The following is a 57671-nucleotide window of genomic DNA, read 5'->3' on the forward strand; positions in this document are numbered from 1 at the left end:
CCGCGCTCCACTGGCTGGCCGTGGCCTTCGTGTCGTCGAAGGTGTCGGCCTGGACCTTGTACCGGGCGGCCAGGTCGACGCTCACGCCGATGACGGTCAAGAAGACGAGCGACAGGGCGGTGGCCACCAGCGTGTAGCGGACGCGGATCGAGCGCGGGGGCCACACAAATCTCACCAGCCGCCCACGGAACGCCCAGGGTTTGGACATCTGCCCGGAGATCGTCGCAAAAGATATGGTCTGTCCACTTAGTCACGATATGGCAGCTTTGGACAAATATGGTGGCAGTGATACACCCAGGCTGAACGCACCCTGGCAGGTCAGACCACATGTAGCGAGTATTGGGTCATGGCTCCAGCGGCAAGATTCGACAACGTCGACCCCACTTCAGGGGCGAGCAGTCACCATCTGCTGGTGTCGTCGGCGGAAGGCGTGGCCCCAAGCACAGCCCTCTCACCACTGCCCTCCGCTGCCATTGCTACTCGCTCCGATGCTCGGGGGCATCGGGCCGGGAAGGGAGAACTGCAGGCCGATGTTTCTGTACGGCATTGCGATCAGCGAGCAGGAAGCGTTGTTCCTCATCATCAGCGTCGCCTTCTGGATCGCGCTCATCGGTGGCGTGGGAGCCGTTTCCCGCACCAAGGTCTCCGGCTTCAGCCGCGACGTGAACAATCCAGAAGAGGATCTGCTCTTCAAGAGCTTCGTAGACGGCGAGATCGACGACGACGAGTACCGCTTCCGCAGGGAAGCGCTCCGCCGGGTACCGCATCCCTGCACCCATGATGGTGCGTGATCCGGCCGATCCCCATCACACTCTTAGCCTGAGCAAGATCGTGAGGAGGTGTGCCGGCACCCGTGCCTCCGTCAGCGCCCGAATGGCTGCACCCCCGGTCGATCCGCGGCCGGGTGACCGCCCTGATCACATTCTTCGCGGTGCTGCTCCTCGTGCCCGCAGGACTGGCCGCGGCGGCAGTGGCCAGGCAGAGGCTGACGGACATGGAATGGGACCACGCACACCAACAGGCGGTCATCACCGCCGCGGACATCCGGGCCGGGCGGCTGCGGAACCCCATCACTCCCCAGGTCACGGGAGCCGACCTCATCCAGGTCGTGGCCTCTGACCACCGCCTCGTGGCATCCTCGGCAGCCGCCAAGAACCTTCCACCTATGACGTCGGCCTGGCCGACCAGGCAAGAACCCCAGCTGGACGTGCAGACCTGCGGAATCCCGCGGGTCGGATGCGTCCGGCTGGAGGCCGTTCTGGCGGCCTCGAAGACGGCGAATGACGGCACCTACGTCGTCTACGTGGGCGAACGGGTGTCGAGCCCGATGTCCACGGGGCTCTTCGACACCTTGTTCGCCGTCCAGATCGGCGGCCTGATCTTTCTCACCGCCTGGGCCACCTGGAAGGTCACCGGCCGGACGCTGCGCCCGGTGGGGGCCATCCGGGCCGAGCTCGCCGCAATCAACGTCAACGACCTCAGCAGCAGGGTCCCCGAACCGCCCGGACAGGACGAGATCGCACGGCTGGCCCGCACGATCAACAACACCCTCAGCCGGCTCGACCACGCACAGCGCGGCCTGGAACGCATGCTCGGCCAGCAGCGGCAGTTCGCCTCCGACGCGTCACACGAACTGCGCACCCCCATCGCCGGGCTGCGAACCCAGATCGAGGACGCCCTGCTGCATTTCGACCAGACCGACCTGCGCGCCGTGCTCGGGCACGCCCTGGGAGACGTCAACCGGCTGGAGGCGATCGCGTCCGACCTGCTACTCCTCGCCCGGCTGGGGACCGACGGGCCCGGCACCCGGGTCACCCTGGACCTGGCCGACCTGATCAGGAGCGAAGTCTCCACCCACCCGGGCAAGCGCCCCGTCAACCTCAGCCTGGAGCCGGGGACCGTCGTCGGCGTGGTGCCCGATCAGCTGCGCCGCGCCTTCTCCAACCTGCTCGACAACGCTCAGCGTCATGCCAGGGAGGCGGTCATAGTCGACGTGCGCCGGGCCGGGGAAGACGCGGAGGTCGTCGTCACCGACGACGGCGACGGGATCCCCGAAGCCGACAGGGAGCGCATCTTCCTGCGCTTCACCCGGCTCGACACCGCCCGCAGCCGGGCACACGGCGGCACCGGCCTCGGCCTGGCCATCGCGCACGAGATCGCCCGCGCCCACGACGGCTCGTTGTCCATCGAGGACGCGCCGGGCGGAGGCGCGCGTTTCGTCATGCGCGTTCCGCTGGTGGGCCGGCCGAGTGCAGAGCGCGCCGAGCCGGTGTGATCTCAGGCGGCCGCGGCGTTGACGTCGCGGCTGTACAAAATTTTGGCGTCGGTTCCCCGCCGGGCCAGGGCGAGCATGGCCTTGCCCACGTTCTCCGTGGTCGTCACGTGGCGGGGCAGGAGCCGGCGCAGCAGCGGGTAGGCGGGGGCGACGACCGCGTACATCCCCCGGTACCACCGCGTCTTCGACGCCACCCCGTACAGGGGCTGCACATAGCCGAGGCGGATGACGTAGGCGTGGAACGGCAGGCGCAGCAACGCGTTCTCGGTGCGGCCCCGCACGCGGGCCCACATGACCCGGCCCCTCTCTGAGCTGTCGCTGCCCTCTCCCGAGACGTAGACGAAGGTCATGGCGGGATTGCGTTCGGCCATGACGGTCGCCGCCGCGAGCGTGATGTCGTAGGTGACGCGGCGGTATGCGTCCTCGCTCATGCCGACGGAGGAGACTCCGAGGCAGAAGAAGCACGCGTCATAGCGGGAGAACTCCTCCGCCAGCGCGGAGAAATCCGAAAAATCTGGATAAATCACCTCGCGGAGTTTCGCGTGCCGCTGCCCGGCCGACCTGCGCCCGACGACGAGCACCTCCTCCACCGCCGGGTCGACCAGGCACTCCCGCAACACGCCCTGCCCGATCATGCCGGTCGCGCCGAAGACGATGACCTTCACCCTGCCGGCTCTCCTTCCGTCGTCTGGGCCCCGATCACATCAGGGCGTCGAGAGTGATGGGCAGGTCGCGCACCCGCCTGCCGGTCGCGTGATGGACGGCGTTGGCGATCGCGGCGGCCGCCCCGGTGATGCTCACCTCGCCCACGCCGATCAGCCCGAGGGGCATGGTCGGGTCGGGCTCGTTCAGCCAGGAGACGTCGATCGGCGGGATGTCGGCGTGCACCGGCACGTGATATTCCGCGAGGCTCGGGTTCATGATGCGTCCGTGCCTCGGATCCACGAGCGTCGCCTCCGACAGGGCCATCCCGATGCCCATCACGATGCCGCCGCGCAGCTGACTCGCTGCCGTCTTGGCGTTGATCACGGTGCCGACGTCGAACACCCCGACCCAGCGCGACACCCGCACCTCGCCGGTGTCGGGATCGACGCGCACCTCGCAGAACTGGGCGCCGCAGGCCGCCTTCACCCACCGGCGCCTGTCGAGCATCAGCTTCGACATGAACCTGACCTGGCCGGCCAGCGCGCCCATCCGCGTCTCCGAACCGACCTGCGCCTCCACCGAGGTACGGCCGGCCCTGGCCAGGATCGCCGCGTAGGCTTCCCCCCGCCCGGCCGCACCTGCCTGGTAGAGGCCGCCGTCGCGGGCCTCGACGCCGGATGGCCGCACGCCGCGCAGCGGCGACCCGCTCGACCGCCTGGCCAGCGCCAGCACCGAGCGCTTCAGCTTGTCGCACGCGGTGAGCAGGCTCGCGGCCACGCTGGCGGTCTGCCCCGACCCGCCGGCCCCGGGGCCGGTCGGCAGGTCCGAGTCGCCGTATTCGACCCGCACCGCCTCGAACGGCACGCCGAGCGCGTCGGCGGTGATCTGCGCGTGCGCGGTCGCCCCGCCCATGCCCATCTCATGGAAGCCGCAGCGCACCACGACCGTCCCGTCGGCCGACAGCCGCACCGTCACGTTGGCGGCGAACTGCCACGACGGGTGGTAGGCCGACGCCACGCCCATGCCGATCAGCCACCGTCCGTCGCGCATCGAGCCCGGCTCCGGCGTCCTGTCGGCCCAGCCGAACCGCTCGGCGCCGCGAGCGTAGGCCTCACGCAACATGCGGTGGGCGAAACGTTTGCCGTCGAGCGGATTCCTCTCCGGCTCGTTGCGCATGCGCAGCTCGATCGGGTCCATGCCCAGCTTGGACGCCAGCTCGTCGACCGCCGTCTCCAGCGCGTACGTGCCGATGGACTCGCCGGGTGCGCGCATCACCGTGTTGGACAGCAGGTCGAGCTTGACCAGGTTCTGCTGCACGAAGATGTTCTCGGCGTCGTAGAGGTGCCTCGACTGGGAGGTCACCTGCTCGGGGCCGCCGCCGACCGCGCCGACCCGCGTGATGCTCGTGTGGATCAGCGAGGTGAGCCTGCCGTCCTCGTTCGCGCCGAGGGCGACCCGCTGGATCGAGGGCGTGCGCCCGCCGACCGTGCGGTAGACCCCTTCCCTCGTGAGCGCCAGCCGTACGGGCCTGCCGGTCACCCGGGCGGCGAGCACCGCGAGGATCGTGCCGGGCCAGATCATGGTCTTGCCGCCGAAGGCGCCGCCGACGTACGGAGAGATCACGCGCACGTTCTGCGCGGGAACGCCGAACTTGTGGGCGAGGTGACCGCGCACCCAGGCGATGTTCTGCGCCCCCTCGTGCACGGTCAGCCGGTCGCCGTCCCATGCCGCCGTCGTCGCGTGCGGCTCCAGCGCGTTGTGGTTGTGCGGAGGCGTGGTGTAGCGCAGGTCCACCGACACGGGCGCCGCCGCGAGGGCGGCCTCCGCGTCCCCCTTCCTGGACTCGCCCGGCTGCAGCGCGTTGCCCTTCTGCGGCTTGGCCCGGCCTTCGGCCGCGGCGAAGTCGACCCTGGCGGGAAGTTCCTCGTAGGAGACCCTGACCAGCGCGGCGGCCTCCACGGCGGCGTCCAGTGTGGCCGCGACCACCACGCCGACCGGCTGGCCGTGCCAGTGCACCTCGTCGGTGTTGAGGTAGTTGACCGTGGTCGCGGAGGCGAGCGATTCGAGGTTCAGCAGGCTCACCGGGGGCGGCGGCTTCATCGGCGGCGCGTTCAGGTGCGTGATCACGGTGAGCACCCCGGGGACGGCCGCGGCGGCCGTGACGTCGATGCCGGCGATCCGCCCCCGGCCGACCGTCGCGTGGACCAGCGCGGCGTGCGCGAGGCCGGGGTAGGGGTATTCGGCCGAGAAGCGAGCCGCCCCCGTGGTCTTGGCCTTGCCGTCGACCCGGTCGATCGGCTTGCCGACGTTGCGGCCCGCCCTCGGAAGAGCCGGGCTCTCCTGCGTCTGCGTCTGCGTCATGCCGCGCTTCCTTCCGCGAGCAACTGGGCGAGCGTCGCCACGATCACCCGCTGGGCCAACTCGATCTTGAAGGCGTTCCCCGGCTGGGCGACCGCGGGGGCGAGCTCGGTCGCCGCGGCGCGCCGGAAGGACTCCACGTCGGCGGGGCCGCCGAGCAGGAGCCGCTCCGCCTCGCGTGCCCTCCAGGGCTTGGCGGCGACGCCGCCCATCGCCAGCCGTACGGCGGAGACCGTCCCGCCGGTGACCTCCAGGGCGGCGGCCACGGAGACCAGCGCGAAGGCGTAGGACGCGCGGTCGCGCACCTTGCGGTAGCGCGAGGTGGCGGCGACGGGCACATCGGGCAGTTCCACCGCGGTGATCAGCTCGTCGGCGGTCAGCGTGGTCTCGATGTCCGGACGTTCGCCGGGCAGGAGATGGAACTCAGAGATCGGGATGCGGCGCTCGCCCCGCACGCTCTCGGCCACGACGGTGGCGTCGAGCGCGGCAAGGGCGACGCACATGTCCGACGGGTGCGTCGCGATGCAGGCCGCGCTCGTGCCCAGCACGGCGTGGCTTCGGGTGAACCCGCCCACGGCCTCGCAGCCGCTCCCGGGCTCGCGCTTGTTGCAGGCGGCCGCGTCGTCGTAGAAGTACAGGCAGCGGGTGCGCTGCAGCAGGTTGCCGCCGACCGTCGCCATGTTGCGCAGCTGACCCGAGGCGCCCGACAGGAGCGCCTGGGAGAGCATCGGATAACGCGTCCTGATCAGCCGGTTCGCGGCCAGGTGGCTGTTGCGCACCAGCGCGCCGATGCGGACGCCTCCGCCGGGCAGTTCCTCGACTTCGGTCAGGGGAAGGCGGGTGATGTCGATGACGGTGTCGGGCCGCTCGATCTCCTCGCGCATGAGATCGACGAGGTTGGTGCCGCCGCCGATGAACTTCGCGTTGGGCCGGTCGGCGATCGCGCGCACCGCCGTCGCGACGTCGGGGGCGCTGAGGTAGGAGAACGCCTTCACCGTGCGCCCTCCTTGATGGCCTCGACGATGCCGTTGTAGGCGCCGCAGCGGCACAGGTTGCCGCTCATCCGCTCCCTGATCTCGGCGTCGGACAGCTCGATCGAGGTCGCCGCCAGGTGTTCGGTCACCGCGCTCGGGGCTCCCGCGTCGTGCTCCGCCAGCATGCCGAGGGCCGAGCAGATCTGCCCTGAGGTGCAATAACCGCACTGGAAGCCGTCGTTGCGCACGAACGCCGCCTGCAGCGGATGCATGCGGTCGGCGTCGCCCACTCCCTCGATGGTGGTGATCTCGCGGTCGGCGTACTGCACGGCCAGGGCGAGGCAGGAGTTGATCCGCTCCCCGTCGGCGAGCACCGTGTGCAGGCGCCGCACGCGCCCTGGTTGCAGCCCTTTTTCGTGCCGGTCAGCCCCAAATGCTCGCGGAGCGCGTCGAGCAGGCTGACCCGCGGCTCCAGATCGAGCGTCTCGACCGTTCCGTTCACCTTCATACGCACCTCGACCACGGATACCCTCCCTGCGTCCGGTCGACAGGGGACCGACGCTAACAGAACGGCGTAACGTTAACAAGAGGACGCTGTTCTTTTAACGCGGCGTATGCTTGCGTTCGAAATGACAGAGCCGGGATTCGTCCGAGCCAGGCGGCCGGAGCACAAGCAGCAGCGGCGCGAGGCCATCCTCGCCGCCGCACGCGACCTCGCCGAGCGTGTCGGCGTCCGCGACGTGAGTCTCGGCAACGTCGCGGACGCCGTGGGCCTGGCGAAGTCGAACGTGGTGCGTTATTTCGGCACCCGCGAGGAGATCTACCTCGAACTCGCGGCCGAGGCGTGGCAGGAGTGGGGGGCGGCGGTCACCGAACGCCTGCGCGCACGGGAAGCGGCCGACGAGGTCACCGACGTGCTGGCGGACACGCTGGCCGACCGGCCGCTGTTCTGCGATCTGCTCGCGCACATGTCGACCAACCTCGAGCACAACGTGTCGGTGCCGGCCGCCCGGGTGTTCAAGCGAGCGGTGCTGCGCGTGATCGCCGACCTCGGGGCCGAAATCGCTCAGGCGCGCCCGGATCTGAGCGCGGACGAGGGAGCGGAGCTGGTCGGGGTGGCCACAGGGATGGCCGGCACGCTGTACCCGGTCGCGAACCCGCCGGCCGCGGTCGCCGAGCTGTATGCGAGCGACCCCGACATCGCGGCGACCTGCCCGCCCTTCCTGCCCACGTTGCGGCGGTTCCTGGCCGTGTTCACGGCGGGGGTGACGACGCTGCGCGGCACGCCCGTCATCAGGACAGCAGGACGAGGACGAGACTGATCGCCGCGGGGACGGCCTGCACGAACAGGATCCTGCGGCTGGAGGTGGCGGCGCCGTAGAGCCCGGCGACCAGGATGCAGGCGAGGAAGAAGACCTTGGCCTGGAAGCCCACCGGGTCGGCGGCCACCAGTCCCCAGATCAGTCCGGCGGCGAGGAAGCCGTTGTAGAGCCCCTGGTTGGCGGCGAGCACGCGGGTCTTGGCCGCGAGGTCCGGGTCGGTGCCGAACGCCTTCATGCCCCGCGGCGTCGTCCACAGGAACATCTCCAGCACGAGGATGTAGATGTGGATCAGCGCCATCACGGCCACCGCCACGTCAGCCAACACCGTCATGCGGCCGCTCCTCGCTGGAGATGCAGAATCCTGGTACGGCGGGTGCCGCACCAGGATTCTGGATGGTCACGGGCGACTTGTACAAATCACCCCTGGTTGGTTAGAAGCCGGCGGTGATGCGGGTGAAGTCCCAGTTGCTCCCGCCGAGGCCGCTGCAGGTCTCCTGGAGTCCTCCGCCCGCGCAGGGGCGGTCCCGGTTGACCGACCAGAAGGCCAGGCGGACGAGACCCTTGGAGTTCGCGTAGTCCCGGATCTGGGTCCAGGTCGCCTGCGTGGTCGTCTCCTGCTGGTCGGACAGGCCGTTCATGCCGGAGATGCCCATGTGCCCGTACGCCTGGGCGTCGGACCAGCCGAAGGTGCTCTTGAGCTGGTTCTTCAGGCCCTCGGCCGCGTTGACCGTGCTCTGGTACATGTTCGCGCCGCCGCCGAAGTCGAACGGCATGATCGTGTAGGCGTCGACCGGCACGCCGAGCGCCTTCGACTGGTTGATCAGGCGGATGCCGTCACCGGTCGGGCCGGTTGTGCTCGTGCCGAAGGTCAGCGCGATCTTGACGTTGGGGTTGTTCTGCTTGACGATCTTCAGGCCGTTGAGGATGCGGTCCTGCACGGTGTAGTTGGAGAACTCGTCGGTGTTCTCGATGTCGAAGTCGACCACGGCCGGGCCGACGGCGTTGATGACCTGCTGCACCGCGTTGGCATACGCCGACGGGGAGGAGCAGTTCGGGCCGAGCTTGTTGCCGGACCAGCCGCCGAAGGAGACCTGGACGCTGCCGCCCGCCGCCTTGATGGAGGAGATCGTCTGTGCGTCGACGCCGCCGGTCAGCGGCCGGGAGCCGTCCCACATCGGGTTGCAGCCGCCGCCCGAGAGGATGAAGGCCATGGTGAAGGACTTGACGCCGGTGGCGCTCATGACCGAGGTGGCGCTGGGCGGGTTGCCCCAGCCCATGTAGAGGTAGGGCGCGCCCGCCATCTTGCCGCCGGTGGGCGGGGGAGGCGTGGTGCCGCCGCCGCTCGGCAGCGTCCACCGCTGGTTCGAGCCGGCGAAGCAGTCCCAGATCTGGAGCGGGGTGCCGTCGGCCGAGCTGGGGCCGGTGGCGTCGAGGCACTTGCCGAGGGCGCGCAGGGTCCCGTCGGAGTTCGCCGTCCACCGCTGGGCGGCGGAGCCGTTGCAGTCGTAGATCTGCACCTTCGTGCCGTTGGCGCTGCTGGCCGCGGCGACGTCGAGGCACTTGCCGAGGGCGCGGATCGTGCCGTCCGTGCCGACGTTCCACGACTGGGCCGCGGTGCCGTTGCAGGTGTAGAGCTGCACCTGCGTGCCGTTGGCGCTGTTGGCGCCCGCCACGTCGACACACTTGCCGCCGATGCCGGTGATCTGACCGGTCGCGGCCATGGCGGGGGTCAGGCCGGTCGCGACGAGGGGGAGGGACGCCACGAGGGCGCCGAGGAGGAGCCGGAGACGGATCCGGCCCGAGCGTTCAGCGTTCATGGGGGGTGTCTCTTTCTGGGGGTTCCGAGAGAGGTAAACGCTTCGGTTCGGGGGTGGTGCAGGGGTCGAGGACCTTCTGAGCAGGGGCGAGTGGGCAGCCTCGTTACTGTTAAGAAGGTTTCTTTATAATTACAGTCCCGAATTTAACTCCGGTCGACCGCTCTTAGTCAAGAGTCAGGTCTGGATGACCCACTTCTGGTTGGGCCCGGCGAAGCAGTCCCAGATCTGGAGCGGGGTGCCGTCGGCCGAACTGGGGCCGGTGGCGTCGAGGCATTTGCCGAGGGCACGCAGGGTGCCGTCTGAGCCGGCGGTCCACTGCTGGGCGGTGGTGCCGTTGCAGTCGTAGATCTGCACCTTGGCGCCGTTGGCATTGCTGCCCGCGGCGACGTCGAGGCACTTGCCGAGCGCCCGGATCGTGCCGTCCGACCCCACGGTCCACTGCTGCGCCGCCGACCCGTTGCAGGTGTAGAGCTGCACCTGCGTGCCGTTGGCGCTGTTGGCCCCCGCCACGTCGGCGCACTTGCCGCCGTAGCCGGTGATGGCCTTGCCACCGGCGCCGCCGCCCGACTGCGTGCCCGCCCATGTGAAGGTGGCCGAGGTCTTCGTCGGAAGGCTGTAGGTGAACGACTGGCCGCCCCAGTTGACCTTCACCGTCTGGGTGCTCCCGGTCGTGTTGTAGGCGATGAGCGCCTTCGACCCGTCGGGGTTCTTCCAGGCCACGTTCTTCACGGCGGAGTTGGCGGTCGAGTCGATCCGGTAGGCGCTTGGCCGTACGAACTTGGTGAGGTGGCCCATCGTGTAGTACTCGATCGTGTAGTCCACCTGGCCGCCGCGGCTGCCGCCGTTCTGCACGGTGATCAGGCCGGTGCAGGAGTCGCAACCCCCGTTGTGCGGGCCGTTGAACTGGTCGACGGCGAGGCTCCACTTGACCCAGCTGCGGTCCCAGTTGCGGGTGTAGTCGATCAGGTTGTTCATGTCCTCGGTCTGCTGGTTCCCGATCCAGCCGCCGCCCGAGTGCTCGGTCATGTACGCGTTGACCTGCGGATACTGGTTGTGCACCGTGGTCTGGGTGGCGACGTCGCCGCCGTACCCGTGCCAGGCGACGCCGCCGAAGAGCGGGTCGTTGCGGATGGCGGGATCGGCGAGCAGCGGGGCGGCCCAGGTGTTGTAGGCGTCCCAGTTCCAGTCGTTGACCAGCGTCTTCGTGGTGATGCCCGCGCTGCGGAAGGCGGGCCACAGCGCGTTCTTGATGAAGTACTGGATGCCTGAGGTGTTCCACTGCATCGAGGGATATCCAGCACAGCAGGTCGGCTCGTTCTGCACCGACACGTAGTCGATGGGCACACCCTGGGCCTGGTAGGCCTGGATGTACTTGGCGAAGTACTGGCCGTACAGGCCGTAGTACTGCGACTCCAGCCAGCCCTGGCTCCAGGCGTCGTTGTCCTTCATCCAGGACGGCGCGCTCCAGGGCGACGCCATGACCTTGAGCGCGGGGTTGAGCGCCTTGGCCTGCTTGGTCAGCGGCAGTACGTCGGCGAGGTCGTGGTTGATCGAGAACCCGTTCAGGTCGCAGCAGGTGTCGTCGTAGGAGTAGCTGAAGCGGGCGAGGTCGGACGAGCCCATCGGGTTGCGGACGAAGCTCAGGCCGATGCCGTTGACGGGGTCGAACAGCTTCTGCATGACCGAGGTGCGGGTGGCGGCGCTGAGTGCGCCGCTGCTGTTCAGCAGCCAGGCGGCGGTGTCGGTGAACGACGCGCCGCCGCCTTCGAACTGCTGGTACGTCGTGTTCTCGTTGACGGTGATCGTCTGGGCGGCCGTGGGGCTGGTGGCGGCGAAGGACACGGGCGCCTGCTGCTGGAGCCCTCTGGTGACGGTACGGCCGCCGGCGTCGGAGGTCGTGGTGAGCCAGATGTCGACGCGTTCGCCGGCTGCCTGCGCGGCCGGGGCGCCGACGACGGTCAGCGCCGAGGCGGCGAGAAGGAGCGCAGGCAGCGCACGACGGAATCTGCGGAAGGGCATAAGCGGGTCTCCCTCTGGGGGGTGGAGTGAAGACCGCCCGTACGGCCCTGCCCGGCAGCGCACTTGGCGTGACGTAAGTGATAACACGGCCGACACCGTGATGCAACGGGTCGGCAACGGATCGGTTACGCGCGGGTCAGGGGGCTTCGATGCCCCCGTCGGGCCGCCGCACCCGGGTCGACCAGCGTTCGTGCAGGTGGGTGACCGGAGGGTGCTCGGCGGCGAGCTTCTCGTCCAGGTCGATGCCCCAGCCGGGAGCCTGGTTCGGATACAGGTACCCGTTGACCGCGCTCAGCGTGCCCGGGAACACCTCGTGTACGACGTCGGGGTAGACGTGGCCCTCCTGGATCTGGAAGGCGGAGGTCGTCACGTCCAGCGCCACGTTGGCCGCCGCGCCCACGGGGGAGACGTCGGCGGGCGCGTGCCAGGCCGTGCCGACCCCGGTCAGCTCGCACAGCGCGACCAGCTTGCGCGTGGGCGTGGCACCGCCCACCGCCGACACGTGCAGCCGCAGCAGGTCGACACCGCCGTCCCTGATCACCCGTGCCGCGTCAGTGACCGAGCTGATCTGCTCGCCTGCCGCGATCGGCATCGGCGCCGCCGCGCGCACCTCGGGCAGCCGGTCGTAGAACTCGGGCGCGATCGGGTCCTCCAGGAAGAACAGCCGGTACGGCTCCAGCGACCTGGCCAGGGCGACGGCCTGCTTGGGCGTGAGGCGGGAATGCACGTCGTGCATCAGCCCGGGCTCCTCGCCGAGCACCTCGCGGGCGCGCGCGAACAGCTTCGGGGTGTCGCGCAGGTAGCGCTGCACGTCCCAGCCGTCCGGGTACGGCGTGCCGGGGTAGCCGCCGGGTGTGCCGGGCGCCCCGTAGTTGCCGACGCCGGGCGCGCCCACCTGGAGCCGCACATTGCGGTAGCCGGCGGCGAGGATGCGCGCGGCCTCCTCGAGCGTGTCCTCGATCGTCGCCCCGCCGGCGTGGAGGTAGGTGTCGGCGGCGGCGCGCACCCGGCCGCCCCACAGCTCGTGGACGGGCATGCCCGCCCTCTTGCCCGCGATGTCCCACAGCGCCTGGTCGATCCCGGAGAGCGCGCTGTTCAGCACCGGGCCGCCCCGCCAGTAGGACGACAGGTGGACCGTACGGGTGATGTCCTCGATGTCGGCGGGGTGCCGCCCGATCAGCAGCGGGCCGACGTGCAGGTCCACGGCCGCCGCCACCGCGTGGAAACGCTGGGTGAAGGTGGCGCAGCCCAGGCCGTACAGGCCGGGGTCGTTGGTGTCGACGCGCACGACGACCAGGGGAGGGCCCTCGGGGGCCGTCACGATCGCCCGGACCCCAATGATGCGCAGCCCGTCCCGGTCCGGCCAGGGAGCGGGAAACGCGGCTTCGACGTGCTCGGTCATGGCGACTCCACAGATGGCTCATCGGAATACACGTGCTCATCGGAATACACGTGCTCGGCGGTGAAGCCGAGCATTCGCTCGGCCGCAGCCAGATCGATCGGTACGGCCCGGCCGGGCAGAGGCGAGCGCCGTTCGACGCCCGGGTGGAAACGGTCGAGCAGGTCTTCGGTGGGGTGGGCGGACAGCGTCGTCGGGGCGGCCACGAAGACCGCGTGGTAGCCGGTGATCGGCGCCGTCAGGGCCGCCCAGTTGGCCCGGGCCGCGTCGCGGGTGTCCAGATAACTCCACAGCTCGGCGGCCCCCGAGCCCGGGTCGTCCGCATATCGGGCGGCGACCTTGGGTAGTCGGTCGTCCGGCCTGCCGAGCAGCGGGAAGCGGATGGCCACGATCGTCATTGCGTGCCTGCGCGCCATCGCGGCGGCCGTCGCCTCGTCGACCTGCTTGGACAGTCCGTACGGATCCTCCACCTGGAGGGGAAGCGCCTCGTCGACGGGCAGGTAGGCGGGGTGCAGGCGGCGGGACGCCCAGGGCAGACCGAGCACGGAATAGCTGCTGGCGACGGCGGCCCTGCGCACGCCCGCCTGACCGGCCTCCTCCAGGACGACGAAGGTCGCGCGGGTGTTGCCGGAGAAGACCTCGTCCGGCGTGCCCAGGCTCGGCGCGGGGATGGCGGCGAGATGGACGACGGCGTCCACGGCGTCGAGCGCCTCCCGCACGGCGGCCTGGTCGTCGGCACGCCCGGTCACCACCCGGTCGGCGGGCAGGTCTCCGGGGTCGTGCAGGTCGAGTGCCGTGGCGGGCACGCCCCGGCCGGCAAGGAGTTCGAGCGTCGCGCGTCCGAGCCTGCCCGCCGCACCTGTCACCAGCACCCGCCGGACGACGCCGGTCATGCAGCCCACCACCACTTGTTGGAACGCGAACGTTGTGCCCGGTGCGCACGCTTCCACGACACCAATCGTCTGGCAAGTCGGCTCCCGGCCCCGGGGTCAGTCCTCGGCGCCGGTGATCCTTTCGGGCAGGCCGAAGTAGGCGAACACGTCCTGGTCCTGGAAGACGGTGTTGCGGCTGATGCCCGAATCCGTGACGGTGAAGACCTGGAGGGTGTGCAGGGCATACCCGCCGTCCGCGGCACGCGTGTAGGCGGCCAACGCGGGTTGTCCGTTCGCGTGCGCCGGCACCATACGCCAGTTCGTGCCCCGAAGCGTGAAGGCGCGTGCGATGAAGCGGATGTACGCCTCGCGGCCGACATACCAGTTGAGGAACGGTGGCATCTCCAGCAAGGCGTCATCGGTCAGCAGCTTCTCCAGAGCCGCCAGGTCGGCGTTCTCGAACGCGACGACATAGCGTTCGATCTGGGCGCGGTGGCCGGGATCGGCGGGCTCGTCGATCTGGTCCTCGCCCAACCCGGACTCGCCGAGCCGCGTCCTGGCCCGTTGCAGGGCACTGTTCACCGCGGCCGTCGTCATGTTCAGCGCCGCGGCCACGTCTGCTGCGGGCCAGTCCAGCACCTCGCGCAGGATGAGCACGGCCCGCTGACGGGGCGGCAGGAACTGCATCGCGGCGACGAAGGCCAGCCGCAACGAACCCCGCGAGAGCAGGATGCCCGCCGGGTCACCGAGCATCGCGTCGGGGATCGGCTGGAGCCACGGCACCTCCTCGCCACGGATCAGGGGGGCCTCGGGATCGTCGTAGGGCGGCGCGCCGAGCCCGGAGGGCAGCGGGCGGCGGCTGCGCTGCTCAAGCGCGGTCAGGCAGGCGTTGGTGGCGATCCGGTAGAGCCAGGTGCGCAGCGCCGCGCGGCTCGGGTCGTATTGGTCATACGCCCGCCAGGCACGCAGCAAGGTCTCCTGCAGCAGATCCTCGGCGTCGTGCACCGAGCCGAGCATCTGATAACAGTGCGCCAGCAACTCCCGCCGGAACGGATCGGTCTGGACGGTGAAGTCCTCGCTGGTCGATGTCGCCACCCTGTCCTCCATCACGCGCGTACGCCCCGGCGCCCATACATACCGGCAGGCGTTCCGAAAGTCATCGCCGCGCGAACGATGAGTCGTGGTGCGCCGCCAGGTAAGTACCGGCGAAGGCAGCACACCGACGGAAGGAACGACCATGACCGACACCAAGGACCGCGAGGTCCTCGCCGTGCTCGACGGCGTCTACAAGGCCTGGGCGGACAACGATGCCGACGCCTTGGTGGCCTCCTACACCGAGGACGCGACCTCGATCCTGCCCGGCTCCTACAGCGCCGGCCGCGCCGCGACCCGCGACCGCATGGCGGCGGCCTTCGCCGGCCCGCTCAAGGGCAGCCAGGTCCGGGACGAGGTGCAGAGCGTCCGCCGTCTCGGCGCCGACGCGGCCATCGTCGTCACCAGGAGCGTCGTCGTGATGGCCGGCGAGACCGAGGCCCCCGACGACCGCTGGGTGGTCGCAACCTGGACCCTCACCCGCCAGAACGGCAGGTGGCTCCTGGCCGCCTACCACAACTGCCCCGCCTGACCCCGGGCGCCGTCGCCGCCCACACGGATGGCGGCGACGGCCGTTGTGGCGGCCGTATGGGCTGCCCAGCCGATGAGCCAGGGGGCCGGGTCGGGCAGCGCGTGGTGCGGGCTGAGAGCAGCACAGGATCACGCGGTAGCGGAACCGGAATGATAGGCGCAGCCATCATAGTTGCGCCTATCAAAACCTCCCCGACGTCGGCGATGGCTATGCCGCCTATCGCGGTCTGCGCCAGCGCATGGGGTGAGCACGTGTCGCCGCCCACCGTCGAGACGTCGTGGGCGGATCTGCCGGAGGATGGTCTCGTCGGTGATCTTGCTGTCTCCGGCGAGGAGGAACGCCTTGCTGAGGATGAGGGACATCCGGCCGTCCTCCTCGAACGGAAGGAACACCTTGCCGCCCCGATTGGAGGCGGTGACGATGCACAGATACACGTCGCCGGGGTCCATGAGGATGTTGGCACTGCCTAAGTGGATCTTGTACGTGCGCAGGTCGCCGCGCACCACCAGGTAGCGCTCGGTGAGCGTGCACCGGTCGGCTATGGCCGTTCGGGGGAGGATCCGGGCCAGGGCGTCGCGGCGCACCTCGGCGGACGGCGGAAGCTCGCCGAACGTCACCTCGCGCCAGTAGTCCACGTAACGGTCCTCGCCCCGGTCCACCCAGGCCGTGTCGGCGGCGATCGAGGTGACCGCGATGAACAGGTCGACGTCGCGCATCGCCTCGCTGAACACCAGCGGCGGCACGCCGGCCAGATCACGCGCCTGCCACCCGCGGCCCTCGCGCCGTTCGAACCTGACCTGGTCGGTGGCGGCCAGCTCCACCTCGTATCCGCCGTCCTGCATACCGGCCGCCTCGTAGTGGAACGTGACGCGCCAGCCGCCCTCCGCCAGCTCCTTCCTGGCCTCCGCGTCGTATCCGCCGTCGAAGGTGCCCAGCCAGTTCGTCTGCCAGCCGCGCTCCTTGACGATCGCGTACAGCCGCGAGTGGCCGACGATGTGGGCCGCGAACCGGTTGGAGTAGACGCGGGTCTCCCGCTCGGCCGGGGTGAGCAAGTAGACCTCGCGGAACGCCTGCTTGAACGGCTGACGCAGACGCCGCTCGGTCACCGTCTCCCGTAAGGCCATGACCTCGTCCAGGGACGCCCCGGCCGGATGCCAAAGCCGGACCGGTCCGGCCGTCACCTCGTCGGCGAACCGCGCGTCGCCCTCCGCCGTCCAGATCAGCCCGCGTGCGATGACACCGGTGACCGGATGGTCCCGGTAGTGACGGACCCACTCCTCGTACGGCCAGGCCCGGTCCTCGGCGAACAGCCCTTCGACCCGGGCGCGCTCGGCCGCAAGCGTCTGCCGGATCTCCTTCCGCAACGTCTTGACCGCCGCGAGCTCGGGAGACTCCTTGAGCGCGGCCGGGATCGAGCGCACGACCTTCCCCTCCGGAGACCGGAAGCTGAGCCGCACGGTCGTCGCGTCCTCGATCGCGAGCGTGGCGGTCCACTCGCCGATCGTGCGCGTGAGCGTTCCGTCCGGGCCGAGCCCATGAGAAGGGATGCTGCGTTCGAGCAGTTGGCCCGGCGTGATGCCCTGACGGCCCGCCGCGGTGATGAGCGCGGTGTCGATCTGCTTCCTCAGCGCCCGGTGCCGGATCGCCTGCTGGAGTTGCGCCAAAGCCGGGACTGCCGAGGGATCGTCGCAGTCGCCGAGCGCGTTGATCGCGGCTCCGGACAACCTGAGCTCCTCGCGGTCGCCGCGGCGGGCACCGGAGGTGCGCAGCGCGAGATCGGCCAGCGACGGCACGAGGCCGTAGGCTCGCGCGAGCGTGGCCGCCCAGATGAAACCGCGGGCCACGTCGACGTTCTCGTCCGACACGATCAGGCGAGGCGTCACCCGGCCGAATGCGTCCAGCGCCACCTGCGCGAGCTCACGGGCGCCGGCTTCCTGGAGCAGTTCCAGGCACCGCGTCCGCCACGTCTTCGTGGGCCTCGGGGCGGACAGCTCGCCGGCGTGCTCGACGAGCCTGACCAGGTGAACGGGCGGAGTGCGACCGAGATGACGGCGCACGGCGACGGCCCACTCGTCCGACGGGACCAGCGCCGACACGGGCAGCGCGTCCGGATCGGTCTGGAGCGCCTGTGCGATCCGGCGCACCAGCCTGCGGCGCATCGCGGCCTCGATGGAGCTTTCGGCGACGGCCTTCATGATCGAGGTGAGTGGTTCTCGCACCATCGCCCGCTCCTCGGCGTCGAATTCCGCGGCGAGCTCCACCACGCGGGACAACCATCCTTCGTCCAGCCAGTGGAAGCTCCGCCCCTGCAGCGCGGTGAGAAGCGCGGCCACCTCGGGGAAGGTCCACTCCTCGGTGCCGGACAGCGCCAGCGCGAACTCCTTCTCGTAGCCCGACCATCTCGAGGCGAGGCAGATCGTGGCGGCCCGCCGCTCCGCGCCGCGTGTCCGGGCCAGCCGGTGAGCCATGTCCCGGCGGGCCGCCACAGTTCGCTTTCCCGCCCCCGCCCCCCGCGTGCCGGAAGTCTCGAGCCACTGCCGCCGCTCCGCCTCCAGCGCATCGATCTGCTTGAGCGCTTCCGACAACCAGCTCGCAGACGATTCGGCGGACGCGAGGGTCTCGTCAACCATGGGTTCCCGCATGGACGGGATGGTGACATCGGCCACCGACAGAACCGCGCTGCCCCGGGAATGTCGCAGACGGCTGGTAGATCTGGGCGCACCCTCCACCTTGGAGGCGCCGGCTCAGGCTACCTTGGAGACGCCGATGGCTCAGGTCACCTTCCGCGATGAGACGGCCACCGGGCGGACGCTGGAGGAGTTCACGCTGCCCGGCCTGCCCGAGCGGGTCTCCGCCCGCGAGCTCGTACGGCTCCGCGTGCGCGAGGTCGCCCGGCACAACGCGGCGCCTTCGACGAGGTTCAGCGGGCTGGTCACGCCCGACGACGCCGAGGCCGAGCTGAACGGCTACGGCCTGCGAACGCCGCGCCGCATCGACTGGGAACGCCAGGCCGGCATCGCGGAGAAGGCCTTCCGGCGCAACGGCTTCATCCTGCTGGTGGGCGACCGGCAGATCGACGACCTCGACGAGCAGATCGACCTGGCCGGCGATCCGGTGGTCTCCTTCATCAAGCTGGTCCCGCTGGTCGGCGGCTGACCCGGTGGGAAGGGTCAGCCGGCGAACAGCAGCAGCAGACCGGCGACCGTGTAGAGCACCATCAGCACCAGCAGGGGCACCTGCCCGACGACGGCGGTGCGCCGGGGGAACAACGCCAGCGCCCGATCGTGGGCCAGCACGGTGCCGAGCACGTGGCCGATGATGATGACCGTCACCTGGAGCATGGCGATCCCGGCCGGGGTGTTGCCGAGGCCGCCGACCGTCCAGCCGGATGTGCCCAGCCAGTCGCTCCCGTTGACCAGGGGATCGGAGAGCAGGGCGATCGTGCGCTGCCCTTCGAGCAGGAAGAGCGTGTAGTAGTGCGCGATCAAGTAGCCCACGGCGATCGGCACGACCGAGTGGGCCAGCTCGCCCGCCGTCGTGCCGCGTTCGGCCCCGCCCCACCGTCCGGCCAGGCCGGTCGCCCCCAGGAAGGCCGCCAGCACCAGGCCGATGACGCCGAGCAGGCCTGCCGTACCCATGAGGGGCCCGGGCAGCGGGCTCTCCTGGACGAAACGCACCCAGACGGGGGCGTTGGACAGGCTGTCGTACATCGTGGACCCGAGCAGCACCACGACCAGCACGGTCAGCCCGGGGGCCGGTCGCAGCCCTGCCATGCCGTCGAGCGAATTACGCCAGGTGAGCACGCCGTCGTCGCGTCGCGTCACGGGGGCGAGCCTGCCGATGAGGGAGCCGTACGCCTCGAACGCGTCTCCCTTGTCGAACCACCGGGCGCCGAAGACGACCGCTCCCGCGAGCATGAGGACCGCGTAGGCCGCCAGCCACGTCCCGATGACGGGAAGGGTGGCCCTTTCCGGGGCGACGAGCTCCAGCCAGACGAACGCGAACAGCCCGGCGGCGGCGGGCCAGTAGCCGAGCCCGGGGGGCAGCGGGCGGAGCCCCCGTTCGGGGTCGCGCCGCAGCGCCAGGCACGCCAGCAGGTGCAGCGTTCGCAACGGGTTGAGGGCACGCCAGACCGGCCCGAGCAGCAGCGACAGCGGGATCAGCCCGACCCAGAACAGGACGTAGAACGCCCCCGCCGTGGGGTTGTCCACGTCGTCGGGGCCGAAGATCAGCCCGACGCAGAAGTACGCCGCGACGACGAGCCCGGCCACCCGCCACACCCACGCCCACGCGGGGGCCGCGACGACCCGCTGGGCCACGCCGGCCAGGGGCCGGGTGCGCGCGAGCACGCCGCCCAGCCGCGGCTCGGTCCACAACGCGCCGAGGGCCGCGAACGACACCAGCAGCGCGAGGATCGCGCCGGTCAGCGCGGCCGAGAACGGGATCGGCAGGTCCTGGCGCCCGCCGACGCCGTGCGCCAGCAACATCACGCGTCCTTAACGGACCGCGAGCTGCAGCAGCTGGAGGCCCGACTCGTGCGTCTCGACCTCGAACAGGCCGTCCTGGTCGGCGACGAACTCGATCGTCGCGGGGGTGCCGGGCTGCAGGCTCGCCTCCTTGTCGTAGCCGTGCACGTGCGCCTCGTCGGCCACGTCGCTCGTCACGATGATCCGTACGGTCTGGCCTTTGGCCACGTCGATCCGCCCCGGCGGCGGCGTCACGGTCTTGCCGGCGATGGTCACGTTGATCTCCTTCACCGACGCCGCGGACGCGGCCGGCGCTGCCGGGGCGGCGGACGCGTCACTCGTGCCGCCGCACGCCGACGTGCCCGCCAGCAGGGCGGAAGCGAGCACGAGACCGGTCAGCGAGGAGAGGCGGCGGGCAGGGGAGGGCGTCATGGTGACTCTCTTCCTTTGGTGCGGGGGATGGATCAACGTCGCTTGCCGCTCTTGCGCGAAGGCCGGTGTGGATCGTCGCGCCGCTGCGCCAGCGGCGATTTGCCGGGCGGCACGGGAGCTCGTCTGGGCTCGCGCCTCGGGCCGTCTGCGGCGGGCCGTCGTGCGGCCCTGAGCACCATGAAACCCGCGCCCGCGACGAGCACGGCGGGCACCAGCCAGACCAGCACGCCGGTGCCCGACTCCGATCCCGACTCCGATTCCGATGCCGCCGGCGCGGTCAGTGCGGAGCCGTCGGCGGTCTGCTGGGAGGGGCCCGTGTCGCAGCCCGTTTCGGGCATGGTCCCGGGGGTGCACGGGGCCGCGGAAGCCGGGGCCGCGGTGGTCACGGTCTGCGGTCCGGCGGTCGAACGCCCGCCCTCGTGCCCTGCCTCGGCGACCGACGCGGCCGGCTGATTGGTCGGAGTCTGCCACCCCGCAGGTGCCTTCGTCATCGGCCCCTTGTAGGTGAAGCGCAGCTCGCCGCGCACCGGCTCGCCGTCCGAGGCGACCGTCATGTAGCGCGCGGTGTAGACGCCCTGCTCCGGCCAGTACCCGACGGGGATCTTGGCGGGATAGCCCATGTAGAACAGCTGGGGCTGCCAGACGCCGTCGATCAGATGATCCTCGCGGACCGGCTCGTCGAGGCGTTTGGGCTCCGCGGTCGTCCACGGGCGGTCGATCCGTACGCCGCTGGGCGTGAAGACCGTGAAGTAGGAGTCCGGCTTGGGCGGCTCAGTGAAATACAGGAACACCGCCTCGATCGGCGTCCTCACCGTGCTGTCCTTGGCCGGGGTCGTCATGCCGAGCTGGCCGTGCGCCGAGGCGGGCGACGACATGACGGTCACGGCGAGACCGCCGACGACGGTCACCACGAGCAGACGGGAGATCAGCCGCACCACGGCGGAGACGGAACGCATGCGTAGGGGCGAGCGCAGAGCCGATCCTTTCCGGTACCGAACACGTGCGCCGACCACGTCTTGTTGCCATGAGCCCTCTCATGCGCCACGGGGGTGCCGACCCGAGTCACACGAGAGATCGTGCGCCACATTCTGTTCATGACGGAGATCGCACGTCAACCCTCCGCGAAGGCCCGCGTACCAGTGCTTTTCGACCCTGCAGCCGGTTCCGCCCCTGCGCGTATGGCACGACCTGCCCTCGTGGAAGTGCTGCCTCCGCCGACAGGCTCGGGTTACTGTCGAGTCATGGTCTTCCCCATGCCGAGCCGGCACGAGCCGTCGGACGACGGAGAGCCCGGTTCGACGCCGCGAACCTCTTTGTGGCTTGCCCCATCGGGCGGGCAGGCCGAAAACGCCGACAAACAGTTCTCGGTGACCGTGCACTTCGACCGGAAAGACCTCGAAGCGCTTTCCGAGCGGGCTCGTGCGGACGGTGTCATGATCTCCGACGTGATACGCGCGGCCGTGCGTCGTGAGGTCGGCAACAAGGCGCACGTCGTCAGGCTGGTCCAGCGGTGGAATCTGCACCGTGAGGACATGGACGAGGCCGCCGACGCGCTCGGGGTGACCCGGATGTCCGATGACGAGTGGCACGGGATGGCGGACGGCAAGGGCCCGGGGGTCTGAACATGATGCCCGGCAGGGTCCTCGACGTCGCCGCGCTGGTCGACATCGCGGTGGCCAAGACCAACTACTCGCGCAGCATCGTCACGACCTGCCTGCTCGCCGGCGGGCGGATCTGCATTCCCGCGACCGTGTATTCCACCGTCGTCTCCATCGTGCCCCTGCGCACGAAACTCGACCTGTTCGAGCTCGTCACCACCCCGGGGGTCGAGATCGACGACCTGACCGCCGGCAAGGCCATGGACATCGCCGAGATCCTCGACGGCTCGCGTGACGTCACTGCGGGCCACGTCGTCTGGTGCTCGCTGAAGACCCGCTGGCCGATCCTGACCGACCGCGGAGACGAGCTCAGGAACTACGACCCACAGATCGAGATCGACCCCGTCCCGTGATCCACAGCACGCCGCCTCCTACGGCCATCGCCAAACAGACTGAAGGATCAATTTGGGCGGTGTGAACTTTCCCTGATCTCCGACATGGGCATGAATGCGGCACTGGCGATCGCAGAGAAGGGCGCTCACGTGCCGATCCGAGCAGTGCCCGACGGCATGAGATCCGCCGCGTGGATCGCCGGTGAACTGGCGCTGACGGCCGCCGCCGTGCTCGTCCTGTTCTGTGCATATTTGCTGTGGGGTACCGGCGCTTATACGGAGGAGCGTCAGCGGGAGTTGCAGCACAGCCTGGTCGGCGACCACGTGCTCAAAAGCCGGGAGACGATCCGTCTGGGCGCTGCTCTGGCTTTGATCCGGATTCCCCGGTTCGGGGAGCGTTATCACTACGCGATCGTGGAGGGTGTCGACACCGAGGACCTCCGTAAAGGTCCCGGGCATTATCCGGGGACGGCCATGCCCGGCGAGCCAGGAAATTTCGTCATATCAGGGCATCGAACGACCTATGGGGCGCCATTCAATCGCCTCGCCGAGCTCCGCGAGGGCGACGACATCCTGATCGACACACGCGGCTTCCGTTACACCTACCGGGTGACGTCGACCCGCGTGGTGGATCCTTCGGATGTGGCCGCGATCGCCGCCGTACCCGGAAGGCCGGGAGCGCGGGCGGCAAGGGCCGTGATCACGCTCACCACCTGCCATCCGGAGTTCTCCGCCGGGGAGCGGCTGGTCGTCTCCGGGGTCTTGGCGTCGGTACGAACCCATTGGTTCCGATATGCGCAGGAGCGTCATGTATAGCCGGCTGTGGCGAGTCCTCCCGGGAGGTGTGATCACGAAGGCGGCCCTATGCGCGGTCGGCCTCGTCCTCGTAGGGCTCGCCCTGTGGCACGTCGTGTTCCCGTTCCTGGAGTCCCACACGGCGTTGTGACCCGCAGACGCGCACGGGGGCGCAGGGATGACCCCTGCGCCCCCGTGTGCGTTTCGTCAGATGAGGGACTTGTAGACGTTCCAGCCGGTCGCGAGCTTGACTCGGCTGATGAAGGTGCCCTTGCCGGTGCCGGTCCAGCGGTACAGGTTGCCCTTGGTGTCACGGCTGAGCAGGTCGGCCTTGCCGTCCTGGGTCAGGTCGCCGATGCCGATCACGGCGTTGTAGGAGTTCCAGCCGGCCGCGAGCCTGACCCGGCCGCCGAAGGTGCCCTTGCCGTTGCCGTACCAGCGCCACAGATAACCCGACTTGTCGCGGCCGAGCATGTCGCCCTGGCCGTCGCCGTTGATGTCTCCGACGCCGACCATCATCGTGTAGCCGCCCTGGCCGGAGGCGATCTTCACCCGGCCCTTGAACTTGCCCTTGCCGTCGGCCGCGTACATCCACAACACCCCGGACTTGTCCCGGGCCACCAGGTCCGGCCGCCCGTCACCGGTCAGGTCACCCGGCGAGGTCAGCACGTTGTACCTCTCCCAGCCGGTGCCGATCAGCGCGTACTTGTTCTTCGTGGTGAACCGGACATGCCCGTCACCCCAGTAAGCGCGCAGCGCACCCTTGGAATCGCGGACCAGCAGGTCCGCTTTGCGGTCGCCGTTCAGATCGCCGATCGGCACCAGCAGGGACGAGGTCGGCCAGGTCGCGGTGATGCCGGCGCTGCGCAGCGTCCTGTTGGACTGCCCCTCGTAGGAGTTGATCTTGCCGTCCGAGCGTCTGGCCAGCAGGTCCGGGTAGCCGTCGCAGTCGTACACATGCGTCAGCAGGCGGCCACAGGCCACGTCCAACGTGCCGCTGCCCACTTTCGCGGAGGCGGTCCCGCCGTTGTACGTGGCGGTCAACTCCCAGGTGTAGACCCCGCTGTTGGGCACGGCACCGTTCGGCTCGAATCCATTCCAGGAGGCATTGATGTACATGGGCCCGCGTTCGGCCCCGCCCCGCAATGTCGCGACCTGACGCTTGGTGATGCGATCGGCGATGTTCACCTGCCAGGAGTCCACCGGGCGGCTCAGGTAGAACGCGTCCTCCCAGCTCTGGTAGTACGGCTCCTTGTTCCCTGGTGCGACGGTGCCGTTGCCGCCTTCCCTGCCGAGCACCGGCGCCGAGTCCGGCACCCCGTCCGCCAGCACGTGCACGCGGTCCTGATCGTCCAAGTACGCGATGTGGCCGCTGTACTTGTCCACGGCCCAGGTGATCCTGCGGTCATCCGGGAGGCCGCCGCCCGGCAAGGTCGCGATGGTCCGCTCCGCGGCCGGGCTGCCGGTGTGGAAGTCGGTGAGCTTCAGCTCGCCTGCCGCCTTGTCGTGCCTCACGACGTACCCGTCGCCGAGCATGCTCTGCCCAGACGGCACCGCGAAGCCCCGATTGTTCGTCAGGTCGTAGACCCCGGCCGGCTTGCCGTCCCCACACGACCAGTAGAGCCAGCGGGCCGTCGCCTCCAGCTCGGTCGGCACACATGCCACGCCGGTCTTCACCGTACGGCTGGGCGTGCCGGGTGTGGGCGAGTACGGGTCCAGTTCGGCGATCAGCGTGCCGGGAGCGCTCGTGGACGCGCTCCACAACGTGGAGAACCAGACCGCGGCCGCCTGCACCGGACGGCTGCGGGTCACCTCGCGGATGCGAGGGTTGACGATGTACTGCTTCTTCGGCGATTCGCCATCGATGATCACGTACTCGTCGGAGGCGTCTCGCACCTGCCCCCCGAGTCCGGGCACCGGAACCGTCATGTTCAACGAGGACTTGCGCCAGGTTCCGAGGGTGGTGTGCCCGTCCGTCACGTCAAGAACGGAGAGGCCGTAGAAGTTGCCGTCCACGGCCCGGACGCAGTCCGTGTCCGTGGCGCATCGGACGATGGAAGACGACATCGTCCTCGGCAGCCCGAACTTGCCTTCCGCTGCCGGCACCGAGGTCGTGCCGACGTCCTGTTGGTAGAAGGAGAGCTTGCCGTCCAACTGGGCGAAGGTGCTCAGGGTGCCCCGGGAGAGAGCCAGCCCCCAGATCTTGGCGGTTACAGGGGGAACCGGGTGCACGGTCTTCTCTGACACTCGGCCGTCGGCGCCCTCGGTGATGCGATGAACTGCCCAGTCGTCGGGGCTGGAGCCTCCCACGAACAACGCACTCCCGTCCGCGGCTCTCCGATCGAAACCGGCATTGGGTGAGACGTGGTCGAGCAGGGCGGTGCGCGTGCCGCCGTCGAGCGGCCAAGCCGCCAACTGCGGGCCGAGCGTGGAGGCCGGCTCGTTGTGCATGGTGATGAGCGTGTCGCCGACCAGCATCCTGACGGCCCAGTCGGAGGGGACCGCGACCTCCTGCGGCTGAGCGGACAGGTCGTCGCGAGGTACCGACCTCACCAGGTGGGCCGAAGGCGTCCACCAGGCGACGCGGTCAGCACTCAGCACAAGGTTCACATTCGAGTCGGTCTCCGCCACGGGAAGTGGTGTGACGACCCCGGTGGCAGCGTCCAGCACGCCGTAAAGATCAGGCCCGCCACGCTGCACAAACATGATCGCGGCGCCTCGATCGTCCACGGCGTTACGCGAAATCGAGTAGTTGACGAATTGAGCACCGGTGGGAACGCCCGTGACGGGCACGGGATCGGCGGCGCCGGGCTCGGTGGAGAGCAGCACGGCTGCGGTCGCGAGCCCGCCGGGAATCCCCTGGAGGGCGAGCACCTTGCCGCCGAAGGCCCCAGCGAAGCTGTAGCCCGCAGGCAGTTGCATCTCACGGCGTTCACCGGTGTGCGGATCGAGCAGGCTGTACGAGCTGGCGGTGCCGCTCGGGCCCGGCCAGATCGCGAGCAGGTCGCTTCCCGCGCCTACCGGCCAGACCACCGAGGCGTCGTTCACGCCGGACACCGGTGCGGAGGCGCCGCTCGTGTATTCGGTCCAGATGTATGCGTCAACGCCGTCTTGCTTGTGCAGAAATCCGGTGACGCCGCCCGCCAGCACGCTGTCCTGGCGTGGCGCCGCCCGGAAGGGAGGCGGGATGACGACCTCCTGAGCCGAGGCGGCCTGGGCCTGCGGTGCGCTCGCGGCTAATGGCAAGGCTGCGGACACGAACGCGAGTGCCGCGGCCGCCATACGGGTGGCGCGTACGGAAACTCCTCGTCCGCGCGGTGCTTCAGTCGGAACGTGGGTCGATGGCCCCACAGGTCCCCCTATGCGATGTGAGGAAAGGTGTCGCCGGGGTTCTGGGCCCACCAGAACCCCGGCGCGAGTCAGCGGAGCGCGACGTGGATGTACGTGCTGGGGGAGGTGGCGTAATAGGCGGTGCCACCGGGGTACCGCGGCATCCAGTAGGCCTCTCGGGTGGCCTTGATCTTCGCCGTGAACCTGCCGCCGGTGCCGGTGAGCACGCTGCCGTAAAGGTGCAGGGCCGTGCCGCCCTTGACGTGGTAAACGATCGAGACCCGCTGGCCGGTGAGCGCCTTCCAGCCGGAGGAGTACTTCTGCAGGACGCCGGTGATGGTGAAGTAAGAGCCCTTTTTCACCCTGGTCGTGGACACCTTCAACCCGGTGATCCGGGTCGGTGCTCGGCCCACCTTCAGCACACGGCTCGTCGAGCCCTTGTAATACGGGGCAGCCACGATCTCGGCCCGGTAGTACGCCATGGCCAGCGGTGCCTTGAGCGAGGTGGAGAAGCCGCCGGTCACCGTCCCCGACTTCGCGGTCTTCCAGCCGGTCTTGCCGTCGGCGGAATACTCGATCCGCACGGGAACCGTGAGGTTGCTCGGGCTCACATTGGCCCGCACGTTGAGCGTCCCGGCGGGGTCGACCGTCACGCCGAACGCGCTGATGGAGGTCACCGTCTTGTCGAGCTTCACGAAGCCGCTGATCGCGCCGTCGTAGCCGTGGGCCACGATCTCCGCGCGGTAATACGCGGGTACGGCGGGTGCGGTGAACTTGGAGGTGAAGGTCCCCAAGGTCTCCACGGTCGTGACGTCGGTCCAGCCGGTGGAGCCGTCCCTGGAATATTCGATCGTGACGGGCACTCTGAGCGTGGCGCCGGTGACCGTGCCCGCCAGCGAGACCGTCCCGGAGGAGCTCAGCGATCCGCTGAGACGACCGATGGCCGGGCTGAACCCGGGATGGATGTCGACGAACACCATGGGACTTTTGAAGAAGGTCGTGTCCTCCGTGGTGGCGGGACGCCACAGAACCGACACCTGCTGGGTCACGGAAGACGGGCTGAGCGTGACCGTCTTGGAGAAGGAGCCGTCGGCGCTGGTCGTCGTCGTGGCCGACACGCTCGGCGGGCCGGGTTGGCTGATCTGGATCTTTCGGTCGGGCAGAGGCTTCCAGGAGTGGTCGTCACTCAGATACTCGAGGCGGCCGGAGAAGGTGGACGTGGGCGAGGCCGCACTGACCACGCTCGAGTCGGCCGACGCGGTGATCCGGACGTCCGAATGCGGGAAGAGGTCGAGCTGAGCCTCGGCTGACGCGACGGTCTCGGTGGCGTGGATCGAAGCCGAGACGCTCATCTGCCACCAACGAGCCGTTACCGGCACGGTGAAGTGCCCCGCCTCGTCGGTCGTCACGGTGTCGCCGGTGCAGGCGTTAGAGCAGAGGATCTGCACAGGCAGGCCGGCCAGCGGCCCCCCGGTCGTGCCGTCGGGCATCAGCTCAGTGACCGTGCCGGTCACCGTGGTCGTCTGACGGTCATAGGTGAGGTCGTCGGCCGCCACCAGGGTGATCTTGGGGGTGACCGTGGTCGTGTCGGCGTTGGCGGAGGGAGCTGCCAGGCTCACTGTCAGGAGGACGACACCGAGCAGGCCCAGGAGATTACGGCGCAAGGGGTGCCTTTAGGGAGAGGGAAGAGAGGCAGCAGAATATCGTTCTAAAGCGACAAGTAACGATCAAAAGGGAGATGTGATCTATCGGATTGATTACAAATGATCGACAGGTCGAGTCAGGCAGGCCGGGGCCGAGTGACACCTCTCCACGCGGACGGTTGCCCGCCACGGGGCCTCGGGTGATCGTCGTCGGCTTGTGCGAGTGTGATGGCGCTGTCGCTATAGTGTGGGCGTGCTTTTGGCCCCTATGCCCACCGATGACTGGTTTGTCGAGTTGCTGCACGACAGTTTCCAGCGAGTCGTGGGTGCGACGTTCTTACCCGAGGGGGTCGACGGCCCGGAGGCGTCGCGCTGGCTCTACGAGAACGCCCCGTTCGCTCTGCTCGCGCATGACACCTCGCCGGACCCGGTTTTCGTCTACGCGAACCGTACGGCGCAGCGCTGTTTCGAATACGGCTGGGACGAGTTCATCGGCATGCCGTCACGGTTGTCCGCGGAGGCGCCCGATCGTGAGGAACGCCGGAAGTTCATGGAGGGCGTCCTGCGGCGCGGCTTCGTCGACGACTACCGCGGCCTGCGCATCGCGAAGTCCGGCCGTCGCTTCTGGATCGAGGACGCGGTCGTGTGGAACCTCGTCGACGCGGAGGGGACCCTCCAGGGCCAGGCGGCGCTCCTTCGCCGGTGGACGGACGCCTGACAGGCAGATCGACTCGCGGCTCCAAACGACCCGTACGGCCGGCCCCCCCGAAGCGCCGGCCGTACGCGTGTGATCCCCCTACGGCGTCTGCGTCCAGGCTCCGTACTGGATCGGACCCATGACCTGGCTTCCCTGCTCGAACACGGCCGTCCGCAATGCGTCGGCGAGAGCGTCGTCCGGCTGGAGTCCCTGGGGCAGGGAGAGCCCCCACTTGGTCAGCGCCGGCTTGAGGCTCCGTAGCGACTGCGCCATCCAGTCGAACAAAGGCGACCCCTCGTGGGTGCCGACGATGCCCACGGCCTCGACCTCCGGGCTGGGCAGCCCGGCGTCCAGGAATGTGCGGTTCAGCTGCCGCCCGAAGTCGGGAGGCGTTCCGTGGGCCCGGTAGACCTCGGCGAGCAGCCGATAGCTGTCGTCCCACGTGGGACACGGCGGCCAGCTGGGGTTCTCGTTCGTCAGGTCGATCTCGTGGAAGGCCACGATCCCGCCCGGACGCAGAAACCGCGTGAACCTGCGCAGGATCTCCGCGGGATCGCGCTGGTAGAGGAGCACGAACCGGCCGACGACCGCGTCGAAGCTGAGCGACCCGGCCAGATCCTCCAGCGCGGTCACCTCGAAGGACACCGTGCCGGCCAGGCCCTCGGCCGCCGCACGTCCCCGCGCCTTCTCCACGACCACCGGGTCGCGGTCGACACCGAGGACCCTGCCGCGCGAGCCGACGATCTGCGCCGCCAGCAGCGACACGTCGCCTGCTCCCGAGCCGAGATCGAGGACGGACATGCCCGGACGCAGCCCCGGGGCACGCAGAAAACGCTCGGTCCACGGCCGCAGCACGTGGCCCTGGGCCATCAGGCGGCGATGCTCGAGGTCCGTGCTGCCGAGCACATATGTCGAGTTTCCCGTCACTTCTCGCCTTCCAGGGTGGGCAGCCCGGCCACCCAGTCGAGGACCAGCGCGTTGAACTCCGGCGCCCTCTCCTGCTGGATCCAGTGGCCGACCCCGTCCCAGGCCACCGCCCTGCTGTACGGGTGCGGGCTGACCGACTCCTCCCAGCCGAGATCGATGCCCTTCGCCTTCAACGAGGCTTCGGCCGACACCGTCAGCACCGGACAGGACCGGCGCCGCAGATAGTCCTCGCCGGCGGGACGGAGCGTCACCTCGTTCGGTTCGAACAGGCCGAGGAACACCCCGGAGACCGTCTCGGGGGAGGTGCCCAGCACCCGGCGGCTGTGCCACACGGGCAGCCATCCGAGCGCCGGGTCGATCTGCGAGGCTTCCATGCCGCCCAGGACGGCCGTGGCCACAGCGACCGGGTCGGGGCCGCGGAAGGCGGCGGCGACGCCCGCGGCGAACTCGGCGTCGAACCCGTAGCCGGGATCGACGGCCACGACGGCGCGTACGAGGTCGGGGTGCTCGACGGCGAGTACGGAGGCGACGGTCGCGCCCAGCGAATGGCCCACGACGACGGCCGGTCCCGCGTCGAGGCTGTCGAGCAGCAGGGCCAGGTCGTCCGCGAATTCCCGCGGGGTAAGGCCGCCCGTGACCTCCGTCGACCTGCCGTGGCCGCGAAGATCCGGGGCGATCACCCGATGGTGGGCGCCGAACGGTTCGATCTGCGCGGCCCAGTCGTGCGAGTCGCATGTGCCCCCGTGCACGAGCAGCACGGTCTCGCCGCCGGTGCCCTCGTCGGTGTAGAACAGCCGCCCGCCGCCCACGGTGAAGTAGCTCAAAAGTCCGTCCCCCACGAATTGGTGATGGCAGGGGAGACCGGATCTCCCCTCAGTTCGCCGGGAATCTAGGGGAGGTGCAGTGAACAAAAAGTGCCGAAGGGATCACCCCGCCTGTTCGAGGTCGCGCAGCTTGTCGCGGACCTCGTCGGCGGCCGGGGGATCGACGCCGTCCAGGATGGCCAGAGCCTGCCGCCAGACGGTTGTCGCCATGGGCTGGTCGCCGATGGCCACGTAGGTGTCGCCCAGCCGGCCGAGAGTGCCCGCTTCCTGGTAGCGGTCGCCGACCTCCCGGTAGAGACGGAGGGCGTCGTCGTAGCTGGCGACGGCCCGCCGGTGGTCGCCCAGGTGGTGGAGGGCGTAGCCGAGGCTGTCCAGCGCGCCCCCGACGCCGTAACGGTTGCCTCGATCCGTCGCGGCGAGAGCCTCCTCGAAGTAGGCGGCCGCCTGCTCGTGCTCACCCAGCAGGGCGTGCGTCCAGCCGAGGGCGTGCAACGCGCTTCCCTCCGCCGGGCGGTTGCCGGTGGCGCGATACAGCTCCAGGGCCTTGCCCGCCGCATCCAACGCCTCCGCGTGACGACCCTGCCGGTCGAGGATCCAGCCGTGGCTGCGGTGGGCGTGGGCCAGACCCGACCGGTCGCCGAGTTCGGTGAACAGGTCGAGGGCCTGCCGTACATGGACGTTGGCGTCGTCGTAACGCCCCAGGCGTGCGGACGCGCGGGCGAGACCTCGACGGATGTGGGCCTGCGCCGTGCGTTCTCCCGCGCGTACGGCGGCGGCCAGCCCGGCACGCTGCATGGCGAGGAAGTCGTGCCAGTGGCCCTGGCGGTCGAAGAAGCGCTCCAGGGTCCAGGCCAGCTGCCAGGCGTAGGTGTCGGAGCCGCCGCGGACGGCCTGGTCCACGACGGCCAGGAGCACGGAATGCTCCCTGTTGAACCAGGCCAGCGCCTGCCGGTCGTCGTCGAAGTCCTCGGCGACCACCCCGGCCGGGGCCGGAGGAAGCGTGGTCACGCTCCAGTAGGGGGAGAACAACTGCCCCGCGGCATGGGCGGTACGCAGGTAGTGGTCGAGCACACGCTGCGACGCGGCGTGCCGCTCGGCCTCCGAGTCGTGCGCGAGCGCGAGCTCACCGGCATAGGCGCGAAGCAGGTCGTGGCAGGTGTAGCGCCCCGGTGCGTGCTCGGTGAGCAGGCGGGCCGCCGTCAGCTCGGCCAGCAGCAGCCGGGTCCGCCGTACGGGCAGCCCGACGACGCCCGCGGCGGCCGGTGCGCCGATGTCCGGGCCGGGATGAAGGGCAAGGAGCCTGAACAGCCGGGCGGCGTCGGCGCTGAGCGCCCGATAGGACCAGGAGAAGACCGTGCGCACGTCGCTGGCCGGGTCGGGATCGGCGAACGCGTCGAGGCTTCCGTCGGTGTCGGCGAGTTCCTCCGCGATGGCGGCGAGCGGGAAACCGGGGTGCGTGGCGGCGCGGGCGGCCACGACGGCCAGGGCGAGCGGCAGCCCGGCGCACCTGGCGATGATCTCGTCGACCGCCTGGGGCGCCGAGGCCACCCGATCCTCGCCGAGGCGGCGGACGAGCGCCTCCCGGGCCTCCTCCGGCGACAGCGGGTCCAGCACCAGCGGGTGGGCACCCTCGGTGGTCACCAGGCCCGACATCCGGTCGCGGCTGGTGATCACCACGAGGCACCCGGGACTGCCGGGGAGCAGCGGCCGCACGTGCTCGGCGTCGCGGGCGTTGTCCAGCACGACCAGCACCCGCCGGTCGGCCAGCAGGCTCCGGTACAGGGCCGACTGGGCCTCCAGCCCGGCCGGGATCCGGTGCGGCGGCACTCCCAGGGCCTCCACGAAACCGCGCAGAGCCTCACCGGTGTCCAGGACGGATCCGGTGGGGTCGAAGCCGCGCAGGTTCACATACAGCTGACCGTCCGGGAAATGACGGGCGACCTGATGCGCCCAGTGCACCGCCAGCGTGCTCTTGCCTATCCCGCCCATGCCGCCGATCGCGCTGATGACGACGGTCTCAGGCGTGCGCCCGTCGTCCGGGAGCAGGGTGAGGACCTTGGCGAGGTCGGCGCGACGGCCCGCGAAGGCCGCAAGGTCCGGTGGCAACTGGGTCGGCCGGGCGGCCGGCTGGTGTGCTTCCCGCGTCGTACGGCCGGCCGGGCCCGCGGTGTGGACGGCCTGACCGCGGAGGACCTGCTCCTGGGCGGCGCGCAGCTCCGGGCCGGGATCGATGCCCAGCTCGTCGGCCAGCCGGGTGCGTACGGACTGCCAGGCGTCGAGCGCCTCCGCCTGGCGCCCGGCCGCGGCGAGAGCCAGGACCAGCCTCGCCTGCAGCGGCTCGTCCAGGGGGTGCCGCGTCGCGGCCTCCCGCAACGCCGTCAGCACCCGCTCGGCCGCGCCCTTGCGCAGCGCCAGATCGGCGGACTCCTTCACGCTCTCCAGCAGCTCGCGGTCCAGAGCGGTGAACACCGGGTGGGCCCGCACCTCCGCCGGGATCCCCGCGGCGGCCGGGCCCCGCCACAACGCCAGCGCGTCCGTCAGCAGGTCCAGGGAGCCTTCCCGGCGGGCGTCCTCGGTCATGCGGCGGAAGCGCAGCAGGTCCACCTGGTCCGGGCCGGCCTCGAGGCGCCAGCCGCCGGCGCCGCGGATCAGCCACCGTCCCTCCTCACGTACGGCGAGGCCCGGTTCGAGCAGCCGGCGCAGCATGCCGACATACCGATGGACGACGTTGACCGCGCTGGCCGGCGGATCCTCTCCCCACAGGACGTCGACGACCTCGCCGAGGGTCACCGGCCGCCCCGCGTGCACAAGGAGGAGCGCCAGCATGGCCCGTTGCTGGGGAGGCCCGGCATCCAGCTCGGTCTCGCCCCGCCACGCGCGCACCGGGCCCAGCACCGTGAACCGCACCGGTTCGGGCGACGCCTGACCTGACGCCGTCACCTCGCGCGACAATGGGTTCTCCGTCTCCATTCCTGAGTGGCCGCCGTGTGGTCACTCTTTACACACAAGGCCCGACCTACGATCACGGCCCAGTAAACAACGCGAGCGCCACAGCTCGTTGTTCCTCTTCCTGACACAGGAGTTAGCAGTGGCCGAGATCATCCTTGCCGCATCGCCCTTCCATGGGCATGTGGCACCGCTTCTCACCGTCGCCGCCGACCTGATAGCGCGCGGCCATGAGGTGGCCTTCCTCACAGGGACGAAGTTCAAGGAGCGCACGGAGGCCGCCGGGGCGCGATTCGTCCCGCTTCCTGAAGGGGCCGACCTCGACGAAGGGCAGATGGAACGGGATTTCCCCGGCCGTAGCCAGCTGCCTCCGGGACCGGCCCAGCTCGGATTCGACATCAAGCACGTCTTCGGCGACCCGGTGCCTGCGCAGTACGAGGCGCTGCGGAGCCTCCTGGCGGATTTCCCCGCCAGTGCCGTGATCAGCGACGGGCTGTTCTGGGGGGCGCTGCCGCTGTCCCTGGCGTCCGAGCCGGGAACCCGCCCGACCACCGTGGCCCTGGGTGTCTCGCCGACGTTCCCGGCGAGCGGCTGGGGGCCTGAGGTGCACGTCGACGCGCAACGGCACCTGGAGAAGGTGTTCCAGTCGGCGGGGGTCACCCTTCCCGGATTCGTGCTAGCCGGCGCGATCACCGTCCCCGACCACTACCTGCAGCTGACCGTGCCCGGATTCGAGTTCCCCCGCGATGACCTGCCGGGTTCCTTCCGTTTCGTCGGGCCGCTGCCGCCGGCCCCCGCCCCGGCCTTCGATCGGCCGTCGTGGTGGAAGGAACTCCTCGACGACCGTCCTGTGGTGGTGACCACGCAGGGGACGTTCGCCAACGCCGACCTGGGAGAGCTGGTCGTCCCCACACTGCGCGTCCTCGCCGATTCCGACGCCCTCGTCGTGGCCGCCACCGCGCGCCCGGGCGGCGCCGAGGTGGTGCGGGACCTCATGGGGGAGGTGCCGGCCAACGCCCGCGTGGCCGACTTCATCCCCTTCGACCTGCTGCTGCCGCACGCCGACGTCCTGGTCACCAACGGCGGCTACGGTGGGGTGCACACCGCCCTCAGGCACGGCGTCCCCCTGGTCGTCGGGGGCTCCACCGAGGACAAGCCGCAGATCGCCGCCCGGGTCGAGTGGAGCGGCACGGGCGTCAACCTGGGCACCGCCCGGCCCGATGACGCCGCACTTCGCACCGCCCTCGAGACCGTCCTGTCGACGCCCTCCTACCGGGCCCGCGCCCTGGAGCTGCGCGAGGAGTTCGGCCGCTTCGACGCGCTCCAGTCGATCGCCGATCTCGTCGAAGGATCGGCCCGGTAAACGGCCTGACACCACCCGGTATCTGAACGAACCCGGCCGGAAGCGCATGCGCTCCACGGCTTCTCCGGCATGCCCTCATACCGGGCATCGCCATGCACCTCAGAAAGGAAACGCGTGAATCTCAGCGGAAAACGCTCCGGGAAGAGACTCCTGGGGGCCATGATGTCGATCCTCCTTCTGCTCTTCTCCGTGGCCGTCGCGCCGGGCGCGCAGGCGGCAGAGAGCGATTACGGCCCGTTCGTCGGTGGTTACGGCGGCACGACGTCCACCACGCCCGCGGTGGTCTCGATTCCCGGCCGCGTCATCACGGTCATCAGAAACGCGGACGGCACGGTCTCCTGGTCGGTCAACCCGGGAATCAACACGTCGAACTTCAGGCCCATCCCGGGTGGCTGGAGGACGCCGTACGCGCCCACGGCGATCGCCTACAACGGCCTGCTCCACGTGTTCATCCGTGGGAGTTCCGACAACAGGATCTATTACGCCGTCCTCACCGACGACCAGAACAATCAGTGGACCCCCTGGAGGTCCGTGCCGACGGCGACCTCGCTGGGTTCTCCTTCGCTCCTTGTGATGAACGGGCGACTGCACGTCTTCTACACCGGAACGAACAACCGCTTCTACCGCCTCGAATATGACGGCAGCTGGCGTGTTCTGAGCACGGAGATCCCGGGAAACGGCACCTCCGCCTCTCCGCCCACCGCCGTGCTGTACGGCGGCGGCGGGATTCAGCAGGTCCTCCTGCTTCACCGCGGCAACGACAACCGCGTATACCGGCAGATATGGAACCCGGCCAACAACAGGTTCGACGGGTGGCGGGCCACGGGAGACGTCCAGACGACGGTGAGGGTCGCCGCCGCTGCGGATCCGGACTATCCGAACGTCATCGAGCTGGCGGCCCGGGGAACCGACGGGCTGGTCCGGCTGGCGACCCTGACGGACGATCAGCTGACCTACCCGTGGCACCCCACGATCGGCGGCAACTACTACACCGACGCGGCCCCCACGCTGTACAGCCCCGCGTCGGTCGCCGCGTTCGTGGTCTATCTGGTGATCACGCTGAGGGGTTACAACGACATGTGGATGAAGAGGGCGCTCTGACCGACTGACGGCGCCTTCCGAACGCGCTTAAACGATGAACGGGCCCGGCCCCACGTGGGGGCCGGGCCCGTTCGTCAGGGGTTGCCGGTCAGTGCGTGCCATGTCACGCGTCGATCTGCTTGCCGTCCTCGCCACCGGAGGTGACGGCGATCCGCTGCGGCTGCGCTCCGGCATGGGCGCCGGTCACGCGCAGGCTCAGGACGCCCGCCTCGTACGACGCGGTCACCGCGTCCGCGGTCACGTGCGCCGGGAGCGCGAACGACCGCTGGAACGAGCCGTACCGCACCTCGCGCAGCGTGCGCCCGTCATGCTCCTCGCTCCGCTCGTCGCGCCGCTCACCGCGGACGACCAGCCGGCCCCGGTCGACCTCGACCGCGACGTCCTTCTCGACGTCGATGCCGGGAAGTTCGACGCGGACGACCGCGTCGTCTCCGTCGCGGGTCACCTCGGCGGCCGGGGTGAAGCCGGTCGTCCGGATCGTGCCGAGGGAAGTCGCGGGAGCGAAGTGCGGGCCGAACGCCCTGCGCACCAGGCGGTCGAAGTCGGAGAACGGGTCGTTCCTGGTCCACAGCGTCAGGCTGCTCATGTGGTCCTCCACCATCAGTCGCTCGCCAGCCCTTGCGGCTGGCGTTCGTACTAAACATGAGTCGACCCGACTCAATTCCCGAATGCGAGGTGCGATTGTGGCGAGGGTGCTGAGCGACGCCGGCTTCGTGAGCGGGCCGTCCTGTTCGTGTGCGTAAGGTACAGAGTGCCCTTCATCCTGCTCGTCGAGGACGACGACGTGATCCGCAAGAGCGTCGCGATGGCTCTCGAGCGGTACGGCTACCGCCTCGGCACCGCCGCCGACGGCCTCAGCGGCCTGGAGTCCTTTCGGGCCGAGGACCACGACTTACTCGTGCTCGACGTGATGCTGCCCGGGCTGGACGGCATCGGCTTATGCCGCCGAGTCAGGGAGTCCAGCCAGGTGCCGATCCTGATGATGTCGGCACGCGGTGACTCTTTGGATGTGGTGTCGGGACTGGAGGCCGGCGCCGACGACTATGTGGTCAAACCGGTCGACATCCCGGTGCTGGTGGCCCGGATCAGGTCGCTGCTGCGCCGTACGACCGCTCCCGCGTCCTCACCCGGCGTGTTGAGGTTCGGCGACCTGACCATGGACCCGGCCGCACTGGAGGTGCGGCTCGGCGGGCGACTGGTCGAGTTGGCGCCGACCGAGCTGCGGCTCCTGCTGGAGTTCGCGGCGCATCCCGGGATAGTGCTGGAACGCGGCATTCTGCTGCGCAACGTGTGGGACTACGGCTGGGACGGAGACAGCCGCGTGGTGGATCTGTGCGTGCAGCGGTTGCGCAAGAAGATCGGCGCGGACCGGATCGAGACCGTCCGCGGGTTCGGCTACAAGTTGCGCAGGTCATGAAGCCGGCCTCGCTGCGGTGGAAGGTGGCGGCACTGATCGCGCTGGCCTGCTGCGCGGTCGTCACCGTGGTCGGGGTGCTGGTCCACCGCACGACCCTTGAGCGCACGATGCAGCTGGGTGAGGGCCGGGCACTGGAGTCCGTCGATACCGTCCTCATGCAGTACCGCGCGGGCACCGTCCCCCAGGGGCCTGTCGACTGGACCGAATGGATCAAATCTCCCGACGAACTGCCCTCGCCGCTGCGCCTGCGGCTGGCCGCGGGCTCGCCTGCCACCTGGTACGACGACCAGAACCCAGAGCAGCCGTGGATGTGGGCGGCGCAGTGGGTGGACGGGGGGCACGTGGCCACCTCCGAGATCGAGATGGGTTCGGACATGGCCGGGCTGCGTGCCCTCGACCGCGCCATGGTCAAAGCCGCGCTGACCGCCCTCGCTGTGGTGGTGCCGGTCTCGGTGGGGCTGGCTGAGCTGGCCAACCGGCGGTTGCGGCGCGTCGCCCTCACCGCCCGTAGGGTCGCCGACGGTGACCTGGACGCCCGGACCACCGCGAAAGGGCGTGACGAGATCGCCGACATCGCCGCCGCCGTGGACTCCATGGCGGCGAGCCTGCAGCACCGGTTGCTCGCCGAGCAGCGGTTCACCGCGGACGTCGCCCACGACCTGCGTACGCCGCTGATGGGTCTGGTCGCCGCGGCTGAACTGCTGGAGGCCGGCGAGGCCGCCGATCTGGTACGCGACCGAGTGTGGGTGCTGCGCTCGCTGGTGGAGGATCTGCTGGAGGTCTCCAGGCTGGATGCCGGCGCCGAGGTGGCCGAGCGGGTCCGGGTGCCGCTGGCCGAGCTGGCCGAGCAGTCCGCGGCCCGCGTGGGGGTCGAGGCGAGGGTCGTGGCTGCGGGTGATCCAGTGGCCGAGACAGACCCGCGCCGCCTGGACCGGATCCTCGCCAACCTCCTCCTCAATGCCCACCGCCACGGCAGCCCCCCGGTGGAGATCACGGTCTCGGATCACGTGATCGAAGTTCGCGACCAGGGGCCCGGCTTCCCGGCGGAGATCCTGGCCGACGGGCCGAGACGCTTCCGCACCGGCACCGCCGAACGCGGCCACGGCCACGGTCTGGGGCTGACGATCGCGCTGGGCCAGGCCGACGTCATAGGCGCCGCCCTGACCTTGGCCAACGCCCCCGGCGGAGGCGCTGTCGTCACCGTCCGCCTCCCTCGTTAGGCGGGTGCTGCGCTGATACACGGCTGATACACAGTCGAGCCTGGGCGGGGACACGGTCACGGCCGGATGGACACGTGGATGACGCAACGTGCCCGGTATGCGATGTTTCCTGACATTCATCCTTTTGGTTAGCGCCCTATCCGGCTGCGGCACGGTGCCGTCCGTCTCCGGGGCCGCTGTGCCCGGCGTATCTCTGCCGTGGCCGGCCGAGGGTCAGGCGGCGGTCGAGGTGGAGGGCGTGGGCAGTCTGGGCGTCAGCGGGGAGGCGAACCCGGTGCCCATCGCCAGCGTGACGAAGGTCATGACCGCCTACGTGATCTTGCGCCGCCATCCGATCCGACCCGGCGAGGACGGCCCGCTGATCACAGTGGACGGCACGGCCGCCGACGAGTCCTACGTGCCGCAGGAGTCCACCGTCCCGCTCAGGGAGGGCCGGCGGATACCGCTGCGCCGCATGCTGGAGCTGATGCTGGTGCCCTCGGGCAACAACGCGGCCCGCCTCCTGGCCCGCTGGGACGCCGGTTCCCAGGAGCGCTTCGTCGAGCGGATGAACGCCGCCGCCGACGGCCTCGGCATGGCGCACACCAGATATACGGGCGCCAGCGGCAGCGAGGACAGCACCGTCAGCACAGCGGCCGACCAGCTCAAGCTGGCCGAGGAGGCGATGCGCGACCCGGTCTTCCGCGAGGTGGTGGCCCAGGCCGACACCGCTGTCCCCGGCGACGCGGGAAGGCTGCCCAACACCAACACGTTGCTGAACCGGCACGGCGTCGTCGGCATCAAGACCGGTTCCGGCACCGCCGCGGGCGGCAACCTGATGTGGGCTTCTCGCGTACAGGGCCGCCTTGTGCTCGGGGTGATCCTCGGCCAGGCGGCGGGCACCAACCCGACGGCCGGTTTGGCGGCGGCGCTGGAGGCGGGAGGGAAGATGAGCGCGGCGGTCGAGCAGTGGCTCGGCTCGGCGACTCCCGTGCCGACGGAGGCCGGGGCCCCCGAGGCCTGAACCTCCATGGAGGATCATCCGTTATCGATCACCGCGCGACACGCGCTGTAGAGCGACCGGGCGACGATTTGCGGGTCGCCGAGGTAGCCGCCGACCATGGCGCCGTCCCGCAACATCACCAGCTGGTCGGCAACGCTTGAGACGTCGGTTACGCCGCTTTCCCGAAGCATCTCCTCAAAGGCGTCCCTGAACCATCGTCGATGAGCATCCACGGCCCGCCGGACAGGATGCTCTGCGTCCGCATACTCAGCCGCGGCGTTGATGAAAGGACACCCTCGAAAACCGGGTGAACAGCTCTCAGCGCCGATTCCCTCGGCAATGAGGCGGAACACCTCCAAGACGTTGCCCGCGGCGGCTTTCCGGGCCCCCCCGACGGCACTGCGTTCCCACTGGGCGCGACGCTCGAGATACGCCACGACAAGGTCGTCCTTCGTACGAAAGTGCCGGTAGAACGTCACCTTGGTGATCCCCACCCTGGCGATGATCTTGTCTGCGCTCACCGCCCGGATTCCCTGCGCGTAGAACAGATCCGTCGCAGCCTCGATGATGCGCTCTCGCACCGACGACTTGCCGGTGTGCTCGGGGGCGGTCGCCTCGACTCCAGCCGGAAAAGCGTCTTCTGTCACGGGGTGCTGTGCCATGTGGTTCACCATCTCATCCCCGGTCGACCTCTACGCCTCGTGCGCGCCTCACCCGCCCGAAGGCCTGCTACAGTCCCGTGTAGAGTTACTAGTAAGTCTACATGCGAACCGTGAGGGCACGATGTCCGTACGAACCCCTGTCGTCTTCATCCACGGCCTCTGGATCCACTCAGCCTCCTGGCAGAACTGGGTGGATCTCTACCGAGAAGCCGGTTACGACCCGATCGCTCCGGGGTGGCCGGGCGACTCCGATACCGTCGCCAAGACTCGCGACAACCCCGCCGCCACTGGCGACAGGGGCATCGACGACATCACCGCGAGCTACCGCCAGGTCATAGAGAACCTTGCTACCCGGCCGGTGGTCGTCGGGCACTCCTTCGGTGGTCTGATCGCCCAGAAGCTTCTCGCCGACGAGTACGCATCCGCGGGTATCGCGATCGATCCAGCCCAGATCAAGGGAGTCAAGGCCGTACCGTTCGCCCAGATCCGCTCCGGCTTCCCGGTGCTGTCCAGGCCGGGCAACAAGAAGAAGGCGGTCTCGCTCACCAAGAAGCAGTTCCGGTACGGCTTCGGCAACGCGATCACGGAAGCCGAATCGAGCGAGCTCTTCGATCGCTGGACCATCCCCGGCCCCGGCAGGCCGCTCTTCGAGGCGACCGCGGCCAACTTCAGCAAGGTCTCACCGGCGGCCGTGGACACGAAGAAAGGCGACCGCGGGCCGCTACTCATCATCGGCGGAGGCAAGGACAACACCGTCCCCGAAGTCGTCGCCGAGGCCGCGTACAAGCTCTACGCCGACTCGAGCGCCACCACTGATTACCAGTCGTTCCCCGACCGCGGCCATTCCCTGGTCTTCGATCACGGATGGCGCGACGTCGCCGACTTCACTCTCGCCTGGCTCAAGCGGCAGGGCATCTGACCATCGTTCCCACATGCCGCCTTTGGCGGCATGCCATCCCATTTCAATGGAAAGGAAATCCCGTGCAGTCACCATCGAAATTCTTGAAGCGCGGAAAGCGGCTTATGCTCCTGGGCTTCGCCTTAAGCCTCACGGCCGCGATCGTTCCCACCGTGACAACATCCGCATCCGCCACGACGGGCGTGAAATCCGACCACCCGAACGTCAAGCCGACCGTCGTCCTGGTTCATGGCGCGTGGGCGGACGGCTCGAGCTGGAATGGCGTGGTCAGCCGTTTGCAGCACGACGGGTACACCGTCGACGTACCGCCGAACCCGTTGCGCGGCGTTGCCGGTGACTCCGCTTACCTGGCGAGCTACCTCAAGACCGTCGCCGGGCCGATCGTGCTGGTCGGGCACTCCTACGGTGGTTTCGTCATCACCAACGCCGCTGCCGGCAACACGAACGTCAAGGCGCTCGTATACGTCAACGCCTACATTCCAGCGGCGGGTGACACCCTGAACGGACTGACCGCCCAGTTCCCAGGGAGCCAAGTCGGCCCGGACGCACTCAACTTCGTTCCATCGGCCGACGGCGTCGTCGACGCCTACATCAAACCCGCAATGTTCCGCAGCATCCTGGCCAACGACCTGTCGGCCGGCCGGGCCGCCGTACTCGCCGCCGACCAGCGCCCGCTCGCGGCGTCCGCGCTCACCGAGCCTTCCGGCACACCCGCCTGGGCCGGCATCCCCAGCTGGGACCTGATCGGGACCGCTGACCACGCACTTCCTGCCGCCGCGCAGGAGTTCATGGCCAAGCGAGCCCGAGCAACCGTGACGAAGATCAACGCCTCGCACCTGTCGATGATCTCCCACCCGAACATCGTGGACGACGTGATCGAGGACGCGGCACGCCACACCTCCTGAGACCCAAGCCGGGGCCGGTGTCCACCCATCAGTAGCGGACACCGGCTCCAAAGGCGCCGAAGATGCATTGGTAACGGCCCTCGGGGACCTCGTGAAGGTCCTCCAGGAAGCCGGCCCGACAGACAACGTCGAGATCGGGCTTAAATTGACCTACCGGCCCCAGAAACGAATTGTGGAGGCTCGGGTCGATCCCCGGCCTCCACATGTGCAAAAGGTTTGTGTCCGAGGGGGGACTTGAACCCCCATGCCCATCACTGGGCACTAGCACCTCAAGCTAGCGCGTCTGCCTATTCCGCCACCCGGACGTGGTGCCTGCACGCGAGACCGTCATCCCGCGTCGGCTGATACAGGTTAGCACTGTCCTAAGCCTGGTTCATACCGGGAATCAAGCGGCCGGAGGCTCGCGGCAGGCCCCTGGTGATGATCCAGGGAGGCCGACGGCAGGATGGAGGCGCGAGCCGTCGCGGCCGCATGCCGTACAAGATCGCGAGCCGGGGCCCGGCAGCGAGCGCGAGGAGGCGTAATGACCCCGTTGAACAGTGAAGATGAGGTCGTCGAGCTGTGCAGCGATCTCATCAGGATCGATTCGACGAACGCCGGTGACAACAACGGCCCCGGCGAGCGGAAGGCCGCCGAATACGTGGCGGAAAAGCTCGCCGAGGTCGGCCTGGAGCCCCGGATCTTTGAGTCGGACGCCGGACGCGCCAACGTGATCGCCCGCATCGAGGGCACCAGCCCCGAGCGAGACGCCCTGCTGCTCCACGGTCACCTGGACGTGGTGCCGTTCAACGCGGCTGACTGGCGGCATCACCCGCTGAGCGGTGAGGTCGCCGACGGCTGCGTGTGGGGGCGCGGTGCGGTCGACATGAAGGACATGGACGCCATGATCCTCGCCGTGGCCCGGCAGCGGCTCAGCGAGGGGCGGCGCCCGCCGCGTGACATCGTGCTCGCCTTCAGCGCCGACGAGGAGGCCGGCGGCCACTACGGCGCGCAGTGGCTGGTGGAGAAGCACCCGGAGGTGTTCGAGGGCTGCACCGAGGCCATCGGCGAGGTCGGCGGCTTCAGCGTGACCATGGACTCCAAGGACGGCGGCAAGCGGCGGCTCTACCTGATCGAGGCCGCAGAGAAGGGCATCGCCTGGATGCGGCTGACCGCCAAGGGCAGGGCCGGCCACGGCTCGATGCTCAACGACGAGAACGCGGTCACCGAGCTCGCCGAAGCCGTCGGGCGTCTCGGCCGCTACGAGTGGCCCGTACGGCTCACGCCCACCGTCCAGGCGTTCTTCGACGAGGTCTTCGAGGTCGAGGTCAAGGCGGAGGACGCGGAGGCGGCGGTCGCCGAGCTCGGCCTGCTCGCCCGCATGATCGGCGCCACCCTGCGCAACACGACCAACCCGACGATGCTGGAGGCGGGATACAAGGCCAACGTCATCCCGCAGGGGGCCGTGGCGCACGTGGACGGGCGGTTCCTGCCCGGCTATGAGGACGAGTTCTTCCAGACGATCGACGAGCTGCTCGGCCCCAACGTGACCAGGGAGTTCGTCTACCACGACGTGGCGGTCGAGACCACGTTCAAGGGCCCGCTCGTCAAGGCGATGGCCGACGCGCTGCACACGGAGGACCCCGGCGCCAAGACCGTGCCGTACACGCTGAGCGGGGGCACGGACCTCAAGGCGTTCAGCCGGCTCGGCATCCAGGGGTACGGCTTCGCACCCCTGCAGCTTCCCCCGGATTTGGACTTCTCCGGGATGTTCCATGGCATCGACGAACGGGTTCCGGTGGATTCGCTCCGGTTTGGGGTTCGAGTTCTTGACCGATTCCTCGATTACTGCTGAGAAATCTGTTGTGATCACGTGGTGTGCGGCTACAGTGACTCTGCGTTGAGGGCTGGAGTCGCACAAGGCGGACTCCACGGATTCGGGAGGCCGCGTGACGCGCACATCGGACAGGCAGTGGGAGGCGGTCTCGCCTGCCACCGCCCGATGTGCGTCCGCCGGCCTCCCGTCCGGCAGGGGAGGTCGGATGGCGCGGTTCGCGGCCGCCTCCCGGCTGGGTCCCCTTCTGGCCATCGGCGGGCTGATCGCCGCAGGATGGCTGCTCGGTGTGATCTTCGGTGTCTTCGGCACGGCGACGTCCGTGGCGCAGACGGCCTCAGCGCATGTCGCCGCCGGATCGGCGCTCTCCGATCATTTCCCCACGGCGGATGCCGGCGCCTCGCACGCGGCCGGCTCCGCCGGGATCCTCGAGAGTTCCGGTGATTTCCCCACGGTGAGTGACAATGCCCCGGCGAACGCCGAGGCCATGGCGGGGCGCACCGTCGACGGGCTGACCAGCCAGTCGAAGCCTGTGCTCCCCCCGCCGTCCACCGCTGACCACGCCCCGGAAAACCATGGGCTGGTCCCGCAGGCGGGCGGAGGATCCCTCATGTTCGGGGATGTCGCGCGGCCTGTTTTCGAGCCGCGTCTCACAAAGCTGACCGCCCCTCTGGCGGCAGTGGTTCCCCCGGTCGTCCGCACAGCGGCGGATGACCCTTCTTTCTCTCCTGACTGATCCCGCTTTCGTGCCGGGCGCCTCTGGATGGCGCGCCGGTGCCGGGGTCTGCTCTGCCGTACGTGTGGGCCGCTCGACAGCGGCGCCTATGGACGACGGTCCGGCAGTCTCCGCGTGGGTGATGCGGATTCTCTTTACCTCGTGACGTCCCATCCGATGGTGCCTTGGCATGGGCAAATGTCGCGAGTTGTCAGGAACACCCCCTAAATGAACCACTAGGAGCATTCATTATGCGTACGTGGGCGAAGGGTTCGGCTCCCGCGGCATTCCTGGCCGCCGGCGTCATGGCCCTCGGCAGCGGCACGGCTCACGCCGACACCTCGGGCGACGGCTCGATCGGCGGCGGCAACCAGCTCAACCTTCCGATCACTGTGCCGATCGACATCAGCGGAAACGCCATCGCGATCGCCGGCGACGCGGACGCGTCCTCTCGCGGAGGGGCGTCCGTCACCGGCGGCAACGGCGGCGGGATCTCCGGCCGCACCTCGGGCAGCCACAGCATCCTCGGCGGCAACCAGGCCAACGTGCCGATCACCGCCCCGATCAACGCCTGTGGCAACGCGGTGTCGTTGTTCGGCAACTCGGACGCGGGCTGCAAGGGCGGGTCGGCCGTCAAGGGCTCCGGTGGGAGCGGCGCGGGCCGCAACGTCACGTCGGGTCGTTCGTCCGTCCTGGGCGGCAACCAGGTGGTCGCACCGATCACGGCGCCCGTCAACCTCTGCGGCAACTCCGTGGCGATCTTCGGTGACGCCACCGCCGGTTGCAAGGGCGGGGCCTCGGTTCAGGGCTCCGGCGGGAGCGGCGCGGGCCGCAACGTCACGTCGGGTCGTTCGTCCATCCTGGGCGGCAACCAGATCGTGGCTCCGATCAACGCTCCGATCAACGTCTGCGGCAACTCCGTCGCCGTCCTCGGCCAGACGTTCTCCAGCTGCCGCGGCGGGTCGTCGGTCTCCGGCGGTCACGGCGGACACGGTTACGGCGGCGGCAAGTGGCACGGGAACACCGGCAAGTCCGGCCGCAACATCTCCACGGGCCGTTCCTCGGTGGGCGGCGGCAACCAGGTGGTCGCGCCGATCACCGCTCCGGTCGACGTCTGCGGCAACACCATCGGCAAGGGCAGCGCCAGCTGCGGCGGCGGCAGCACCGTCAAGTGGGTGAAGCCCCGCGGCGGCAGCGGAAGCAACGTCACCACGGGCCGTTCGTCGGTGGGCGGCGGCAACCAGGTGGTCGCGCCGATCACCCTGCCGATCAACATCTGCGGCAACGCGGTGGGTCTCCTCGGTGACGCGTTCGCCGCCTGCCGCGGCGGCGCGACCGTGAAGGGCGGCTGGGGCCGGGGCGCCGGGTACAACGTGACGTCGGGTCGTTCGTCCATCCTGGGCGGCAACCAGATCGTGGCCCCGATCACCGCTCCGATCAACCTGTGCGGCAACGCCATCGCCGTGCTGGGCGGCTCCAACGCCAACTGCAAGGGCGGAGCCTCGGTGCTCGGCGGCATCGGCGGCGGCTACAACGCCACTTCGGGCCGGTACGGAATCCTCGCGGGCAACCAGATCGTGGCCCCGATCACCGCTCCGATCAACCTCTGCGGCAACGCCGTCGCGGTCCTGGGCGACGCCGCCGCGGGCTGCCTGGGCGGCGCGAACGTCGGCGGTCACGACGGCCGCTACCACCGCTGGGTCCGCCAGCACCAGACGGGGACGACGCGTGACGCGATGTCGGCGACCCCGGGCGTGCCGGTCTTGTCCGGCCTGCGTGAGGCCAACGGGGTTCCTCAGCAGATGAGCGCCGCCGCGGTCCCGACCGCTCCGGCCGTTCGCGACCTGCCGAGCATGGTGGGCCTGCCGGAGCTGCCCGGCATCCCGGCCGTTCCCGCCGCTTCCCGTTCCGCCGTCGCGCCCGCGAAGAGCGGCTCCCCCGTCTCCAAGGTCGCCGGCGCGGTGCCGAGCGGCCGCCTGGACGAGGCGGCGCGCACGCTGCCCGGCAAGAACACCGTCAGCGGTGTGACCGACACGCTCAAGGTCGACGACCTCGGCAAGACGGCCGACGTGCTCCCCCTGGACAACGTGGGCCTGATGAGCGCGGAGCAGCCCGCCGGCCTGACCGGCATGAACACCGGCTCGCTTGTCGCCCTGCTTCTCGGTGGCATGTTCGCCGCCTCGGCGACCCTGTTCGCCACCACCCGGCGCTTCCGCCTGGGTCGCAAGTGACACGAGCGGAAGAAAATTCCGCCTCGGACGATCGAGACACCATCAGCTTTCCGATGGCCTGTCGCCGCGACTGGCGAAGTCTGGCGGAAAGTAACGAATATCACTCGCCCTCGCCAGGATGATCTGGCGATGAGCCGGGCGCCTGCCAGGCGTCCGGCCAGGGCGACCAGGGACGCTCCCCCGGCAGCCAGGCGGTGGTGAGCACGAATGCTTTGCCCGTTCCGGGGGCGCGGCCCGGGGCGGGCAAAGCGCTTTTGGTCACTCTGATGTGCGAATATTGCTCACATCGTACGGACTGCGCGTATCACCTTGCGGCGTAACCGGACGCGCCTGCTTCCGTCCGGATAAAGTCGCAGGCGGTCGAGCTCCCAGCTCCCGTGCTGGGCGTGCTCCGTGAGCGTCTGCCTCGCGAGCTCCCGCGAGGTTCCACGCGGCAGATAGATGTCCATGTAGGAGTAATCGAGCACAGCGATTAGTCTCCGAGGGGCGTGCTAGGGAACTTGAACAGCTCTATTCTGCGTCCTCGTGGATAACCGGTCCAGGCGGGTTAGATCCTCCGACAGAACCGGGTAGCCCGAGGGGGAAGGACTTGCGGCTCCAGGTACCGTCAAATCGGCTCTCTGCCCGGGCCGTACGGGAACGGTGCCGCACCGGCCGCCTGGGACCAGAGGGACGAGGGATACGCGAGGCCGGGGAACACAGACCCCGGACGCACGGGGAACGACAGCGAACAGCGAGGTAGGAAGCAGCGTGCCAGCCAACGACGGCAACGCCGGCGGAACCCGCCTGGTGATCGTGGAGTCGCCTGCCAAGGCGAAGACGATCGCCGGGTACCTCGGGCGCGGCTACATCGTGGAGTCCAGCATCGGCCACATCCGGGATCTGCCCGAGAAGGCCGACGACATCCCTGAGAAGTACAAGGGTGAGGCCTGGGCGCGCCTCGGCGTGAACGTCGATCACGAGTTCGAGCCCCTCTACGTCGTCAACCCCGACAAGCGATCGCAGGTCTCCAAGCTGAAGCAGCTGCTCAAGGAGGCCGACGAGCTCTACCTCGCCACTGACGAGGACCGCGAGGGCGAGGCCATCGCGTGGCATCTGCGCGAGGTGCTCAAGCCCAAGATCCCCGTGCACCGGATGGTCTTCCACGAGATCACCCCGCACGCCATTCAGGACGCGGTCTCCAACCCGCGTGACCTCAACCTGCGTCTCGTCGACGCCCAGGAGACCCGCCGCATCCTCGACCGCCTCTACGGCTACGAGGTCAGCCCGGTCCTGTGGAAGAAGGTCAAGCCGCGGTTGTCGGCCGGTCGTGTGCAGTCGGTCGCCACGCGGCTGGTCGTGGAGCGCGAACGTGAGCGCATGGCGTTCACCGTGGCCAACTACTGGGACCTCCAGGCGCTGTTCGACACGGGCCGCTCCACCGACGACCCGAGCACGTTCACGGCGACGCTGACCGGTGTCGACGGCAGGCGCGTCGCCCAGGGCCGCGACTTCGCCTCGACCGGCATGCTCAAGAGCGCCGACGTGCTCCACCTCGACGAGGCGTCCGCGGGCGCCCTCGCGGGCAGGCTCTCGGCCACCTCGTACGCCGTCAGGTCCGTCGAGCGCAAGCCGTACACGCGAAAGCCGTACGCGCCGTTCCGGACCACGACGCTGCAGCAGGAGGCGAGCCGCAAGCTCGGGTTCTCCGCGAAGTACACCATGCAGGTGGCCCAGCGGCTCTACGAGAACGGCTTCATCACCTACATGCGTACCGACAGCATCACGCTGTCGGAGACGGCCGTCGCCGCCGCGCGCGGCCAGGCCATCAAGCTGTACGGCTCGGCCTACGTGCCGGACAAGCCCCGCGTCTACACGAGCAAGGTCAAGAACGCCCAGGAGGCCCACGAGGCGATCCGCCCGTCCGGCGAGCAGTTCCGCACGCCCGGCGAGACCGGGCTGTCCGGCGACATGTTCCGGCTGTACGAGCTGATCTGGCAGCGCACGGTCGCCTCCCAGATGAAGGACGCCGTGGGCGAGTCGGTGTCGATCAAGGTCGCCGGCACCTCCAGCGCCGGTGAGAACGTGGAGTTCAGCGCCAGCGGCCGCACGATCACCTTCTACGGCTTCCTGAAGGCCTATGTCGAGGGCGCCGACGACCCGGCGACCGACAGGGACGACTCGGAGAAGCGGCTGCCGAACCTCACCGAGGGCGACCGGCTCACCGCGAGCGAGCTGACCGCGCTCGGGCACTCGACCAAGCCGCCCGCCCGCTACACCGAGGCGTCGCTGGTCAAGGAGCTGGAAGACCGCGAGATCGGCCGCCCGTCGACGTACGCGTCGATCATCGGGACGATCCTCGACCGGGGGTACGTGTTCAAGAAGGGCACCGCGCTGGTGCCCTCGTTCCTGGCGTTCGCCGTGGTCAACCTGCTGGAGCAGCACTTCGGCAACCTGGTCGACTACGACTTCACCGCGGACATGGAGAAGGTCCTCGACGACATCGCCAACGACCGGGCCGAGCGGGTGCCTGAGCTGCGCCGGTTCTACTACGGCGAAGAGGGCGACGAGGGCCTGAAGGAGATGGTCACCGACCTCGGCGAGATCGACGCCAAGGAGATCAGCTCGTTCCCCATCAAGGGCAGCGACATCGTGATCAGGGTCGGCCGCTACGGGCCCTACCTGGACCGTGAGGGCGCCCGGGTGAACATCCCCGAGGACATGACGCCCGACGAGCTGACCGCCGACAAGGCCGAGGAGCTGTTCTCGCGGCCGAACGGCGACCGTGAACTCGGCGTCGACCCGGCGACCGGCCGCACGATCGTGGCCAAGGACGGCCGGTTCGGACCGTACGTCACGGAGATCCTGCCGGAGGAGGCGCCTCCGGCGGACGGGAAGAAGCGCACCAGGAAGGCCGACGCCGTCAAGCCGCGCACCGGCTCGCTGTTCAAGTCGATGTCCGTGGACACCGTCACGCTGGAGCAGGCGCTGCTGTTGCTGACGCTGCCGCGGGTGGTCGGCGAGCTCGACGGGGAGGAGGTGACCGCGCAGAACGGCAGGTACGGCCCCTACATCAAGAAGGGCACGGACTCCAGGTCGCTCGCCTCGGAGGACGACCTGCTCACGGTCACCATCGAGCAGGCCAAGGAGCTGTTCGCGCAGCCCAAGGCCCGAGGGCGTGGACGTGCGGCGGCGGCTCCGCCGCTGCGGGAGCTGGGCGTGGACCCCAACTCGCAGAAGCCCGTCGTGGTCAAGGAAGGCCGGTTCGGGCCGTACGTGACCGACGGCGAGACCAACGCCTCCCTGCGCAAGACCGACGCGGTCGAGGACATCACGATCGAGCGGGCGGCCGAGCTGCTCGCCGAACGCAGGGAGCGGGCTCCCGCGCCCAAGCGCACCACGACGCGGCGGACGACGGCCAAGAAGCCGGCTGCCAAGTCCTGAGAGCACGCGGCTTTCCGGCCCGGGCGCACTTGTCGGCGGCACCTCGTAGCATCGTCGTCAGTTCGCTCGAGGGGAGATCGCCGTGGGGTTCCTGATCACCATCCTGGTGGTCGCCGCCGCCGCCCATTACTACCTGTGGCGTCGCCTCGTCCGGCCGGTGACACGGCCGGGGTCGCGGGCGCGCCGGGTGGCGGCGTGGGCCCTTGCCGCGCTGCCCGTCCCGCTGCTGCTGACCCGTCTCGGCGAGCGGTTCGGCACCGGGGTCGAGCACGTCCTCGCGTGGCCGGGCTACCTGTGGCTGGCCGTGATGTTCTACCTGGTGGTGTTCTCCCTCGTCATGGAGATCCCCCGTGCGCTGGCCGTCCTGGCGGTGCGGCAGCGGGAGCGGGCCTCCGGCCTCGCCTCTGCGGACGCGCCGCCCGTGGCCGCCCTGGCTGCTCCCGGCGCCTCCACCGCGGGGTCTCCCGCCGAGATCATCGGTGAGGAGCGGCCCGACCTGACTGCGGGCGTGGAAGGGGCCGGGGGGATCGACCGGCGGATGTTCATCTCCCGCGCGGCCACCGCGATCGTGGGCACGGGTGCGCTCGCCACCGTCGGGTACGGCATGGCCACCGCCTTGGGCGACCCCGTGATCGAGCGGGTCCCGATCCGCCTGCCGCGGCTCGACCCGCGGATGAGCGGACTTCGGATCGCGGTCGTCAGCGACATCCACCTCGGCCCGCTGACGGGCAGGGGGCACACCGAGCGCATCGTCCGGATGATCAACGGGCTCCAGGCCGACGTGGTCACGATCGTGGGCGACCTGGTCGACGGCACCGTCGCGGAGTTGGGCCCGCTGGCAGTCCCCCTCAAGGACCTGGAATCCCGGTACGGGTCCTATTTCGTGACCGGCAACCACGAATACTTCACGTCGGGCGGGCCCCAGCAGTGGATCGACGAGCTGGGTTCCCTGGGGGTGCGGTCGCTGCGCAACGAGCGGGTGGAGATCAGGCACGCGGGAGCCGTGCTCGATCTCGCCGGGGTGAACGACCTGGGCGGCACCGGCATCGGCGACGGGCCCGACTTCGGCAAGGCCCTGGCCGGCCGGGACGCGGCGCGGCCGGTCGTGCTGCTCGCCCACCAGCCGGTGCAGGTCGCCACGGCGGCCGGTCACGGGGTCGACCTGCAGCTCTCCGGGCACACCCATGGGGGGCAGATGGCCCCGTTCAACGCGATCGTCAAGCTGCAGCAGCCCGTGGTCTCCGGTCTGGCGCAATTCCCCCGATCCGGCGGCGGGGAGACCCAGCTGTACGTTACCCGGGGCGCCGGATTCTGGGGGCCGCCGGTGCGCGTCGGCGCTCCGCCGGAGATCACTCTCGTCGAGTTGTACACGTGATCGGCAGGCCGGTCGGACGCGTCCTGCGGAGGTTTCAACAACGCGTATGACCGATCCTTGCGTTCAGCGGTGCGGGACAGGGCGGGACGTAATACCCTCAAGCGCGAGCAGGTGGGGCATACCGCTCCACTCGCTCTTTCCCCCCAGCCCAGCGAGCACCTGGATACGCTGACATCATGAGCACCCCTGGCCGGGCAGCCAAGCGACGCAAGACGTCGCACGTGCTGGCGATCGCTCCGTTCCGCAGGCTCTGGACGGCGATGGGGGTGTGCAGCCTCGGCGACTGGCTCAACATCATCGCCCTGACGGCCCTCGCGGGTAACCTCACCCAGAGCTCCGGCTTCCAGACGCAGAGCCTGGCCGTCGGCGGCGTCTTCGTCGCCAAGCTGCTGCCGGCCATCCTGCTGGGGCCGGTCGCGGGTAGTCTGGCCGGCCGCCTGGACCGCCGCACCGCGATGGTCGTGGCCGACATCGTGCGATTCGCCGTCGTCCTGTCGATCCCTCTGGTCGGCAACTACCAGTGGGTGATCATCGCCGCCCTTCTCGTGGAGTTCGCGAGCCTGTTGTGGGTGCCGGCCAAGGACGCGACCGTCCGCGACCTCGTGCCGGCGGATCAGGTGGAGGAGGCCAATCGGCTGAGCCTCCTGGTCACGTACGCCTCGGCCCCGATCGCGGCCGCACTGTTCGCGATCGTGTCGGCTCTGACGAGCATGGTGGCGAGCGCGGTCCCCGGCTCCGCGGTGAAGCCCACCGATCTGGCGCTCGGCATCAACGCCCTCGCGTACCTCGTCTCCGCGATCATGATCTTCACCCTTCGGGCCATCCCCTCCGGGCCGACGGGCCGCGCGCCAGCGGCCTCGGTGCTGGGCCAGATCGCCGACGGCAGGCGCTCCATCGGGAGCAACCGGGTCGTCCGCGGCCTGATCTCCGGCATGCTGAGCGCCTTCGCCGCGGGGGGCGCCGTGGTGGGCGTCGCCAAGGTCTATGTGGGCTCCCTGGGCGGGGGTGACGCCGGATACGGCGCCGTGTTCTGCGCGGTGTTCCTCGGCATGGGGCTCGGCATGTTCTTCGGGCTGCGCCTGCTCGGCGGGTTGTCGCGGCGCCGCATGTTCGGCCTGTCGATCGTCTTGGCCGGCCTCGCACTGGCGGCCATCGCGGTGATCCACGACCTGGTGATCGTCGTCATGCTGAGCGTGGTGCTCGGCGCCTGCGCGGGCATTGCGTGGATCATCGGCTACACGATGATCGGTCTCGAGGTCGAAGACGCCCTGCGTGGCCGTACCTTCGCCTATCTGCAGTCGCTGGCCCGCGTCGTGCTGCTGGTCGTGGTCGCCGTGGCCTCCGCGCTGGCCGCCGTCTTCGGCAGCCATCTGCTCGCCGTAGGGGGGATCACCTACCTGTTCGACGGCTCCAACGTGGTGCTCCTCCTGGCCGCGTTGGCCGCGGTGATCGTCGGGTTGCTCGCGTTCCGCACCATGGACGACCGGCGCGGTATCCCGATCAGCGTCGACCTGCTCGCCGCGCTGCGAGGAGAGAAGTTCGTGCCCGAGGACGACGAGCAGCCTCGTGGGTTGTTCGTGGCCTTCGAGGGCGGCGAAGGGTCGGGCAAGACGACGCAGTCGCGGCTGCTGGCCATCTGGCTGCGCGATCAGGGATTCGACGTGGTGCAGACCCGCGAGCCCGGCTCCACCAAGGTGGGCATGCGGTTGCGGGCCATCCTTCTGGACGCCGCGCATCAGGGCCTGTCGGCCCGCGCGGAGACGCTTCTTTACGCCGCCGACCGGGCGGAGCACGTCGAGAAGGTCATCCGCCCGGCGCTCAACCGGGGGTCCACGGTCGTCTGCGACCGCTATGTCGACTCGTCCCTCGCCTACCAGGGGGCGGGCCGGGCCCTGGAGGCCGAAGAGGTGGCGAGCGTCAACGCCTGGGCGACCGGCGGGCTGCTCCCGGACCTCACCGTGCTGATCGACGTGCCGCCGTCGGTGGGTCTGCGCAGGATGGCCTCCCCGGCCGACCGGATCGAAGCCGAGCCGCTGGAGTTCCATGAGCGGGTCAGGCGGGAGTTCCGGACGCTGGCCGCCGCCGACCCCGAGCGTTATCTCGTGGTGGACGGCACACTGACGCAGGAGGAGATCTCCCGCCTCATCCAGGACCGGGTCCGCGAGGTGCTTCCCGACCCCGTGCCCCACGAGGCCGAAGCCGCCACGGGCACCATTCCCGCCATCCGCGACTGAGCGAGGCCGGGAGGCCCGGCGAGATCAGACGGTAGGTTGGTGGCGTGAGCGTCTTCGGTGATCTGGTGGGGCAGGAGCGGGCCGTCGCCGTGCTCCAGAAGGCCGCCGCGGCCGCCGCCGACGCCCTCGCCGGGGGTCGCGGGGCCGGCATGACCCACGCCTGGCTCTTCACCGGGCCGCCGGGATCAGGCCGTTCCAACGCCGCGCGTGCGTTCGCCGCCTCGCTCCTCTGTCCCGATCAGGGGTGCGGCCACTGCGACTTCTGCCACCAGGTCGACATCGGCTCGCATCCCGACCTGACCTGGGTGCGCCCCGAGGGCCTTTCCTACAGCGCGAAGCAGACGCGCGACCTGGTGCTCAAGGGCGCGGGGGCGCCGACGCTGGGACGCTGGCGGATCGTCTTGTTCGAAGACGCCGACCGGGCGACGGAGGCCGCCGCCAACGCTCTGCTCAAGGCCATCGAGGAGCCCCCGCCGCGGACCGTCTGGCTGCTGTGCGCGCCCTCGCCCGACGACATGATCACCACGATCAGGTCCCGCTGCTGGGTCGTGACGCTCCGTACGCCCGCCACCGAGGCCGTCGCCCACGTGCTGATGACCAAGGACGACGTGCCCGCCGACACCGCGACCTTCGCCGCCCGCGCCGCCCAGGGGCACATCGGCCGGGCCCGCCGGCTGGCCCTCGACCCGGAGGTACGGCGGCGCAGGGACGACGTGTTGTCCATCCCCAAATCCCTCACCGGTGTGGGGGAGTGCATCACCGCCGCCGAACGGCTCGTCAAGACCTCGACGGAGGACGCGGACGCCGCGACGGCCGCACTCAACGAGGTCGAGACGGCCGAGCTGCGCAAGGTCTACGGCGAAGGCTCGTCAGGCAAAGGGCTCAACAAGGGCCTGGTCCGCGGCGGCGCGGGCGCGCTGAAGGAACTCGAGTCGATGCAGAAGTCGCGGGCCACCCGGATCAAGCGCGACTCGCTGGACATCGCCCTGCTCGATCTCGTGGCGTTCTACCGCGACGTGCTGGCCGTGCAGTTCGGCGCGGCCGTCGAACTGGCCAACGAGGACCGGCGCCACGACATCGAGACCCTCGCGCGGAACTCCTCGCCCGCCGACACGCTTCGCCGTACGGACGCGATCATGTTGTGCCGGGAACGGCTGGCGGCGAACGTGAATCCCCAGATCGCGGTGGAGGCCATGACACTCGCGCTGCGCTCGCCCGGCTCGGCGGTTCTTTGATAGGCAAGCCGAGGGCCTGACCTGTCGTGCCATGGGACACGTATGGTGGGGTGCAGGCGAAAGCCGTACGAGATCGAGGAGGGTCGGCTCTTGGGCATGATCATGGCCGTGAGCTTCACTCGTTACGGGCGGCTCTACTACCTCGATCCGGGGGGCCACAGCCCCAAAGTCGGCGACAAGGTGCTCGTGCCCACCGACACCGGCCCGGAGGTGGCCGAGTGCGTCTGGGCGCCGCAGTACGTCAGTGAGGACGTCGAGGGTCTTCCGGTCTGCGCCGGTATCGCGGCCGACGAGCACCTCAGCCGGGATGAGGGCAACCGGCGGCGCCGGGCCGAGGCGCGAAGCGTCTCCAAGCGTCTCATCAAGCGGCACGAGTTGCCGATGAAGGTCGTCGGCGTCGACTATCTGGACGCCGACAACGTCTACACGGTGTATTTCTCCGCGCCGCACCGCGTGGACTTCCGGGCGCTCGTGCGGGACCTCGCCCGCAACCTCCGTGCCCGGGTGGAACTGCGGCAGATCGGCCCCAGGGACGAGGCCCGGCTGCAGGGCGGCATCGGCCCGTGCGGGCGCGATCTGTGTTGCGCGACGTTCCTGAAGGACTTCGAGCCGGTGTCGGTCCGGATGGCCAAGGATCAGGACCTTCCCGTCAATCCGCTCAGGATCGCCGGTGCCTGCGGGCGGCTGATGTGCTGCCTGAAGTATGAGCACCCGCTCTATCAGGAGTTCCGCGCATCCGCGCCGAGGGTCGGGCTTGCTGTGGACACCCCCGAAGGCCCGGGGACGGTCGTGGGCCACAACGTGCCGTCCGACTCGGTGATCGTCAGGCTGAACGACGGAGGCCGCCGCTGCGCCTGCTCGAAGGCGAGCGTTTGCGGCCCGCGCAAACAGCACGACTCGATGTACGGCGAGGTCGAAAACTGATCGATCTGGCTCACCGGGACACATGCTCATGTCCTCTGCGCGATGCCTTGGGAGCGCAGACCCCGTCAGGATGAGCGCGTGGGTCTGAGTGAGGATCAACTGGCACGGGCGTTCGTCGCCTCAGGCGTGCGGAAGGGGCAGACGGTTCTTCTTCATGCGTCCCTCAGCAGCTTGGGTCACGTGATGGGAGGAGCACGCACGGTCGTCTCGGCCCTGCGAGCCGTCCTGGGTGATGAAGGCACGCTGGCCTCACTTACCTCAACCGCAAGTAATTCGGACACTTCACCCCTGCACCTGAGGGCGATCGAGGGCATGACGCCGAAAGAGGTAACGGACTTCCGGGCGCGTATGCCGGCGTTCGACGCGGCGACCAGTCCTTCGGCGGGAGTGGGGCGCATCGCCGAGGAGATCCGGCTCACACCCGGCGCGGTGCGCAGTTCGCACCCGCAGACGTCGTTCGCCGCCGTGGGGCTCCTCAGCGGCCGGCTCATGGCAGGCCACGCTCCCGACTGTCACTACGGGTCGGCCTCCCCGCTGGCGCGCCTGTACGAAGCGGATGCCCAGGTGTTGCTTCTCGGCGTCGGGTACGACCGATGCACCGCGTTTCACCTGGCCGAGTACCGGTACGCGATGAGTCCTCCACGGCGGCTCTACAGGTGCGTCGTCGATTTCGGTGACGGACCTGTGTGGTGGGAGTACGAGGACGTCGTCCTGGATGACGGAGACTTCTCGCTCCTTGGCGCCGATTTCGAAAAGGCCGCACAGCTACGTGCCGGCCGAATAGGCGAAGCTGAGGCGCGCGTTTTCCCCTTCGTCGCAGCAGTAGATTATGCGGTGATGTGGTTCGCTCGGCACAGGAATTCCGGCCAAGTGGCCAGGAATGACTAAGAACCGTTGTTCGGCTTGTATTTGCTGATCCGTCCCGCGGATGCACGGGCGCGTCCGGCAGCGAGCCCATGTTGGCGAGGTCGGGGCCCGAGGATGGGCACTCTCAGACGGAAGATCAGATTCGTCACGGTATGGCTGAGGCCTGGCTTACCGTGATAGACCACCTAAAACCGCTCATTCAATCCAATACTGACTTGCCGTCGCTATAAGCGCCCAATATGGATTAAATGGGGCGAATATGGAGACTAGGGAAAGTGAATGAGTGATTCATGTGCTGAATGTCCCGTGCACCGCTATGCTCCACAGGTCGCATGGCGTAGCCGCCGACTAAAATGACCTCCATTCCTTCCCCTTAGAATCGGGCAGTCTCCGTGGCCTTACCTGTCGCCCGCCGTAGGGTCATTCCCGCGACGGAAACGACGGGGGCGAAGGTCGTGAGGCGGGCAGAGAACCGAAGCCCGCAGAGGGCTCCGAAACAGAGGGTCACAGAGTTTTCCCTTGCCTGGATCAGCTCCGCTCTTTCAACAGTGGGAACGCGGACGCTCGGCGTGGTCTACCCTCTCCTCGCACTGGCCCTCCACCACTCGCCGACCGAAGCAGGGTGGACCGGTTTCGCGTTGACGGTGCCGATTCTGGTCTTCTACATTCCGGCGGGAGTTCTGGTCGACCGACTGGAGCCGCGCTCGATCATGATGGCGACGGAGCTCCTGAGGGGGCTCGTCGTCGCCTCGCTCGCCGTCGCGATGCTGTTCGGAATCGTCACTCTTCCCTGGCTGATCGCCGCCGCGCTCCTAGAGGGGACCCTTTGGGTCTTCTATTCGCTGGCGGAGACGGCGCTGCTTCCCTCACTGGTCAAGCCGGGTCGCCTCCATCGGGCGCTCGCGCAGAACGAGACCACTGTGCACTTTG

At 69.3% G+C, this 57671-nt stretch carries 48 protein-coding genes, 1 tRNA gene and 1 pseudogene (2 of these 50 running past the window's edge); 26 read left to right on the forward strand and 24 right to left on the reverse strand.

Annotated features, from left to right (window positions below; all coding sequences use genetic code 11):
* Window positions 1-208 carry the 5' portion of a sensor histidine kinase gene (locus Pth03_RS03600; RefSeq protein WP_203942645.1) on the reverse strand. 1190 nt of this gene lie to the left of the window's left edge, so only the first 208 of its 1398 coding nucleotides appear in the window; its start codon is at window positions 206-208; its stop codon lies beyond the left edge, outside the window.
* 322 nt (window positions 209-530) lie between these two features.
* Here Pth03_RS03600 and Pth03_RS03605 point away from each other — a divergent pair, with 322 nt between their 5' ends.
* Window positions 531-791, forward strand: coding sequence for an SHOCT domain-containing protein (locus tag Pth03_RS03605; RefSeq protein ID WP_203942646.1), 261 nt, complete (start codon window positions 531-533; stop codon window positions 789-791).
* A gap of 62 nt (window positions 792-853) precedes the next feature.
* The gene (locus Pth03_RS03610; protein ID WP_203942647.1) at window positions 854-2275 is read left to right on the forward strand and encodes a sensor histidine kinase; all 1422 of its coding nucleotides are present in this window, start codon (window positions 854-856) and stop codon (window positions 2273-2275) included.
* Between the two features lie 2 nt (window positions 2276-2277).
* On the opposite strand, the gene Pth03_RS03615 is transcribed toward Pth03_RS03610, so the two are convergent.
* The 4 genes and pseudogenes from Pth03_RS03615 to Pth03_RS03630 form a co-directional block, all read right to left on the reverse strand.
* The gene (locus tag Pth03_RS03615; RefSeq protein WP_203942648.1) at window positions 2278-2940 is read right to left on the reverse strand and encodes an NAD-dependent epimerase/dehydratase family protein; all 663 of its coding nucleotides are present in this window, start codon (window positions 2938-2940) and stop codon (window positions 2278-2280) included.
* Window positions 2941-2974: 34 nt separating this feature from the next.
* Window positions 2975-5281: a xanthine dehydrogenase family protein molybdopterin-binding subunit gene (locus tag Pth03_RS03620; protein WP_203942649.1), complete on the reverse strand. Its 2307-nt coding sequence runs from the start codon at window positions 5279-5281 to the stop codon at window positions 2975-2977.
* Window positions 5278-6273: an FAD binding domain-containing protein gene (locus Pth03_RS03625; RefSeq protein ID WP_203942650.1), complete on the reverse strand. Its 996-nt coding sequence runs from the start codon at window positions 6271-6273 to the stop codon at window positions 5278-5280. Before Pth03_RS03625 ends, Pth03_RS03620 begins: the two co-directional genes overlap by 4 nt.
* Window positions 6270-6760, reverse strand: a pseudogene (locus Pth03_RS03630) (2Fe-2S iron-sulfur cluster-binding protein). Before Pth03_RS03630 ends, Pth03_RS03625 begins: the two are co-directional and overlap by 4 nt.
* A 121-nt stretch (window positions 6761-6881) precedes the next feature.
* Here Pth03_RS03630 and Pth03_RS03635 point away from each other — a divergent pair.
* Window positions 6882-7574, forward strand: a complete 693-nt coding sequence (locus Pth03_RS03635; protein WP_203942651.1) for a TetR/AcrR family transcriptional regulator — start codon at window positions 6882-6884, stop codon at window positions 7572-7574.
* Here the strand turns inward: Pth03_RS03635 and Pth03_RS03640 are convergent.
* The 6 genes from Pth03_RS03640 to Pth03_RS03665 all read right to left on the reverse strand — a co-directional run bounded on the left by Pth03_RS03640 (window position 7546) and on the right by Pth03_RS03665 (window position 14776).
* Window positions 7546-7905, reverse strand: coding sequence for a DUF1304 domain-containing protein (locus Pth03_RS03640; protein ID WP_203942652.1), 360 nt, complete (start codon window positions 7903-7905; stop codon window positions 7546-7548). The genes Pth03_RS03635 and Pth03_RS03640 overlap by 29 nt on opposite strands.
* A gap of 100 nt (window positions 7906-8005) precedes the next feature.
* Window positions 8006-9391 carry a chitinase gene (locus Pth03_RS03645; protein ID WP_203942653.1) on the reverse strand — a complete coding sequence of 462 codons (1386 nt, stop codon included), beginning with the start codon at window positions 9389-9391 and terminating at the stop codon, window positions 8006-8008.
* Window positions 9392-9565: 174 nt separating this feature from the next.
* Window positions 9566-11410 (reverse strand): ricin-type beta-trefoil lectin domain protein, encoded by a 1845-nt coding sequence (locus Pth03_RS03650; RefSeq protein ID WP_203942654.1) that lies wholly within the window; start codon window positions 11408-11410, stop codon window positions 9566-9568.
* Between the two features lie 136 nt (window positions 11411-11546).
* Window positions 11547-12812 carry an enolase C-terminal domain-like protein gene (locus Pth03_RS03655; RefSeq protein WP_203942655.1) on the reverse strand — a complete coding sequence of 422 codons (1266 nt, stop codon included), beginning with the start codon at window positions 12810-12812 and terminating at the stop codon, window positions 11547-11549.
* Entirely contained in the window at window positions 12809-13702 is an 894-nt protein-coding gene (locus tag Pth03_RS03660) for an NAD-dependent epimerase/dehydratase family protein (protein WP_203942656.1), read from the reverse strand. The genes Pth03_RS03655 and Pth03_RS03660 overlap by 4 nt, the downstream gene beginning before the upstream one ends.
* Window positions 13703-13798: 96 nt before the next feature.
* Window positions 13799-14776: a sigma-70 family RNA polymerase sigma factor gene (locus tag Pth03_RS03665; protein ID WP_239118729.1), complete on the reverse strand. Its 978-nt coding sequence runs from the start codon at window positions 14774-14776 to the stop codon at window positions 13799-13801.
* A gap of 142 nt (window positions 14777-14918) precedes the next feature.
* Between Pth03_RS03665 and Pth03_RS03670 the strand changes: the two genes are divergently transcribed.
* Complete coding sequence (locus Pth03_RS03670) at window positions 14919-15305, forward strand: SgcJ/EcaC family oxidoreductase (RefSeq protein WP_203942657.1); 387 nt, start codon at window positions 14919-14921, stop codon at window positions 15303-15305.
* A 128-nt stretch (window positions 15306-15433) separates the two neighbouring features.
* On the opposite strand, the gene Pth03_RS03675 is transcribed toward Pth03_RS03670, so the two are convergent.
* Entirely contained in the window at window positions 15434-17947 is a 2514-nt protein-coding gene (locus tag Pth03_RS03675; RefSeq protein ID WP_203942658.1) for a DUF4132 domain-containing protein, read from the reverse strand.
* Between the two features lie 124 nt (window positions 17948-18071).
* On the opposite strand from Pth03_RS03675, the gene Pth03_RS03680 reads away from it, so the two are divergent.
* Complete coding sequence (locus Pth03_RS03680) at window positions 18072-18461, forward strand: hypothetical protein (RefSeq protein WP_203942659.1); 390 nt, start codon at window positions 18072-18074, stop codon at window positions 18459-18461.
* Window positions 18462-18475: 14 nt separating this feature from the next.
* Here Pth03_RS03680 and Pth03_RS03685 read toward each other — a convergent pair whose 3' ends face one another.
* Genes Pth03_RS03685 through Pth03_RS03695 form a run of 3 tightly spaced genes read right to left on the reverse strand, consistent with a single transcriptional unit; the run spans window position 18476 to window position 21159 of the window.
* Complete coding sequence (locus tag Pth03_RS03685) at window positions 18476-19792, reverse strand: hypothetical protein (protein ID WP_203942660.1); 1317 nt, start codon at window positions 19790-19792, stop codon at window positions 18476-18478.
* Between the two features lie 9 nt (window positions 19793-19801).
* On the reverse strand, window positions 19802-20203 hold the full coding sequence (locus tag Pth03_RS03690; protein WP_203942661.1) for a cupredoxin domain-containing protein: 402 nt from the start codon (window positions 20201-20203) through the stop codon (window positions 19802-19804).
* Between the two features lie 32 nt (window positions 20204-20235).
* Window positions 20236-21159 carry a copper resistance CopC family protein gene (locus Pth03_RS03695; RefSeq protein ID WP_203942662.1) on the reverse strand — a complete coding sequence of 308 codons (924 nt, stop codon included), beginning with the start codon at window positions 21157-21159 and terminating at the stop codon, window positions 20236-20238.
* A 285-nt stretch (window positions 21160-21444) separates the two neighbouring features.
* On the opposite strand from Pth03_RS03695, the gene Pth03_RS03700 reads away from it, so the two are divergent.
* From Pth03_RS03700 to Pth03_RS03710, 3 genes are all read left to right on the forward strand, one after another.
* Entirely contained in the window at window positions 21445-21825 is a 381-nt protein-coding gene (locus tag Pth03_RS03700) for a ribbon-helix-helix protein, CopG family (RefSeq protein WP_203942663.1), read from the forward strand.
* A 2-nt stretch (window positions 21826-21827) separates the two neighbouring features.
* On the forward strand, window positions 21828-22214 hold the full coding sequence (locus tag Pth03_RS03705; protein ID WP_203942664.1) for a hypothetical protein: 387 nt from the start codon (window positions 21828-21830) through the stop codon (window positions 22212-22214).
* 129 nt (window positions 22215-22343) lie between these two features.
* Window positions 22344-23009, forward strand: a complete 666-nt coding sequence (locus tag Pth03_RS03710; RefSeq protein WP_239118730.1) for a class E sortase — start codon at window positions 22344-22346, stop codon at window positions 23007-23009.
* Window positions 23010-23195: 186 nt separating this feature from the next.
* Here the strand turns inward: Pth03_RS03710 and Pth03_RS03715 are convergent, their stop codons facing one another.
* Both Pth03_RS03715 and Pth03_RS03720 read right to left on the reverse strand, forming a co-directional pair.
* Window positions 23196-26246, reverse strand: a complete 3051-nt coding sequence (locus tag Pth03_RS03715) for an FG-GAP repeat domain-containing protein (RefSeq protein ID WP_203942665.1) — start codon at window positions 26244-26246, stop codon at window positions 23196-23198.
* Between the two features lie 161 nt (window positions 26247-26407).
* Complete coding sequence (locus Pth03_RS03720; RefSeq protein ID WP_203942666.1) at window positions 26408-27982, reverse strand: hypothetical protein; 1575 nt, start codon at window positions 27980-27982, stop codon at window positions 26408-26410.
* Window positions 27983-28214: 232 nt separating this feature from the next.
* Here Pth03_RS03720 and Pth03_RS03725 point away from each other — a divergent pair, with 232 nt between their 5' ends.
* On the forward strand, window positions 28215-28679 hold the full coding sequence (locus Pth03_RS03725; protein WP_203942667.1) for an MEKHLA domain-containing protein: 465 nt from the start codon (window positions 28215-28217) through the stop codon (window positions 28677-28679).
* Between the two features lie 78 nt (window positions 28680-28757).
* On the opposite strand, the gene Pth03_RS03730 is transcribed toward Pth03_RS03725, so the two are convergent.
* From Pth03_RS03730 to Pth03_RS03740, 3 genes are all read right to left on the reverse strand, one after another.
* Window positions 28758-29585 (reverse strand): class I SAM-dependent methyltransferase, encoded by an 828-nt coding sequence (locus Pth03_RS03730; RefSeq protein WP_203942668.1) that lies wholly within the window; start codon window positions 29583-29585, stop codon window positions 28758-28760.
* Entirely contained in the window at window positions 29582-30424 is an 843-nt protein-coding gene (locus tag Pth03_RS03735; RefSeq protein WP_203942669.1) for an alpha/beta fold hydrolase, read from the reverse strand. The genes Pth03_RS03730 and Pth03_RS03735 overlap by 4 nt, the downstream gene beginning before the upstream one ends.
* Before the next feature lie 87 nt (window positions 30425-30511).
* The gene (locus tag Pth03_RS03740) at window positions 30512-33349 is read right to left on the reverse strand and encodes an AfsR/SARP family transcriptional regulator (RefSeq protein ID WP_203942670.1); all 2838 of its coding nucleotides are present in this window, start codon (window positions 33347-33349) and stop codon (window positions 30512-30514) included.
* 148 nt (window positions 33350-33497) lie between these two features.
* Here Pth03_RS03740 and Pth03_RS03745 point away from each other — a divergent pair, with 148 nt between their 5' ends.
* Window positions 33498-34718 (forward strand): glycosyltransferase, encoded by a 1221-nt coding sequence (locus Pth03_RS03745; protein ID WP_203942671.1) that lies wholly within the window; start codon window positions 33498-33500, stop codon window positions 34716-34718.
* Window positions 34719-34877: 159 nt separating this feature from the next.
* Complete coding sequence (locus Pth03_RS03750; protein ID WP_203942672.1) at window positions 34878-35819, forward strand: DUF8189 domain-containing protein; 942 nt, start codon at window positions 34878-34880, stop codon at window positions 35817-35819.
* A 103-nt stretch (window positions 35820-35922) separates the two neighbouring features.
* Here the strand turns inward: Pth03_RS03750 and Pth03_RS03755 are convergent, their stop codons facing one another.
* Window positions 35923-36405 carry an Hsp20/alpha crystallin family protein gene (locus Pth03_RS03755; protein ID WP_203942673.1) on the reverse strand — a complete coding sequence of 161 codons (483 nt, stop codon included), beginning with the start codon at window positions 36403-36405 and terminating at the stop codon, window positions 35923-35925.
* 165 nt (window positions 36406-36570) lie between these two features.
* On the opposite strand from Pth03_RS03755, the gene cseB reads away from it, so the two are divergent.
* The 3 genes from cseB to Pth03_RS03770 all read left to right on the forward strand — a co-directional run bounded on the left by cseB (window position 36571) and on the right by Pth03_RS03770 (window position 39459).
* The gene (cseB, locus tag Pth03_RS03760; protein WP_275413020.1) at window positions 36571-37236 is read left to right on the forward strand and encodes a two-component system response regulator CseB; all 666 of its coding nucleotides are present in this window, start codon (window positions 36571-36573) and stop codon (window positions 37234-37236) included.
* Window positions 37233-38456, forward strand: a complete 1224-nt coding sequence (locus tag Pth03_RS03765) for a sensor histidine kinase (RefSeq protein ID WP_203942674.1) — start codon at window positions 37233-37235, stop codon at window positions 38454-38456. Before cseB ends, Pth03_RS03765 begins: the two co-directional genes overlap by 4 nt.
* A gap of 124 nt (window positions 38457-38580) precedes the next feature.
* Entirely contained in the window at window positions 38581-39459 is an 879-nt protein-coding gene (locus tag Pth03_RS03770) for a D-alanyl-D-alanine carboxypeptidase family protein (protein WP_203942675.1), read from the forward strand.
* A gap of 14 nt (window positions 39460-39473) precedes the next feature.
* Here Pth03_RS03770 and Pth03_RS03775 read toward each other — a convergent pair whose 3' ends face one another.
* Window positions 39474-40100 (reverse strand): TetR/AcrR family transcriptional regulator, encoded by a 627-nt coding sequence (locus tag Pth03_RS03775; RefSeq protein WP_203942676.1) that lies wholly within the window; start codon window positions 40098-40100, stop codon window positions 39474-39476.
* Between the two features lie 121 nt (window positions 40101-40221).
* On the opposite strand from Pth03_RS03775, the gene Pth03_RS03780 reads away from it, so the two are divergent.
* Together Pth03_RS03780 and Pth03_RS03785 are read left to right on the forward strand one after the other, a co-directional pair.
* A complete protein-coding gene (locus tag Pth03_RS03780) occupies window positions 40222-41019 on the forward strand; it encodes an alpha/beta hydrolase (protein WP_203942677.1) in 798 nt (265 codons plus the stop codon).
* Between the two features lie 152 nt (window positions 41020-41171).
* On the forward strand, window positions 41172-41924 hold the full coding sequence (locus tag Pth03_RS03785; protein WP_239118731.1) for an alpha/beta fold hydrolase: 753 nt from the start codon (window positions 41172-41174) through the stop codon (window positions 41922-41924).
* Window positions 41925-42143: 219 nt separating this feature from the next.
* On the opposite strand, the gene Pth03_RS03790 is transcribed toward Pth03_RS03785, so the two are convergent.
* Window positions 42144-42229 (reverse strand) — tRNA-Leu (locus Pth03_RS03790).
* A 218-nt stretch (window positions 42230-42447) separates the two neighbouring features.
* Between Pth03_RS03790 and Pth03_RS03795 the strand changes: the two genes are divergently transcribed.
* From Pth03_RS03795 to Pth03_RS03805, 3 genes are all read left to right on the forward strand, one after another.
* Entirely contained in the window at window positions 42448-43758 is a 1311-nt protein-coding gene (locus Pth03_RS03795) for a M20/M25/M40 family metallo-hydrolase (RefSeq protein ID WP_203942678.1), read from the forward strand.
* Window positions 43759-43945: 187 nt separating this feature from the next.
* Window positions 43946-44473, forward strand: coding sequence for a hypothetical protein (locus Pth03_RS03800; RefSeq protein WP_203942679.1), 528 nt, complete (start codon window positions 43946-43948; stop codon window positions 44471-44473).
* Window positions 44474-44703: 230 nt separating this feature from the next.
* Entirely contained in the window at window positions 44704-46683 is a 1980-nt protein-coding gene (locus Pth03_RS03805; protein WP_203942680.1) for a chaplin family protein, read from the forward strand.
* A gap of 281 nt (window positions 46684-46964) precedes the next feature.
* On the opposite strand, the gene Pth03_RS03810 is transcribed toward Pth03_RS03805, so the two are convergent.
* Window positions 46965-47150: a DUF5703 family protein gene (locus tag Pth03_RS03810; protein WP_203942681.1), complete on the reverse strand. Its 186-nt coding sequence runs from the start codon at window positions 47148-47150 to the stop codon at window positions 46965-46967.
* Between the two features lie 283 nt (window positions 47151-47433).
* Between Pth03_RS03810 and topA the strand changes: the two genes are divergently transcribed.
* The 7 genes from topA to Pth03_RS03845 all read left to right on the forward strand — a co-directional run.
* Window positions 47434-50106, forward strand: coding sequence for a type I DNA topoisomerase (topA, locus tag Pth03_RS03815; protein ID WP_203942682.1), 2673 nt, complete (start codon window positions 47434-47436; stop codon window positions 50104-50106).
* 82 nt (window positions 50107-50188) lie between these two features.
* Entirely contained in the window at window positions 50189-51481 is a 1293-nt protein-coding gene (locus tag Pth03_RS03820) for a metallophosphoesterase (protein WP_203942683.1), read from the forward strand.
* 176 nt (window positions 51482-51657) lie between these two features.
* Window positions 51658-53715 (forward strand): dTMP kinase, encoded by a 2058-nt coding sequence (gene tmk, locus Pth03_RS03825; RefSeq protein ID WP_203942684.1) that lies wholly within the window; start codon window positions 51658-51660, stop codon window positions 53713-53715.
* A 44-nt stretch (window positions 53716-53759) separates the two neighbouring features.
* Window positions 53760-54950, forward strand: a complete 1191-nt coding sequence (locus Pth03_RS03830; protein ID WP_203942685.1) for a DNA polymerase III subunit delta' — start codon at window positions 53760-53762, stop codon at window positions 54948-54950.
* A gap of 96 nt (window positions 54951-55046) precedes the next feature.
* Window positions 55047-55874: a PSP1 domain-containing protein gene (locus tag Pth03_RS03835; protein ID WP_203942686.1), complete on the forward strand. Its 828-nt coding sequence runs from the start codon at window positions 55047-55049 to the stop codon at window positions 55872-55874.
* A 78-nt stretch (window positions 55875-55952) separates the two neighbouring features.
* Entirely contained in the window at window positions 55953-56762 is an 810-nt protein-coding gene (locus tag Pth03_RS03840) for an AAC(3) family N-acetyltransferase (protein WP_239118732.1), read from the forward strand.
* Between the two features lie 434 nt (window positions 56763-57196).
* On the forward strand, window positions 57197-57671 hold the start of the coding sequence (locus Pth03_RS03845; protein ID WP_203942687.1) for an MFS transporter. 767 nt of this gene lie beyond the right edge of the window; the window shows 475 of its 1242 coding nt (coding positions 1-475); the start codon lies at window positions 57197-57199; its stop codon lies off the right edge, out of view.

The organism is Planotetraspora thailandica (assembly GCF_016863335.1).
GTDB classification, from domain to species: domain Bacteria; phylum Actinomycetota; class Actinomycetes; order Streptosporangiales; family Streptosporangiaceae; genus Planotetraspora; species Planotetraspora thailandica.

Bases quoted from the DNA above. Each gene is read 5' to 3' on its own strand.
- Pth03_RS03695 (WP_203942662.1), bottom strand. From the start codon at position 21,159: ATGCGTTCCGTCTCCGCCGTGGTGCGGCTGATCTCCCGTCTGCTCGTG.
- Pth03_RS03670 (WP_203942657.1), top strand. From the start codon at position 14,919: ATGACCGACACCAAGGACCGCGAGGTCCTCGCCGTGCTCGACGGCGTC.
- Pth03_RS03635 (WP_203942651.1), top strand. From the start codon at position 6,882: ATGACAGAGCCGGGATTCGTCCGAGCCAGGCGGCCGGAGCACAAGCAG.
- Pth03_RS03675 (WP_203942658.1), bottom strand. From the start codon at position 17,947: ATGCGGGAACCCATGGTTGACGAGACCCTCGCGTCCGCCGAATCGTCT.
- Pth03_RS03640 (WP_203942652.1), bottom strand. From the start codon at position 7,905: ATGACGGTGTTGGCTGACGTGGCGGTGGCCGTGATGGCGCTGATCCAC.
- Pth03_RS03645 (WP_203942653.1), bottom strand. From the start codon at position 9,391: ATGAACGCTGAACGCTCGGGCCGGATCCGTCTCCGGCTCCTCCTCGGC.
- Pth03_RS03805 (WP_203942680.1), top strand. From the start codon at position 44,704: ATGCGTACGTGGGCGAAGGGTTCGGCTCCCGCGGCATTCCTGGCCGCC.
- Pth03_RS03700 (WP_203942663.1), top strand. From the start codon at position 21,445: ATGGTCTTCCCCATGCCGAGCCGGCACGAGCCGTCGGACGACGGAGAG.
- Pth03_RS03795 (WP_203942678.1), top strand. From the start codon at position 42,448: ATGACCCCGTTGAACAGTGAAGATGAGGTCGTCGAGCTGTGCAGCGAT.
- Pth03_RS03660 (WP_203942656.1), bottom strand. From the start codon at position 13,702: ATGACCGGCGTCGTCCGGCGGGTGCTGGTGACAGGTGCGGCGGGCAGG.
- Pth03_RS03680 (WP_203942659.1), top strand. From the start codon at position 18,072: ATGGCTCAGGTCACCTTCCGCGATGAGACGGCCACCGGGCGGACGCTG.
- Pth03_RS03800 (WP_203942679.1), top strand. From the start codon at position 43,946: ATGGCGCGGTTCGCGGCCGCCTCCCGGCTGGGTCCCCTTCTGGCCATC.
- Pth03_RS03765 (WP_203942674.1), top strand. From the start codon at position 37,233: ATGAAGCCGGCCTCGCTGCGGTGGAAGGTGGCGGCACTGATCGCGCTG.
- Pth03_RS03655 (WP_203942655.1), bottom strand. From the start codon at position 12,812: ATGACCGAGCACGTCGAAGCCGCGTTTCCCGCTCCCTGGCCGGACCGG.
- Pth03_RS03690 (WP_203942661.1), bottom strand. From the start codon at position 20,203: ATGACGCCCTCCCCTGCCCGCCGCCTCTCCTCGCTGACCGGTCTCGTG.
- Pth03_RS03750 (WP_203942672.1), top strand. From the start codon at position 34,878: ATGATGTCGATCCTCCTTCTGCTCTTCTCCGTGGCCGTCGCGCCGGGC.
- Pth03_RS03685 (WP_203942660.1), bottom strand. From the start codon at position 19,792: ATGTTGCTGGCGCACGGCGTCGGCGGGCGCCAGGACCTGCCGATCCCG.
- Pth03_RS03835 (WP_203942686.1), top strand. From the start codon at position 55,047: ATGATCATGGCCGTGAGCTTCACTCGTTACGGGCGGCTCTACTACCTC.
- Pth03_RS03755 (WP_203942673.1), bottom strand. From the start codon at position 36,405: ATGAGCAGCCTGACGCTGTGGACCAGGAACGACCCGTTCTCCGACTTC.
- Pth03_RS03605 (WP_203942646.1), top strand. From the start codon at position 531: ATGTTTCTGTACGGCATTGCGATCAGCGAGCAGGAAGCGTTGTTCCTC.
- Pth03_RS03705 (WP_203942664.1), top strand. From the start codon at position 21,828: ATGATGCCCGGCAGGGTCCTCGACGTCGCCGCGCTGGTCGACATCGCG.
- Pth03_RS03780 (WP_203942677.1), top strand. From the start codon at position 40,222: ATGTCCGTACGAACCCCTGTCGTCTTCATCCACGGCCTCTGGATCCAC.
- Pth03_RS03775 (WP_203942676.1), bottom strand. From the start codon at position 40,100: ATGGCACAGCACCCCGTGACAGAAGACGCTTTTCCGGCTGGAGTCGAG.
- tmk (WP_203942684.1), top strand. From the start codon at position 51,658: ATGAGCACCCCTGGCCGGGCAGCCAAGCGACGCAAGACGTCGCACGTG.
- Pth03_RS03650 (WP_203942654.1), bottom strand. From the start codon at position 11,410: ATGCCCTTCCGCAGATTCCGTCGTGCGCTGCCTGCGCTCCTTCTCGCC.
- Pth03_RS03620 (WP_203942649.1), bottom strand. From the start codon at position 5,281: ATGACGCAGACGCAGACGCAGGAGAGCCCGGCTCTTCCGAGGGCGGGC.